A 57,671-nucleotide genomic window follows, 5' to 3' on the forward strand; every position below is an offset into this window, starting at 1 on the left:
GAAAAAATACTCATACCAATGGGAATATATTCCCATTGGTATGAGTATTTTTTCTCATAGGCGTGAGTATAGTTGAGAATTTGTACTTCCTTGATAATGGTTGACTAGTTTAACCGGCCTTCTCTATAAGTTCCATTATCATCCGTGCAAACTCTTCAACAATCTTATGATTCTCTGATTGACTCACAACGTCCTCCTCATGAGTATCCAGCGCAAGATCTTCTTGCAATCGAAACATTTCCTCTTTTCCACACGTTATCAGTTGATCCCTTTTACACATATTCCAGGGAACGAAAGTCTTGCAGATAAAAAGTTCCATGCCGGACACCACCGTAGCCGACCCGAGCGAGATACCATCCGGACTAGTGTACCACACAGGATTCAGCAAATCTTTCATTTCTTCTTCACTCAAGAATAAATGATCGGCATTATAGTGCATAGCAGTGTTCGTTTTAAAATATCTTTTTATCAGATCCTCTCCGGTGAGTTCCAATCCCATCCGTAGAGCATATCTGCTAAAAAAATGAGGTGGATAAAAAGTCACACCGGGGAGAGAACCTTCTTTAGCCGGTAAATCGTATCGATAAACATACTTACCATGATCTGTTTCTCTAACACAAACAAGAAAACTATCAACATACTGTTTCAAACGTCGCTTACTCTTGGCGAAGAATATCAAAATCCATTTGTTCTTCCTGGGTGAAGTGACTGTAGAGAAAAGAAACATCGGAAATTTGCTTTGCCTGCGGAAATATTTTAGAGCATCCGGCATTTTTTTCCGCATGATTATGCTCACGTCCATATAGTCCTTTGCTACTTCATTCGCCAATTCCTCGTAGGACATTTGTGAAGTTATCATATTTTCTTTTTTAATGTTTTAAATTACTCGATAATGAGAACTGGCGAAACTGATACCAAAGCATCGTTCCGGCAATCATACTTGCTATCAGGTCGGAAATCGGCATACTGATCCAAACTCCTAGTTGTCCGTAAAAGTGTGGAAGGATCAGCAGACAAGGTATCAGAATTAGAACCTGACGGGAGACAGACAAGAATATAGCCTTGCTTGCCATACCTATACTCTGAAAAAAGTTGGAAGTCACCATCTGAAAACCGACAATGGGAAAGAACATGACCACAATACGCAGTCCTTTAGCAGAAATACGAACCAGTTCTTCATCCGTGGTGAAAATAGAAACCGCCAAATCAGGTATCAGCATCCCCATCAAGAAACCGATAGTAGTGATAAGGGTGGCTACATAAATCGTAATTTTCAAGACTTTCGTCACACGGGAATATTGCTTGGCACCATAATTATACCCGGCAATGGGCTGCATCCCCTGATTCAATCCCATCACAATCATGACAAAAAGGAACACCAGGCGGTTGACAATTCCAAAAGCTCCAATAGCCAAATCACCTCCATACTGTTTCAATCCCTTATTAATCAAAATCACGATAAAACAAGCTGCCAGATTCATCAGAAAAGGAGCCATACCAATTGCTAAAGAATCAAACACAATCTTCTTTTTTAACCGGAAAATACCTTTATGAAAATGTAACAGTTCCTCTCTATTAGAAAATAACTTGAACTGCCATGCCAATGCGATAACCTGTGCAGTAATGGTAGCGATTGCCGCTCCTTGTATTCCCCAACCAAAGCCATAAATAAAAACAGGGTCGAGTATTGTGTTAATCACTACCGTAGCAATCGTGGCATACATCGCCTTCTGTGGATGTCCCGCCGAACGCAGTACAGCATTCAGACCTAAATAAAGGTGGGTGACGACATTACCCAACAAGATAACGATCATATAATCGCGGGCATAACCTACTGTAGCATCACTACCACCGAAGAAATAAAGAATAGGGTCGAGAAACAACAATGTGACGACTGTAAAGGCAAGCCCGATGATAATATTCAATACCAGTACATTGCCAAGTACCCGCTGTGCGGTATCGTAATCTTTCTGTCCCAATTTCACCGAAACCAATGTAGCCGCACCTACCCCCACCAAAGAGCCGAAAGCCGCGGCAAGATTCATTAGCGGAAAGGTTAATGCCAACCCGGAGATAGCCATCGCCCCTACTCCATGACCAATGAAAATACTATCTACCATATTATAAAGAGAAGACGCCGTCATGGCGATAATTGCCGGAATGGCATACTGCATTAAAAGCTTTCCAATCTTTTCCGTACCCAACGCAGTGGGTGTCTTTTGTCCTGTCATACCTATTAGTTTGAGGGTGCAAAGATACAAAAAAGAGACGGATTACAGGATATATGAGAAAAGTTTCGTATTTTTGCCCACAAAATTGAGTTAATACGTAACGAAATGAATATATTAGAACTAAGTGAACAGGAAATTATTCGACGTAACAGTCTGAATGAGCTTCGTGCAATGGGTATTGATCCATACCCTGCAGCAGAGTATGTAACCAATGCTTTCTCTACAGATATTAAAGCTGAATTTAAAGACGACGAAGAGCCACGCCAGGTTTCCGTAGCCGGTCGTATCATGAGCCGCCGCGTGATGGGTAAAGCATCTTTCATCGAATTGCAGGACTCTAAAGGTCGCATCCAGGTGTACATCACCCGTGATGATATCTGTCCGGGAGAAGACAAGGAACTGTACAACGCTGTATTCAAACGCCTGCTCGACTTAGGTGACTTTATCGGTATCGAAGGTTTCGTGTTCCGCACACAAATGGGTGAAATCAGCATCCATGCAAAGAAACTGACTGTACTTGCAAAGTCTATCAAACCGTTGCCAATCGTTAAATACAAAGACGGAGTAGCTTACGACTCTTTTGAAGATCCCGAACTCCGTTATCGCCAACGCTATGTGGACCTGGTAGTAAATGACGGCATCAAAGAAACATTCCTGAAACGCGCCACTGTAGTGAAAACATTGCGCAACGTTTTGGATGAGGCTGGTTACACGGAAGTGGAAACTCCTATCCTGCAATCTATTGCCGGTGGAGCCAGTGCACGCCCGTTCATCACTCACCATAACTCATTGGATATAGACCTTTACCTACGTATCGCAACAGAGCTTTATCTGAAACGACTGATCGTAGGTGGTTTTGAAGGTGTATATGAAATAGGTAAGAACTTCCGTAACGAGGGCATGGATAAAACTCACAATCCGGAATTTACCTGTATGGAACTTTATGTTCAGTACAAAGATTACAACTGGATGATGAATTTCACCGAAAAACTGCTGGAACGTATCTGTATCGCTGTAAACGGCTGTACGGAAAGCGTTGTTGACGGAAAAACGATCAGTTTCAAAGCTCCTTACCGCCGCCTGCCTATCCTGGATGCTATCAAAGAAAAGACAGGATACGACCTGAACGGCAAGAGCGAAGAAGAAATCCGCCAAGTTTGCAAGGAATTGAAAATGGAGGAAATCGACGAGACAATGGGTAAAGGCAAGCTGATTGATGAAATCTTCGGAGAATTCTGCGAAGGTACGTATATCCAGCCAACTTTCATCACCGATTATCCGGTTGAAATGTCTCCGCTGACCAAGATGCATCGTTCTAAACCGGGACTGACCGAACGTTTCGAGTTAATGGTGAACGGTAAAGAGCTGGCTAATGCTTACTCGGAATTGAATGACCCGTTGGATCAGGAAGAACGTTTCAAAGAGCAGATGCGTTTGGCTGACAAGGGAGACGATGAAGCGATGATTATCGATCAGGACTTCTTGCGCGCTTTACAATATGGTATGCCTCCTACATCGGGTATCGGTATCGGTATCGACCGCCTGGTAATGTTAATGACCGGACAGACCACTATTCAGGAAGTATTATTCTTCCCGCAAATGCGTCCGGAAAAAGTAGTGAAAAAAGACGCTGCTGCTAAATATATGGAATTGGGAATCGCAGAAGACTGGGTTCCGGTGATCCAAAAGGCCGGTTACAACACTGTAGCTGACATGAAAGATGTCAATCCGCAGAAGTTGCACCAGGACATCTGTGGCATTAACAAGAAATATAAATTAGAACTGACCAATCCGTCGGTAAACGACGTAACTGAGTGGATACAGAAAATTTAATAAGTTCTTCATCCAAATCCATACAAATGAAATTACCCGGCAAGATAGCGATAATGGGCGGAGGAAGTTGGGCTACAGCCATCGCAAAGATGTGTCTGGCCCAGGAAGACTCTATCAATTGGTATATGCGGCGAGACGACCGCATTGCCGATTTTAAACGATTAGGGCACAATCCGGCTTATCTGACAGGAGTGAAATTTGATACAAAACGCATCTCATTCAGTTCCAACATCAACGATGTGGTGAAAGAATCGGATACACTGATCTTCGTCACTCCCTCTCCTTATCTGAAGGCGCATCTAAAAAAACTGAAAACCAAGATAAAAGATAAGTTTATCATCACCGCTATCAAAGGAATCGTACCCGATGACAACGTTATTGTATCGGAATACTTCACAAAAGAATATGGTGTACCACCAGAAAATATAGCAGTCCTTGCAGGTCCCTGCCACGCAGAAGAAGTAGCCTTGGAACGCCTCTCCTACCTGACTATCGCCTGCCCTGACAAAGATAAAGCACGTATCTTCGCACGTCGTCTGGGAAGCAGCTTCATCAAAACATCTGTCAGTGATGACGTAGCGGGTATCGAATACAGTTCGGTACTTAAAAACGTATATGCCATCGCTGCCGGTATCTGTAGCGGTCTGAAATATGGCGACAACTTCCAGGCTGTATTGATCTCCAACGCCATTCAGGAGATGAACCGTTTCTTGAATACGGTGCATCCGTTGAACAGAAACGTGGATGAATCTGTTTATCTAGGGGATTTATTGGTGACCGGTTACTCCAACTTTAGCCGCAACCGAACTTTCGGAACGATGATAGGTAAAGGGTATTCCGTTAAGAGTGCGCAAATTGAAATGGAAATGATTGCGGAAGGTTACTATGGTACGAAATGTATCAAAGAAATCAATAAACATCATCATGTCAATATGCCGATACTGGACGCAGTGTACAACATTCTATACGAACGTATCTCACCAATGATCGAGATTAAACTGTTGACTGACTCTTTTAGATAAAAAAATATTAAGTATTAAGTATTAGGCATTTAAGTATTACCCGCAGGTACTCATACTTGACAATCCATACTTGATGACTAATACTTAATACTTAAAACTTAATACTTAAAATATATGATTAGTTTAAACATTGAAAAAACATTTGGATTCATCTCCAAAGAAAAGGTTTTTGCTTACGAAGCTGAAGTAAAAGCCGCACAGGAAATGCTTGAAAAAGGTACAGGCAAAGGTAACGACTTTTTAGGATGGTTGCATTTGCCTTCTTCTATCACTAAAGAACACCTGGCCGACCTGAACGCTACTGCAAAAGTATTAAGAGACAATTGTGAAGTAGTAATCGTAGCCGGTATCGGTGGTAGCTATCTGGGTGCCCGTGCCGTCATCGAAGCTTTGTCTAACAGCTTCACTTGGTTGCAGGAAAAGAAAACAGCTCCTGTCATGATCTATGCAGGACACAATATCAGCGAAGATTATCTGTATGAACTGACTGAATATCTGAAAGACAAGAAATTCGGTGTCATCAATATCTCCAAATCAGGAACTACTACTGAAACAGCGCTTGCTTTCCGTTTGCTGAAAAAGCAATGTGAAGATCAGCGCGGCAAAGAAACTGCAAAGAAAGTAATCGTTGCCGTGACGGATGCCAAGAAAGGTGCCGCCCGTGTTACAGCCGATAAAGAAGGATACAAAACATTCATCATCCCCGATAACGTAGGCGGACGTTTCTCTGTCCTGACTCCGGTTGGTTTGCTGCCTATTGCAGTGGCCGGGTTCGATATCGACAAACTGGTTGCCGGTGCTGCCGACATGGAAAAAGTATGTGGTTCGGACGTTGCATTTGCTGAAAACCCTGCTGCTATCTACGCTGCTACCCGCAATGAGTTGTACAGAAACGGTAAGAAGATCGAAATCCTCGTTAACTTCTGCCCGAAACTGCACTATGTAAGTGAATGGTGGAAACAGCTTTACGGAGAATCTGAAGGAAAAGACAATAAAGGTATCTTCCCTGCATCGGTAGATTTCTCAACAGACCTCCACTCTATGGGTCAATGGATTCAGGAAGGCGAACGTTCTATCTTTGAAACGGTGATTTCAGTAGAGAAGGTTAACCACAAACTGGAAGTTCCTTCTGATGAAGCGAATCTGGACGGTTTGAATTTCTTAGCCGGCAAACGTGTGGACGAAGTGAACAAGATGGCCGAATTGGGAACACAGTTGGCTCACGTAGACGGTGGTGTACCTAATATGCGTATCGTACTTCCGGAATTGAGCGAATACAACATCGGTGGTCTGCTCTATTTCTTCGAAAAGGCTTGCGGTATCAGCGGTTACTTGCTAGGCGTGAATCCATTCAACCAACCGGGTGTGGAAGCATACAAAAAGAATATGTTTGCGTTGCTGGACAAACCGGGGTATGAAGAAGAATCTAAAGCGATTCGTGCAAAACTGTAATCAAGAACGTTTTTATAAACGGTAAACTATAAACAATGAACGGTGAACAACTATGCTATATGCATAGATTTGTTCACCGTTCATTATTCATTGAAATCCAAAATGGAGACATTCCTAAATGTCCCTATTTAGTTACAATTTACCGACTTACTTTGCTAGTTGCTACCACTCGTCAATTTTCACTTATCATCCTCCGCTTTCGTCTTCAAACCGATTTCTTCCTGTGCTCCTTCACATTCGGCTTTGGAAGAAAGATAGAACTCTAATTTTACATCGCCGTTCTTATCTACTTGTTTGATGGTTGCAATCACCATAATTTTAGCTTTTGACACACCATCCTTAAAACGAAGCTGTCCCTTTTCTACATCTGTCAGATTTCCCTCTGTAGATACTTCTGTTTTCTCAAAGATGAGTTTAGTATCCACTTCATCATCATTCTGAAGTCTAAAGGTTTTCAGTTCAGCTCCATTTCCATCCAAAAGCAGAAGAGCTTTCACTTCGTCCCCCACCTTCAAGGCCGGCAATTCGTCCCTCTGATTCGCATAGTCTTTTTCACCGGAACCGGAACTTTCATCCTCCGATTCAACCTTTGCATAAAGCTTTTCTATCTTGATAACAGGACTTTCCCCACTATCAGAGCAGGCGCCTAAAAACAATGGTAGCAACAATAATACTCTCTTTTTCATGCTATCGTCGAGTTTATAACGTTACAAAAATACACATATTCTTCTAAACAACAAATAATTATACAAGTAATACGCCGCAATTCAGTAGTGCCGAACAGTCTACACGACAAGAGTTGGCAGTAGATACCACATGGCAAGTAATCACTAAACTATCTTCCCGTTCTAACTTATCTCTCGTTTTTTATCGTTATCTTTGCCTCATATACAACTGTAGATTAAGCGAATCAAACTAAAAAGAACAAATAAAATGACAGGAAATTTATTAAAGAAATCCAGTGGATTCATATTATTATGTAGCATATCATTGCTAATGCTCGTAATGACCGGTTGCCAGGAAGCCAAACTCAAGACAGTGATCGGAGTAGCCAACAAACAGTGTCCGATAGACATGGGAGCAGTCGGTACGATCACCAGCATCATCTACGACGGGAATAACGTAGTGTACACGCTGAACATGAACGAAGAGATTACCAATATAAAGATATTGAAAGACAATCCGGAAAGCATGAAATCATCTATCACAATGATGTTTCAAAATCCGGCAGCAGATGTAAAAGAGATGCTCAAGTTGATGGCAAAATGCAATTCCGGATTACACATGATATTTGTAGGGAATAAGTCGGGCGAACAAGCGGTTTGCGAACTTACCGCCGAAGAACTGAAAGAAGTGATTAATACAAATGCCGATCCGGCACAAAGCGGACAAACAAAGCTTGAAGCGCAACTGAAAATGGCGAACCTGCAATTCCCGATGCAAGCCAGCGAAGAAGTCATTGTCGAAAAGATCGAGGTCATAGGCGAATCGGTTGTTTATATATGCAGTGTGGACGAAGAATTGTGTCCCATCAGCCAGATTGAAGAAAACGCAGCAGAAGTGAAAGAGGGTATTGTATCAACACTGGCAAGTCAGACCGATCCCGCCACCCAGATATTCATCAAAACCTGTGTAGATAACAATAAAAGCATAGCTTACAGATATATCGGCAAGGAATCCGGTCAGCAATACGATGTGATTATTCCTCTGTCTGATCTGAAGAAAATGCTTATAGAAAAATAAAATATCATCTTAAAAAGATTCTGCAACGTACCAAAGTATGAAAAAGAAACTGAAAGCCGTCCTGTTTGACATGGACGGCGTACTTTTTGACTCTATGCCCTATCATTCGGAAGCCTGGCATACAGTAATGAAATCTCATGGACTCACTCTTAGCCGCGAAGAAGCATATATGCACGAAGGACGGACAGGAGCCTCCACTATCAATATTGTTTTCCAACGTGAACTGGGCAGAGAATCTACCCAGGAAGAAATAGAAAGTATCTATCAGGAGAAAAGTGTTTTGTTCAATTCGTATCCCGAAGCAAAACGTATGCCCGGTGCATGGGAATTGCTACAAAAAGTGAAAAAGGATGGACTGATTCCGATGGTGGTCACTGGTTCCGGCCAACTATCCCTGCTCGAACGGTTGGAACACAACTATCCGGGAATGTTTCGTAAAGAATTGATGGTTACAGCGTTCGATGTAAAATATGGTAAGCCCAATCCCGAACCGTATCTGATGGCATTGAAAAAAGGTGGACTTAAAGCTGATGAAGCCATCGTAGTAGAGAACGCTCCGTTAGGAGTGGAAGCCGGACACAATGCGGGCATCTTTACAATAGCTGTAAATACAGGTCCTTTGGACGGACAAGTATTGCTGGATGCCGGAGCCGATCTGCTACTGCCATCCATGCAAGCACTAAGCGAGCAATGGGATACGCTGTTTGAAAAGAACACCTAAAAGCTGAAAAGATAATTTATTCTTCAAAACAGGAGAAAAACATTGAAAAGAAGGAATATAAATCGTATTTTTACGGGAGTTTAATTCACTTAGATTCCATCTAAGCCAACGCAGATTCTACTATGCAAAAGTTATTATCCTTACCACCCAATTTGATCCATTGCTTCCACGAACTGGAAGAAGTCAACCATACCGATTGGTTTTGTACATCAGACCCCATTGGGAGCAAACTAGGCTCCGGCGGCGGAACGACATGGTTATTGCAGGCCTGCCATCAGGCATTCGCGCCACAAGAATCTTTCAGCAATTGGATAGGAGATGAAAAAAGAATATTGCTCCATGCAGGCGGACAAAGCCGTCGCCTGCCCAGCTACGGACCTTCCGGCAAAATATTGACTCCGATCCCGATCTTCAGTTGGGAAAGAGGACAAAAACTCGGACAGAATCTATTATCATTGCAGCTCCCGCTCTATGAAAGGATTATGAATCAGGCTCCGGCCGGTCTGAATACGCTGATCGCAAGCGGAGATGTATATATCCGTTCGGAAAAGCCACTCCAGGATATTCCGAATGCAGACGTAGTGTGCTACGGCTTATGGGTAAATCCTTCCTTGGCAACCCATCATGGTGTATTTGTTTCCGACCGGAAAAAGCCGGAGGTTCTCGACTTCATGTTACAGAAACCTTCTCTTGAAGAGTTGGAAGGATTATCGAAAACTCATCTTTTCCTGATGGACATCGGTATCTGGATTTTGAGTGACCGCGCCATCGAAGTATTGATGAAACGGTCATTAAAAGAAGGAACCAATGATATTAATTATTATGACTTATACTCGGACTACGGCTTGGCTTTGGGAGAGCATCCCAAAACGGAAGATGAAGAAATCAATCAGTTATCCGTAGCCATATTGCCTTTGCCCGGTGGAGAATTCTATCATTATGGCACAAGCCATGAACTGATTTCTTCTACTTTAGCCATACAAGACAAGGTACGCGATCAAAGAAGGATCATGCACCGGAAAGTAAAACCGAATCCGGCTATCTTTATCCAGAACTCTATCACACAAGTTTCTCTTTCTGCAGACAATGCCAACTTATGGATTGAGAATAGTCATGTGGGAAAAGGCTGGAAACTGGGTTCCCGCCAAATAATAACAGGAGTTCCCGAAAACCAATGGAACATCAACCTGCCGGATGGAGTCTGCATCGACATTATCCCTATCGGCGACAATGACTTTGTTGCACGTCCGTATGGATTAGATGATGTGTTCAAAGGAGCGTTGGACAAATCAACGACTACCTATCTTAATATCCCTTTCACCCGCTGGATGGAAGAAAGAGGAATTACCTGGGAGGATATAAAAGGACGCACCGATGATTTACAATCAGCATCTATCTTCCCCAAAGTAACTTCTGTTGAAGATTTAGGCATATTAGTGCGCTGGATGACATCGGAACCCCAACTGGAAGAAGGGAAAAAACGTTGGCTGAAAGCAGAGAAAGTTTCTGCCGACGAAATCTCGGCAGGCGCCAACCTCAAGCGTCTTTATGAACAGCGCAATGCTTTCCGTAAAGAGAACTGGAAAGGACTGGCGGCTAATTATGAAAAAAGCGTATTCTATCAACTTGACTTACTGGATGCCGCAAACGAATTTGTACGTTTTAATCTGGATACTCCCGATGTCCTGCAAGAAGATGCCGCACCCATGCTACGGATACACAACCGGATGCTTCGCGCACGCATCATGAAACTACGTGAAGACAAAGATTGCGCAAAAGAAGAACAGGCAGCCTTCCAACTGCTCCGCGACGGTTTATTGGGAGTGATGAACGAACGTAAAAGTCATCCCACACTCAACGTTTATTCCGATCAGATTGTATGGAGCCGCAGCCCTGTACGCATTGATGTGGCAGGAGGATGGACGGACACCCCTCCCTACTCTCTTTATTCAGGAGGAAGCGTTGTCAATCTTGCCATCGAACTGAACGGCCAACCGCCGCTGCAAGTATACGTTAAACCTTGCAAAGAATATCATATTACCCTTCGCTCCATTGATATGGGCGCAATGGAAGTGATACGAAATTACGAGGAACTGCAAGATTACAAAAAGGTGGGTTCTCCATTTTCTATCCCCAAAGCTGCCCTAACATTGGCAGGCTTCGCACCGGCATTCTCAACAGAATCCTACCCTTCTTTAGCCAAACAACTGGAAGCTTTCGGTTCAGGAATTGAAATTACCCTGTTGGCTGCTATTCCTGCTGGCTCGGGGTTAGGTACCAGTTCCATTCTGGCCTCCACCGTGCTCGGAGCAATCAATGATTTCTGCGGACTGGCTTGGGATAAGAATGATATATGCAGTTACACATTAGTATTGGAACAACTACTGACCACGGGAGGAGGTTGGCAGGATCAATATGGCGGTGTTTTTTCCGGCATTAAACTACTACAATCCGAAGCAGGTTTCGAACAACATCCATTAGTGCGTTGGTTGCCCGATCAACTCTTTATTCATCCTGACTACCGCGACTGTCATCTGTTATATTATACAGGAATTACCCGTACTGCCAAAAGTATTCTGGCAGAAATCGTCAGTTCCATGTTCCTCAATTCCGGTCCACATCTAAGTTTGCTAGCCGAGATGAAAGCCCATGCAATGGATATGAGTGAAGCTATCCTGCGCAGCAACTTCGATAGTTTCGGTCGATTGGTCGGCAAAACCTGGATACAAAACCAGGCATTAGATTGCGGAACCAATCCGCCGGCAGTAGCAGCCATTATTGAGAAAATCAAGGATTATACCCTAGGATACAAACTCCCCGGAGCAGGTGGTGGCGGTTATTTATATATGGTAGCCAAAGACCCTCAAGCAGCCGGACAAATCCGACGGATATTGACAGAACAAGCTCCCAACCCACGCGCTCGTTTTGTAGAAATGACGCTTTCTGACAAGGGACTTCAGGTTTCAAGAAGCTAAAGAAGAGGCATTGCCAGACTACCGGTCAATCTCATTCAGAACCACAAAAAACAAGCTTGGACAGATTCAAACGAAATGTCCAAGCTTCAATTTTTCAATGCCATAATGATCTGTTTTACATGTTGAGACTTGAAATAACTGTAAAGTAAATCATAATAATGATAAAACCAATAGCTCCGATAATCAGCGCCACACTAGCCCATTTCTTTTTTCTAGCTTCTTCCATTCTAATTTATATTTATGGGATTAATATAATTTATCGTCAGATATCTACTTCCGGAAAGCTATAAATACACTATATCAACATCATTTTTTTTACTTCTTCATCGTTACAAAGTTAGCATTTTCTATGAGATTCCAATCATCTAAAACAACTTTTCATTCTCTTTAGACTAAATTATGCAACTACGGATAATAATATGGAACACAAGATTTTATCTATTACTGCTTTTATATCATGTGAAAGTTGTACATTTGCATAAGCGACAATTCTGGTTGAACAAGGAAAAAAATCAAAATACAAGAGGTCATGACTAAAAAAGGATGCTATAAAAATATTCGAAGATAAAAAGCTCTGTGCTGTAACATCATATACCATACATGGGCTGAAAATACAATAATAAAAAGCCGTACTCTCCGCAAGTACGGCTTTAAAGTACACCCGAAGGGAATCGAACCCTTATCTGAGGTACCGGAAACCTCCATTCTATCCATTGAACTACAGGTGCTTATACAAATTTATCAGGCTAGAAAAAACGCTTCATCCGCTTAAATAAAGAAGCCATTCTTTCTAAATGTGAGGACAAAAGTATAAAAAATCTTCTCATCTTCCTAATGATTCTTCTTTTTTTATAGTTCTTAAGGCACTTCCCCATGTTAAGACATTGTTATTTTGAAATGCTTTAGAGCATTTACTTTATCAAATTGACAATCTTTTAGAGAATATCCATTACATATATCAATTTTATTCCTATCTTTGCCGACAATTAACATTTAACAAACCTATGAGTTACTTGATAAAACCTAAGAACTATAATCCGCTACTCGACCTCAAACAGACCGAGCTGGGAATCAAGCAAATAAAAGAGTTCTTCCAATTAAACTTGTCATCCGAGCTACGCCTTAGACGTGTGACTGCCCCCCTTTTCGTATTGAAAGGAATGGGTATCAATGACGATTTGAACGGAATAGAACGACCCGTTTCTTTCCCTATTAAAGATCTGGGCGATGCACAAGCCGAAGTGGTTCATTCATTGGCTAAATGGAAAAGGTTGACCTTAGCTGACTATCATATCGAACCCGGATATGGTATTTATACGGATATGAACGCAATCCGTTCAGACGAGGAACTGGGCAACCTGCATTCTCTCTACGTAGACCAGTGGGACTGGGAACGTGTCATCACCAATGAAGACCGGAACGTAAACTTCCTGAAAGAGATCGTCAACCGTATTTATGCGGCTATGATCCGTACAGAATATATGGTATACGAAATGTATCCGCAAATCAAGCCGTGCCTGCCACAAAAGCTACATTTCATCCATTCAGAAGAATTGCGCCAACTTTATCCGGATCTGGAACCCAAATGTCGCGAACATGCCATCTGTCAGAAATACGGAGCTGTGTTTATCATAGGCATAGGCTGCAAACTTAGCGACGGCAAGAAACACGACGGACGCGCACCGGACTATGACGACTACACAACCAAAGGATTGAACGACTTACCCGGACTAAACGGCGACCTCCTTCTGTGGGACAATGTACTGCAACGCTCCATCGAATTGTCATCTATGGGAATCCGTGTTGACAAAGAAGCCTTGCAACGTCAGTTGAAAGAAGAAAAAGAAGAAAAAAGACTGGAACTTTATTTCCACAAGCGATTGATGAATGACACCCTTCCACTATCTATCGGAGGAGGTATCGGACAATCCCGCTTGTGTATGTTCTACCTTCGCAAAGCTCACATTGGAGAGATACAAGCCAGCATCTGGCCCGAAGATATGCGCAAAGAATGTGAAGAACTTGATATACACCTTATATAACAAACTATGAACGTACAAATTGAAGAAAGCTGGAAAGCACATTTAAAACCCGAATTCGACAAAGACTACTTTCGCACACTGACCGATTTCGTCAAAAGCGAATATAGCCAGTATCAGATCTTCCCTCCGGGAAAACTGATCTTCAATGCTTTCAACCTTTGTCCTTTCGACAAAGTGAAAGTTGTAATTATAGGACAAGATCCTTACCATGGACCGGGACAAGCGCATGGTCTCTGTTTCTCTGTAAACGACGGAGTGCCTTTTCCCCCTTCATTAGTGAATATATTCAAAGAAATCAAAGCCGACATCGGCACAGATGCCCCTGCTACGGGAAATCTGACTCGCTGGGCAGAACAGGGAGTATTGTTGCTCAACGCTACGCTGACCGTACGTGCTCACCAAGCTGGTTCACACCAGAACCGTGGCTGGGAAACATTTACTGATGCTGCAATCCGTGCCCTGGCAGAAGAAAAAGAAAACCTGGTATTTATCCTGTGGGGATCATACGCTCAAAAGAAAGGAGCGTTTATCGACCGCAACAAACACTTGGTACTCACTTCCGCCCATCCCTCTCCTCTTTCTGCTTACAACGGCTTCTTCGGAAACAAACATTTCAGCCGTACAAACGACTACCTGAAAACCCATGGAAAAACAGAAATCGCATGGTAGTTGGAGAAGTTGAGAATGGAGAGTTGAGAGTTAAGAATAAAGAGTAAAGAGTAAAAAAAATGGCTGCACTATTCGTCGAATGATAGCGCAGCCATTTTTCTTTTCTATATTGTAGCAAAACAATTACACGTCCGAATTTCCACTCTCAACTCTCCACTCTCAACTTATCCTAGTACCACTGAATGTTACTTTGCGTTTGGCTTCTCTGCTCATACTTCAAGTCTTGCAGGATGCTTGCATTCGCACGGATGGTAACATTGTAATATTTCCAGCGTCCGAAAGGAGAAAGACTGGCGGACAGGTTGAAACAGTGCAAGTCACGGGAGATTGTACAAGAAGTCTGCGTAATCTCTTTTGCCTGAAAATCATAGCCCGAGTTGAACGAGAGCGACCAGTTATTAGAAATCTTTATATTTCCGTTTGCATTGATGTTATGCGTATACGTATAAGGATATCGCATGGAATAACGGTTAATAGGCTTAGACCTATCTTCACGGATATTAAACGAATAGCTAAGGCTTAACGACCAAGGCATCTTAAACACCTGATAACCATCCGGGTCTGCCTGTGCTTTCTCTACTTTCTTAGGTGTAGTACCATCTCCTTCCGTTCCGTCAGATTCTTCATCGTCACTATCCTCCGACTTCTTATCTTTTCCTTTTTCATCCTCCTCTTTCGGACCGAACCATTTCTTCCATGTGTCATTATTAAAGGTATAGTTGAAAGAAGAACCATATCCTTGGAAACGCCCAAAACGACCATACGACCATTCTGTACGGTTACTGGTCACTACATTACCGCTTTTATCGAATGTATAAGCATACGTAGCGAATTGGGCATTCATATTGAAAGTATAATTCTTGGTCAGTTTCAGACGGAGGTTCATACTTAAGTCACTCCACGGTCTTTCCTTTGCCGCCATATTATAGGACATATTGGCACTCAAATCATCAATAAGGCTAACTTTCTTGACTGTATCATTCTTTGCGTCATAATACTTCATCTCCAAGTTATTAGCTATCGAGAAACTAACCGTTCCCGACCCCTCACGAGAAGGCACGCCATAAGGCTGATTGGTAAAAGGAGAATAATATTGTGTATTACCATTATAATCGGTATATTCTTCCCAGTACTTGCCAAATCCCGGAGCACCACTCAAACTCACCTGCGGTGTGAATACGTGACGAATCTGTATCTCCTTCTTCTTCGCAAAGATCGGTTTATACATACCATACAATTTCGTACTTAGAGCCAAACTAGCCGAGTAATTGGATACACGATAAAAGCCGTTAAGAGAATCGCCCGGCAATGATTCCAGCCTGTGAGTATCTTCGTTATAATGCTGATTGATTTTACGGGTGTACCATCGTTCTGTATAATTCACAGAAGGATTGACCTGCAAATATTTGAACAGCGTAAAAGTAGCACTGATAGGAATGTTATGGTTCATCGCATTCTCCCATGAGCTTAGTCCGGCTTTGAACAAATGGTCATCTTTAGTACGGATACTGTTTGTCAGACGTCCCGTATAACCAATGGAAATCTTCTCGTACCAACGTTCGGCTCCTGCCGCTTTCTTGCGCTTGAACGGAAACAGACGGCTCAACGTAATATTCAAGTCAGGCAAAGTGACCGCAATAGAAGAGTCACGCATTGTCTGTGCGATATTGGTAGTTCCGGATAAGGTCAGACCGATATCGGGAAAACTACGAGAATAACTAATACTTGATGTTTTGGTATTTTGAGTCAACAACTGCGAATTATAAAGGTTGTTGATATTAGAACGTTCATAACTACTGGTCGAGAAGTTCACACTGGCAGAGAATGTAGTGTTCGGACTGGCTTTAGCATCCTGTCGATGGTTCCATACCACCTTAAAGTCCTTAGCAACTGTATAGTCCGGCATCCCTTTATCTCCAGTCTTGGTGACCTGATAGTCCGCTTGCAGCGTACCGGAATATTTATAGCGTTTATTATAGTTTGTCAATCCAGACAATCTCCATGAACCTTTCGTGAAGATATCTCCCGTTATTTTCAAGTCCATGATATCACTCATGGCAAAGTAATATCCTCCTTCTGCCAAACCGAAACCACGACTGGAGTCATCCATATAAGTCGGCATAATGAAACCGGAAGAGTAACTGCTGGAGAATGGGAAGAAGAAGAACGGCACAGCCAACGGCAGAGGCACATCTTCCACAACCAGATAGGCAGGTCCTGTCACTACATTCTTTTTAGGGCGCACCTTAGCTCTCGTCAGCTGCATATAGAAGTGGGGATGATCGTGATGATCGCAGGTTGTATAACGCCCATGCTCCATGAAAATTTCATCATTGGCCCCTTTCTTCGCCTTGCTTCCGGTCACATATCCTTCTCCCTGCTGGGTGACGATATCAGTAATTCCCGCTTTCTTGGTTTTGAAGTTATATCGGATTGTTTCCGTATCATACGAGGTATCACCTTCTTTAAATACCGGTTTACCTTTTTCCACTCCGGTAGTATCCTTGATACCATAAGCATGCACAGTACTACTATCCAGATTCATCGAAATAACTTCCGCAGCCAGTTCGATGTTCTGATAATTCACTTTTCCGCTACCATAAAGTGTAGCGGCTCCTCCCAAAGTAAAGACAGTGGAGTCGTTGGATTCATAAACAACCGGTGCATCGAGTGGTTGTTTCTTCTTTACCGGTGCGATGGAATCAATACGTACCGTTACCGTATCTGCTTTCAACGAATCATTTCCCTGAAGGGAATCCGTTTGTGCGGTATTGGAGGCAATCATTCCTCTTCTTCGACGCTGAGACGTAGCCTCATCGGGAAGCATCAGTAAGACAATCAGCAGTATGAATGATATAAGTATTTTTGCTTTCAATGGCGCCATTAACTAATAGTTTACGCTTGAAGTGGCAAAAGTACACAATCTTCACCAAATATGAGTTAGAATCTTCGTTATTTAATTATTTTTTAGTGCTATAAAAAGAGAGAACACCATCTATCAAAGCGGCTTAGGCCTTCTTCACCATATTTTGCAATACTTTGCCGCGCTTTTTCCACAGTTTTCTCTTCATCCAGATGGGTTTTAGAAAAGAATTTATCCGCAAAGCAAATCAATTGCTCTTCCAGGGTAATGGGCAGCATCTCACGATGAGGAACGGGGAGCTGCTGGGCAATGATATCTTCCAACGAGAGTCCGGCTCCCGTATGGCGTTCGCACACCAATGCGTGTTGGGGGAAACCTTCCGCCCGCAAGATTTCAGCTCCCAAATATCCGTGGGCGATATAAGGATGAGTGCCAAAGCACTGAATGGTGGGAGCATCGGTCTGAAAAATTCCAATATCATGCAACAGAGCAGCTTCTTTTACAAAACTCCGGTTTAAACGCAATTCGGGATGAGCATCCAGCATTTTCATTGCTTTTCCGGACACGGCCAAACTATGTATTACTAAGATTTGTCTCTGCTGGGTATTCTCCGGATAATACTTATCAATGATTTCGTATGGATTCATGTGCTTTATTTTTTGCTCTCTTGATGAGAAATTAATATTTTTGTGCAATATTACAAAAAAATTACCGATATGCAAACTAGAGTTTCCTTCATTCTTATATTTTTGTTCATTATGTTGTTGCCAATGCGTGTAAACAGTCAAATTGTCACGGGAGCAGAACAGATGGATCAATATCTGCCGTTGCTGAAAGGAAAACGCATCGGAATGGTGGTCAATCACACTTCTGTTGTGGGAAGAAAGCAGGTTCATCTTCTCGATACCTTATTAAAGAGAGAGGTCCGGGTAGTCAAAGTATTTGCTCCCGAGCATGGTTTCCGTGGTAACGCAGATGCGGGTGAAACGGTGAAAGACGGAAAAGATTCCCACACCGGCATTCCTATCGTATCGCTTTATGGTGACAACAAAAAGCCGTCTGCCGCCCAACTAAAAGATGTCGATGTGATTGTATTCGACATTCAGGATGTAGGGGCACGCTTTTATACCTATATAAGCACGATGTATTATGTGATGGAAGCTTGCGCAGAGAACAAGAAAGAAATGGTTGTACTGGATCGCCCCAATCCGTGCGATTATGTGGATGGTCCGATACTCAAACCTGCCTACCGGAGTTTTGTCGGCATGTTACCCCTTCCGGTTCTCCACGGATGTACCATCGGCGAACTGGCACAGATGATAAACGGGGAAGGATGGATTGCCAACAAGAAAAATCCTTGTTCATTAAAGGTAATTCCAATGACCGGATGGAAACACGGAGCACCTTATTCACTTCCCATCAAACCGTCGCCCAACCTCCCGAACGACCAGTCTATCCGATTGTATGCCTCACTTTGTCCTTTTGAAGCCACCCGCGTCAGCGTGGGACGGGGGACAACTTTTCCTTTCCAAGTATTGGGCGCACCTAATAAGAAATACGGAAGTTTCACTTTTACTCCCCGCTCCTTACCCGGTTTTGACAAAAATCCGATGCACAAAGGTATCACCTGTTATGGGGAAGACCTCCGGAATGTAACCAATGTGAACGGATTTACACTCCGCTACTTCTTGGACTTTTATCGCTTATCCGGCGAAAAAGCAGCTTTCTTCTCCCGTGCCCGATGGTTTGATTTGCTGATGGGAACTGACAGCGTACGCAAAGCTATCCTCAAAGGAGAATCGGAAGAGGCTATCCGGAATAGTTGGCAAAAGGAATTACAGGATTACAAGGAGATTAGAAAAAAATATCTTCTCTATGAGTAAAAAAACTAGTATCATACTCTCATTCATTTTCATAAACCACTTATAATTAAAAGAATAAGTATGATAGATAACTATTATTTCCGGTATCTATCATACTTAGACCATCAAAAACGAGGTATCTATCATACTTGATCAATCCACGCTCTCTCCTGAAGTTTCATTTTTTTCCCGTTCATCACCAACTTGCAATGCACTTTTTGCATTAAGTGGAGATATAACAGGGCGTTTTAGCTGACTTTCCAATTGCTTGCGAGCAACTCTTGCCACATTTCCTCCATCTTTTGCCACTTCGGCATTTTCAGCAAAACCGGATGGGTTTCTCTCTTTGGACAAATCCGTAGTAGCCGTTTCAGCAAGCATATTAAGGATCAGTTCAGTGTTCGTCATATTGTCACGGAGATTTTCTTTCTTCAATCCTTTAAACTGCTTATATTCTTTTGCCGACTTTTCAGCCCATGTCTGATAAATTATATCCGTTAATGCAGCAAACTGAACGCCCTCTTGCATCCCATTTCTTTTCCATTCGTCAGTTAGTTCCTTCCGTACTTCAATTGATTTCAATCGTTGATTAATCCAATTGTCCGAGTAACCTAAAGATTTATATTCCATCATCGCCCGATTTATAGTCAGTTCGGGGTCCTGCATTTCATCCAGACGCTCTTTGGCGACTTGAGCCATCCACATCTTAAAGGGTTCCGCTTTGGGCGAGGGAATAGACTGAATTAGACGGAAAAGCTGTTGGGTTGTAGCTACATCTGTCTTATACAGTTTGCCGTCAGAAGAAGGTAATTTCAGTTGGTGACAACTTGTCACCAACTCACTGCCTTCTGCTTTAAGACGCTGTTTCAACTTATTCCAATACTTGCGCCCATCAACACTTTCTGTTAGCACGCTTACCACATCCACAATGGAAAAATACCATTCCTCCTTTTGGTCATCCCAAACAGCACGGATCTTTTTATCTTCAAATACTTTTATAGCATCTTTTTTAGTCATAGCATTATATATATATGATGTAAACAATTAATAAATAACAAATTCTATTCTACCTCCAAAGGTACAACATGATAATACGTACCATACGTTTTCCGTTTAGATTTCACTCCGAGCCGCTGCAAGATACGCCCGAAATAAGACGCCTGCCTGGCGGAAAACGTCATTTTACTTGCTTTCTGAATCCGCCGCAGAATGTCAATAGCCAGTAACCATTCCCCTTCTTCCTCTTCTTCCGCCCTACGATAATAAACCATAAATAATTGTTCGATGGCAGGAGATTGTTCAAACTCCCGGTTGTTTTCCGTCATGATAGCCTCTTCTTCGGAGTCAAACCAATAACGTTCGTTGTGATAAAGCAACTCCAACGCCTGTGCATAAAGCTGTTCATAATCAATAGGACGCGACACATCTATAGCTCCCGTCATGTAAATACCGATGAAACGACGGCTACCGGAAGTATCCGTCAACAAATCCCGATGATTGCTCGTGGCAATGAACGATGCATACCGGCGAAGCTCTTCCACCGCCGAAGCATTCGGACGACGTGTGTTCACCACCGGCTTTTGCAGAATATGTTTCAGAAAAGCCTGCTGGGTAGGACTAATCTGATCGAATTCATCCATATTGATAAGCAGAAAGCGATTCAGATACAACTCCGCGTCCCGTTTCCGACTGAAATCAATGCTATCCGTATAGTACGCCTGTAAAGCAGGAGGAAGAAGCATTCTGCAAAAAGTCGATTTCCGATATGCCTGTGGGCCAATCAGCAAAGGTGACGTACTGTTGGCGTGTTTCTTATCCATTCCCCTCCAATGGGCAACCATATTCAAAAACCACCGACGGAACAACGGCGCCCAATGTGGATTATCACAGGGAACACGGTTGGCCAGTTCCAAAATCCGGTCTTTACCATCCCAGTGAGGCAGATGATACAAAAAATTCTCCACAGGCTGATAAACAGGCACATGATCAGAATCCAAATAGCGGATTACGTCCCTATCCCACATTTTCACCCCTTCATACATGGCATTCATCGTGATACTCGCCAGCACCCGCTTGTCCACCGGACGAAAATAGAAATTAAAACTATTCCGTTCGCGATATTCCACTTCCGTGGTCAGCGTATTGTATCGAAATTCATAACGGCGCTTCATAAATTCGTCCATCTGCATGGCGAAAAGCTGTTCGGCCGTCAGACTGCTCTTCTTGCCGAATCCCTTGGCGGAACGGTAGACACTTTTCACAGTTTCGCGAATCAGTAACTCGTCCGAAGGGAGCCGGTAGTGCGCCTTTGTCCACCGCACAGTATCTTCTTCGGGGATACCTGCCCGAAAGCAATGCTCCGCCAAACACACTAGTAGCGGTTGCAGATCGTCTCCTTCCCGGTATCCGTCCAGTTCTTCGAGCGCCCTGTTGAATGCAGCGGAGAAAAGCACCGACAATGCTTCATAATTTTCATATCCGGGCGCCATTCGCTGCAAAGGAGAATCAGTTTCCCGCGTTCGTTTGATAAAAGTCGTTTCGGACGGAAGACTGACGGGCTGCTTCATATAAATGGGCATTGCTTTCGGATTGAAATAAAGTTCAGGATCATACGTCAGCCTGCAATATTGTTCGAGCGACGGTTCTTTCAGTTCGATATCAAAAGGCAGTTGTGGCTGATAATATTTCACAGCCGTCTGATAAGCATGCGCGTGAAAAAGTTCCGCTTGCTCGCGTAAAGTCGGCAAGCGGTCGTCCGGATAGGTGAACCGCACCCATATCTTTACTGATTTGCCGGAAGATCCGGTAAAAGCAAGGTATGTTTGCGGAAGCTCTTTGACCAGTTCTTTTATTTCGTCGGCTTCCGCCCTCCCCGAAAGGTTATTGACTTCCATCATCACTATGCCGTTATATTCATTCAGGGTCATTACCCCTTCTTTACGGACAAAAGCTGCGGCAGGCATCACTTTGGGAACTTTACGCACCTCTTCAATCGAATTTCCCGGAAGAGTATACCGCAAGACTTCCCTCATCTTTGAGACGGGCTGCGCCTTGACTTCCGTTTTCATCTGCTCCAAAAGGAGCTCCATTTTCAACGTCCGTAAGGTTTTTACCTTGCCATCGTCTCTGACTAATGTTATTTTCATCTTTTTTTATTATTATTTCCAGTAAAAGGAAAGCTGCACTACAGCCATACAAAGATACAACATGCTCTTCGTCCAAACAAATTTCACTGCTTTTATTTGCCACGCCACACGACTTTATTTTATAGAAATAATGCTTACTAAATTTGCGAATAAAGGCAGGATGATGTATCTTTGCAGGCAGTAAGACTTCAGCCCGCATAAGTGTGCCGTACAGCCCACCTATGCGGGCTGTATAGTTTACATCTGTGGGCTCTACAGCCCACGAATGTGTGCCCAAGAAAAGCTACTGATTCCAGTTGATTATCTAGGCTGCAATTGTAGGTTATCTTACTGCAAAACAACCATTAAAATGCCTTTTAAAAGGTATTTTAGCCACATTAACCCATAATAGAAAAGACATGTACGCAAAGTATGATTTTCGCAAAAAACCGTCTTCGAAAGAAGACGAAGACGAACAGCCGTTGTACCCCCGCATCGTATCGAACGGGACCATCGACTTTCAACAAATTGTAAAAGAGATCGCTCAAGCTTCCAGCTTTACGCCGGCAGATATTGAAGGAGTCCAGCTGGCTATTGAAAATAAAATATCCGAATATTTAGTCAGCGGACATCACGTCCAGTTGGGGAACCTAGGATATTTTTCAGCCAAGCTGAAAGCACGTCCGGTGATGGATGCCAAAGAGATACATGCGCAGTCCATTTATTTCGATAATGTAAATTTTCGTCCATCATCTTCTTTCCGAAAGAAGGTTCGCGGATTTGTAGAAAAAGCGAAGTCGGGATTTGCACATTCCGCCGAAGTTCCGGTGGAAGAGCGTCGGCGCAGGTTGGAGAGGTTTCTGGATGAACGACCGATGATACGACGCAAAGAGTATACGCAACTGACGGGACTACTAAAGAACAAAGCGCTGAATGAATTGAACGGTTGGGTAAAGGAAGGAGTACTTGACACCATTGGAAGCGGCAGTCATAAAATTTATGTGCGAGCCAACACAAAGAAGGAGTAAACAGCAAAAAAAACAGTGAAACGGGAATGATAGATACCCATATTTCATAAAGAAAGTATGATAGATACCGGATTTTAAAAGCGTCTATCATACTTATTCATCAGATAATAAACATGTTAGCAAAAAGAATGAGAGTTATGATAGTTATTTTCTACTCTAAGAACAATCAGTTAATATATTTCACCTGAATATTTTCATAGAAAAATGGTTATCCACTCCTTTATTCTAACTATTTTTGCATAGATAACCGAACATAAAAAAGTGAAATGAATATCGAAGAATTTAGAGAATACTGCCTGTCTTTTAAGGGAGTCCATGAGAAGATGCCGTTTCCCAATGTGCCCGACAAATATAGCCGTGACATTCTATGCTTTTATGCAGCGGACAAATGGTTCTGTTTCGTTAACATTGAGATTTCCGATTTTTGTTGTATCAAATGCAACCCTGACGAATCCGGAGAACTGCAAACTGAATATACCGGCATAAGACCGGGATGGCACATGAATAAGAAATATTGGATCAGTGTTTATTTCAATCAAGACGTATCTGATGATAAGATCAAAGAGCTTGTAAGCAACTCCTACGATATTGTAGTTAAAAGTTCGACAAAGAAAGAACGGGAAATGTTATCACTGAAAGTTTAATGCGATATAGCTAACTTATTATCAAGATTACCATTCAGCTCATTTCAGTCTTAATATGAAAAATCTGAATCTCTATAAAGATAGTCATAAATTATAGGGAACTTTTCTTGAGATATCTTTCTAAATCCGGCCTTTTCATAAAACCGATATACTCTGTCTGTATTCCTTGGTGTATCAAGGATTATTTCTCTGAAATTGTGTTTTTGTGCAAAATCTAAGAAAATGGCATATAACTGCCGACCCAAATTATGAGGAAAACTTCTATAAGGTTCATAAACAAAAAACTTTTTTAAAATAACCACTCCATTCCCTGCATTCATTAAACCGATGGTTCCTACAACCTTCCCACTTTCCTTTGCCACCCAAAAATTCCCTCCGCCATCAATATACTTTTCTTTGATGTGAAGTAATTCCGGCTGGTCATCTACCGTTACCAACGGACGAGTGCCATCGTTCTGGCAATGAAGGACAAGTGCTATAATCTCTTCTTCATCGGACTAGACGTATTCTTCTATTTCTACCATGCTTATACGTGTTTGAAGTTACTATTATTTTAATTCAATTTCAGCATCATAAATTTTTCATAAATAATAATACACTGAAAATCAATAATATTATCTATATCAAAAATTGATATAAAACAAATATGCAACAAACAATTAAGGAAACACTGTCTTTATGATAGAACAATAAGAACTCAAAAGAACATTATTTTGTGATAGTGAATAATCTATATAGATGGCGACACATCCCACAGACTACTAAAAACGAACAAGATAAAAGGGACTATGCGCAATGCTTATAGTCGATTTCCACTGTTATGCCCCCGAGTGTAAAAACTTGGTATAACACAACAAATACTTGCCGAGAAAATGAGTTATACTCAACAGTCTATAGTGCCGAAAAGGATGGGTAGGAAGTCAAGCCAATTGTGGAAGGAATACGAAACGTACCGCCACAACACATGGGAGAGACACCGCAGATACGCAGTCCGGTGGTAACAAGTACGGAGTCGATGCTACCTCTTTTCAAAATGTAACATCACACTGCTTATGCTAGAACGCAAGAAAAAAGAAAATCCAAAGGGTTTGCTTCATTAACATTATTGATTAGGAAGGCGAGGTGAATTAGATAACAGTTCTTGCATATCCTTACTACAAAAGATTAGTGTAATTCTGTGTGGTGAAGACTCCCGAAAGTTTTCGCAATACCTCCATTCTTTTGTAAATTTGTAAAAATTATGAATGTGCAAAAATACGACTGTCTATTGACGACACCCAATCATTACAATATAGAGAGGGAACAAATTCATTTAACAAGAAAACAAACTGATAAAGAAACAAACGACTCAAAATCCACTTCTAAATGAATCAACACAAGTAGCTCTCTCAACTAAGTTTTTTTTATATCATTATACATTAAATTCAGGAATAAAGTTTGTCCTATAAATAAATAAACCTATTTTTGCCACTTATGAAATCTAATCATGAAATATAGAGTTGCGCAAAAAGATGATGAATAAACAAGAAAAATTCGAGCAGATATTCTATGAAATATTCCCAAAGGTAAAAGCCTTTGCCTGGAAAATATTGCAATCAGAAGAAGATGCGGAAGACATTGCTCAAGATGTCTTTGCCAAACTATGGAATACTCCCGAAACATGGGAAGACAAAGAAACATGGCATAACTATATATATACCATGACACGAAACCACATATTCAACTTCCTCAAACATAAAGCCGTCGAACAAAAATACCAGCAGCAATCCGAACCCGAAGACTACAATTATTATAGTACCGATGACATCCATGACCAGCTATATGTCAAAGAACTGCAACTACTCATTAAACTTACTATAGACCGCATGCCCGAGCAAAGGCGAAAAGTATTCCTCATGAGCCGACAAGAAGATATGTCCCACACAGAAATTGCCGAACGGTTGGGAATCTCAATACGTACAGTAGAGCGTCACATTTATTTAGCGTTGGGAGAACTGAAAGAAGTCCTCTACTTATTTTTTTTCATATTTACCATTGAGTAGTCAATCTGTTTCAGTTGTGTTTATAAAGTAAACGCATCCCGCTGCTCCTTAACCGACATAAGTTAAGGCACCGATGCAGTAATCACCTTTTAAACCTAAGAAACAATAGTAATGAAAACTCTGAGACTCACTTATCAATTGATCGCAATCCCTGCGGCCTTCTCACTTAGTACCTGCCACACACAATCCAGCCAGCAGCAACCTACTCCACCGAATATCATCTATATATTGGCAGACGACATGGGATATGGCGATATCAATGCATTTAATCCACACTCGCAGATTCCCACTCCAACATTAGATTCGATGGCATCCGCAGGAATTATGTTCACCGATGCCCATAGCAACTCTTCAGTCAGCACTCCCACACGTTACGGCACGCTAACCGGAAGATACGCTTTTCGTTCTTCACTTAAAAAAGGAGTCTTGACCGGCTATTCTTCCCCCCTGATTGAAAAAGGACGCGAAACAATTGCGTCATTCCTCAGCAACCAAGGCTACCAGACCGCCTGCATCGGGAAATGGCATCTCGGGCTCGACTGGGTAAAAAAGGATGCCAAGAAACCCCTCTTTACCGGCAACGAGTGGAATGTAGAGAACACGGACAATGTAGATTACACCGCTTATATAAGCGGAGGTCCCACAGACTGTGGCTTCGGCTATAGCTGCATCCTGCCCGCATCACTGGATATGCCCCCATACATATATATAGAAGACGGAAAAGTGACAGCTCCCGTAAACGGATATACGGAAGACTATCTCGAAAAAAAAGTAAGAGGTGCCCGCTATCGACATGGCGACGTGGCAGACGACTTCAATCATCAAGAATGCCTCTCCTACTTCACCCAAAAGTCAGAAGAATACATAGCCCGTGCCTCCAGGCAAGACACTCCCTATTTCCTCTATCTCGCACTGACAGCCCCCCACGCCCCATGGTTGCCGGGAGAAGAATTCAAAGGACGCTCCACTGCCGGAGCTTACGGCGACTTTGTCTGTATGATAGACGAAACCGTACGCCGCATATACACAGCCGTAGAACGTGGCGGAAAGGCAGCCAACACATTAGTCATATTTACCTCGGACAACGGATCTATGTGGCTGGAAGAAGACATCGCACAAACCGGACATCGGGCAAACGGTGCGTGGAACGGTGCCAAGTCCGACCTATGGGAAGGTGGGCACCGAATACCACTACTCGCGACATGGCCCAATGTAATCATACCCGGAAGCCATTCAGGACATCTGATATGCTCCACCGATTTGTTCGCTACACTTGCCGACATGCTGGGAACAACATTGCCCCCTCACACGGCCGAAGACAGTTTCAGTTTCTGGCACGAACTATCAGGCAAAAAAACAAAAAAAGAAAGCAAGGAACGGCAATCAATGGTGTATCATTCCGTAAACGGTTTCTTCGCCCTGCGTAAAAACGAATGGGTATTTGTTGACTGCAAAGGTTCCGGCGGTTGGACATTACCTGAAGAAACAGCCAAAAAGCTGCCTGACACACAATTATACAACCTGAAAAATGATACCACCCAACTCCAAAATGTATTGATCTCTCACCCGGAAATAGCCTGGGAAATGAAAAGGGAACTGGAAGCCATTAAAACGAAAGGCTGAAAAATCACCTTGATGCATATTACCCAAAATTCAATCATCCTATAATATCATGAAAACAAATTCCCAATTATTGTTATTACTATCTCCTTTTTGTACATTCCACATAAGCATGGCACAAGATGCCTCTAAACCGAACATAATACTTATTATGGCCGACGACCTGGGATGGGGAGATGTAGGCTTCAACGGTAACACCCGTATCCAAACTCCTTGTCTGGACAGGCTATCTTCCGAAGGAGTGATATTCGATCAATTCTATTCCTCTGCCCCCCTTTCATCACCTACCCGTGCCAGTGTCCTGACCGGTAGAAACGCTTACCGAATGGGGGTGTTTGCTCCCAATGTAGGTATCCTGCGTCCGGAAGAGAAAACTTTGCCCAAGTTATTGAAAGAAAAAGGATATACGACAGGACATTTCGGTAAATGGCATTTAGGTACGCTTACCTACAAAGAAGTAGATGCCAACCGGGGACGGCCGGAAAATAAACATCTGTTCAATCCGCCATCCGAGCATGGATACGATGATGCTTTCGTGACGGAATCCAAAGTTCCCACCTTCGATCCGATGTCGGCACCCGTATCCAACAACGGACGTTTTTGGGATTATCTGCCGGAATATGAAGAACGGAAAACGTATGGAACATACTATTGGGACATCAACGGGAACAAAGTTACGGAAGAACTTCGGGGTGATGACAGCAGAATTGTCATAGACCGGACACTTCCTTTTATCGATCGTTCACTGAAACAAGGAAAACCTTTTCTGGCTACAATCTGGTTTCATACTCCACATCTGCCTTGCGTGGCCGGTCCTGAGCATGCTGCGCTCTATAGCGATCTACCTTTGGAAGAAAGAAATTACTACGGCTGCATTACGGCAATGGACGAACAAATAGAACGCCTGGTAAACTTCCTGAAGCGGAAAGGCATCTATGAAAATACTGTTATTTTCTTCTGTAGCGACAATGGTCCCGAGCTGAACACTCCCGGAACAGCCGGTATCTTCAAAGGGAAAAAACGCTCCCTGTATGAAGGTGGCATCAGAGTTCCGGCATTTATGGTTGGAGGAAAAGGGAAATTACCTGGACATATCACACAACCTTGCAGCACATCCGATTATCTGCCCACCATCTTAGAAATGACCGGGCTATCTCAACAAGGTCTATACGAACTGGACGGAGAATCATTCCTGCCTTTCCTTTCCTCAGAAAAAGCCATGCGGAAAAAGCCTCTTGTCTTCTGTTCGGGCACACAAGGAGCAGTTGTTACCTACGATTATAAATTATATTATAATAAAGGGAAGTTTGAACTGTACAAACTGCCGCAGGATCCGTCCGAACAAAATGACATCAGCGCATCTCATCCGGATGAAGTTAAAAAACTCTCTGGCTATTTACATCAGCAAATGTCTGCCTACCGCAATTCATTTGAAGGAGAAGAATATGGCACTTCTTCAGTAGAACGAATGAAACAGAAGTGGGAAGGGATATTTGCAAAGTAAGATTTAGTAAGATAAATAGTAACAACAAACCGTTTTAAATTATTATGGAAAAGTATTTTTTACCCATGTTAACCCTATGTATGAGTAGTGGTTACCTTCATGCCTCCACCCCCAAAAACCGCATGAACATCGTATTAATAATGGCCGATGACTTTGGCTATGAATGCATTGGAGCCAATGGCGGCAATTATCAGACCCCGCATATCGACAAACTCGCCGAAGAAGGCATACGGTTTGAACATTGCCACTCCAACCCGCTCAGCACCCCGAGTCGAGTACAGTTAATGACGGGTAAGTACAATGTTCACAATTATGTAGCTTTCGGCAAACTAGACAGAGGAGAGGAGACTTTTGGCAACATTTTAAAAAATGCAGGATACGCAACGTGCATTGCCGGCAAATGGCAACTGGGCAAAGAGAAAGACTCACCCAAACATTTCGGTTTCGACACTTCCTGTCTGTGGCAACAGACTGTAAGCGCAGTGGATGAGCAAGGACACGACACCCGTTATGCCAACCCCGTCATGGATATAAACGGTGAAACCATCGAATACCCCCAAGGCACATTCGGTCCTGATATATCTTGCGATTTTGTATTGGATTTCATAAAAAGACACAAAGAATCGCCTTTCTTTGTATATTATCCGATGGCACTGACACATTGTCCCTTTGTCTCCACACCTGACTCCGAAGAATGGTCCCCCATGCGCTCCCCCACTTATAAAGGAAATGCCGTACACTTTCCAGACATGGTGGAATATACCGACAAGTTAGTAGGGCGCATCTTAAAGCAGCTGGATGAATTACAACTTCGAGATAACACACTGATCATATTCACCGGTGACAACGGGACGGACAGCCCAGTGATCTCCATGCTAAACGGAAAGCCATACCCCGGTGGCAAAGGAAAAACCATAGACTCCGGTACACACGTACCACTGATAGTATCTTGCCCGCAAGGTGAAAAAGGGAAAGTCAACAAAGAACTGATAGACTTCACTGACTTTCTGCCGACTTTGTGTGATGTCGCCGGGATTAATCGTCCAACAACCCCGGAAACCGATGGTAAAAGCTTCTATCCGCAACTGTACGGAAAGAAAACAGAAGCAAGAAAATGGATATACTGCTGGTATGCTCCCCGGCAGGTATATGATGAAAAAGCAACAGTCTTTGCACGCGACCGGAAATATAAACTATACCGGACCGGAGAATTCTATGACATAGAAAACGATTTCTATGAAAAATCACCTATCACAAAACCCAATATGACCGGAAAACAAAAGAAAATATTCAAGGCATTGCAGACAGTGATCAACAAATATGAAGACGCTGCGAAGAAAAAAAAATAAAATTTCAAAAAAAGCCATTTACCATTGAGTAGTTACTCCTGCCTAGTTGTCTTTTCTATATAAAAACAATAACAATGAAAGATTATATCAGACAAATCATTCGGATATTCACAAATTCTTCTTTGGATAAAACAACCAGAGAAGAAGTGCACCAATGGTTGGTAAGTCCCGAACATGCCGATGAAAAAGAGGCGGCATTGCATGAGCTATGGATAGAAACCGAAGGTCGTCCGAGCAAGAATATGCACGAATCATTGAAAGCCGTTTATCGCAAAGCGGGTGTAACCGCTTCTCAAAAAAGACAACGCTACTACCTGAAGTTCACGCGCTATGCAGCAGCCGTAACACTCTTGGTTCTGTCCGTATCTGCCACCTACTTTCTGACCAAAGCCGAATACTCAGAGATAGCTATGGTAGAAAATTACACCCGTGCCGGTGAGATGTTGTATATCGACTTGCCGGACGGAAGTAAAGTACAGACCAATTCAGGTACATTATTACTCTATCCTGAAAAATTCACAGGAAATACCCGCACGGTCTTTCTACTCGGAGAAGCTAATTTTAAGGTAAAGCCTAATCCGGAAAAGCCATTTATAGTCCGTTCCAACACACTATCAGTCACAGCTTTAGGAACAGAATTTAACGTAGCTGCCTATTCCGATAAAAATGAAATAGTAGCTACCCTGCTTGAAGGAAAAGTAAGGGTCGTATGTGGCATAGAAGGAGAAAAGTACATCCTGCATCCGGGTCAGCAAGTCTCTTATCTGAAAAATACAGGCGCAAGCTATCTGACGGATGCCAACGTGGAGGATGTCACTGCATGGCAGAGAGGTATGCTGGTTTTCCGAAGCGTCACGGTGAAAGACATGATGATCACATTGCAGAGAAAATACAATATTACAATCCAATATAACGAAGCCCGCTTCAACAACGACAAATACAATTTCCGCTTCTCCGAAAAAGCAACTATTCAGGAAGTGTTTGCCGTTATGAAAGAGGTTATCGGTGGATTTGAATATACTGTAGAAAACGATGTATATACCATTCAATAACAGAGAAACATTGTTTAACCTTTAAATAAACAGAAAGTATGAAAAAAAATATCCGGGAAAAGGTTGCCGCCTCATCCCGGATGTGAAATCTTAACTTTTAGTATTTACATAATACTACAACTAGGGAAAAAATTCTAATATCATGAGTTTAACACTAAAAACTTTACAAAGATATGAACATATATCGATTAAAAGCTAAAATTATAACTTTTTTTTGCTGTTTGCTGCTCTCACAGACAGTAGTTTTCGCCCAAAATGCGAAAAAAATATCCATTAAAAAAGAAAAAGTCTCTTTGAAAGAGGCATTGACCGAAATTGAAAAACAGACTAAAATGTCAGTTGCCTATAATGAATCACAATTAGGCGCCGATAAAACCATTTCACTGAATGTCGTTGACGCGACAATAGAAAAAGCCCTTGACCAAATATTGAAAGGTACAGGATTTGCTTATAAAATCCAGGGAGACCATATCATGATCGTACAAGAGCCTAAACAAGAGAAAAGAAAATCCAAGAAGATAACCGGACAGGTATTAGATGATCAAAATATGCCCCTGATTGGCGTGAACATCGTTGTAAAGGGGAAACCCGGTGTAGGTGCCATTACAAACATAGACGGAAATTTTACTCTGGAAGTGAATCAGGGAGATGCGATTGAGGTCTCATACATCGGCTATGCCCCACAAACGCTAAAAGTTACGGATAATAATATCTATAATATCCAATTGTCAGCAGACGCTGAACTATTGGAAGAAGTTGTTGTAACAGCGTTAGGTATCAAGCGTAAGTCAAAAGCATTGGGATATAACCTCACTGAAGTGAAATCTGATGAAATCACTACGGTAAAAGACGCGAACTTTGTAAACTCGCTGACCGGAAAAGTAGCCGGGCTACAAATTAATAGTAGTTCTTCGGGTATCGGAGGTTCTACCAAAGTAGTGATGCGCGGTGTGAAATCTATCAGTAAAAGCAACAACGTGTTGTACGTAGTTGACGGTGTTCCTTTGAATAATACAAATGGAGGCGATGTCGAAAAGAACCAAGGTTTTTATACTGCAGCTCCCAAAGGTGAAGGCATTGCCGACTTTAACCCGGAAGACATCGAGAGTATGTCAGTATTGACAGGTCCTGCGGCAGCGGCGCTTTACGGTAGTAATGCAGCCAATGGTGCAATCCTGATTACCACGAAGAAAGGAGCTGCCGGCAAACCTAAAATAACATTATCGCATAACACGGATTTTTCCAACCCATTCGTAACTCCGCGTTTCCAGAACACATACGGCAACAAACCGGGCGAATTTTCGAGCTGGGGAGACAAATTGGCAACCCCTTCTTCCTATGATCCTCTGAATTTCTTCCGTACAGGTTATAATACCACTACTGCCCTGTCCATTTCACTGGGTAATGAAAAGAACCAGACTTTCGCATCGGCATCTTCCACAACAGCCGAAGGTATCATTCCGAACAATAAATACCAGCGTTATAACTTTACAGTTCGTAATACCTCCAATTTCTTTAATGACAGAATGACATTGGACTTAGGTTTCAGCTACGTGATTCAGAAAGACCAGAACATGCTCTCGCAAGGACAATACTTTAACCCGATTGTTCCTCTCTACCTTTTTCCTCGCGGTGAAGACTTCACCCCCTATCGCATGTACGAACGTTATGACGAAGGCCGTCAGCTGATGACCCAACACTGGCCTTATGGTGAAATGGGCATGGCAATGCAGAATCCATACTGGATCATCAACCGCAATATGTTCAATAACGATCGGGATCGTTATATGGCAAATGCCGGATTGAAATATAAAGTGTTCGACTGGATGGATATCAGCGGACGTGTACGCATTGACAATGCCAACACCCGACATACAAAAAAACTTTATGCCAGCACAGATGCCAAATTTGCTCAAAGCAAAGGATATTATGGCGACCGTAAGGACGTAGACAAACAATTGTATGCTGACTTCCTGGTCAATATCAACAAACGTTTCAATGATTTCGACCTCACTGCCAATGTGGGTGCCAGCATCCAGGACGTAAGTATGGATTATGTAGGTGCGGAAGGTCAGTTAAGCATGATTCCCAACTTCTTCACTTTGCATAATGTAGATTTGGGGGCAAATAATTCGCGCATCAAACAGGATGGTTGGAAAGAACAAACCCAATCGGTATTTGCCAGTGCGGAACTGGGATGGAAAAGCATGATTTACCTGAGTGCTACAGCACGCAACGACTGGTCATCGGCTTTGGTCAACACACCCAACAGTTCTTTCTTCTACCCATCTGTAGGTCTTTCAGGAGTAATCACTGAAATGGTGAAGTTGCCGAAGTGGTTGACATTCTGGAAAATGAGAGCTTCTTATAGTTCCGTAGGTAATGCACCTTCACGTTATCTCACAATCCCGACTTTCGGCTACAGTTCGAGTGGAGAATTTGAGACCAACACCCACATGCCGGTACCAGAACTGCATCCAGAGCGGACCAAATCATTTGAAATAGGTACAAATGCCAAATTGTTTGACGGGCATGTTGGCCTCGACTTCACCTATTACAAATCAAATACATACAATCAGACATTTGAAGCCAAAGCTTCCGCTTCCTCCGGATACTCAACATTCTATATTCAAGCAGGTGATATAGCAAACTGGGGTATTGAAGCTATGGTATCTTACGAAAATAAATTCGGGGACCTGAACTGGAACTCACAGCTTACTTTCAGTATGAACCGTAATGAAATAAAAGAATTGGTACGTGATTACCCGGATCCACTTACGGGTGAATTACTCAACATTCCCAGTCTGGAAGTTTCCAAATTTGGAACATATCGGATGATACTGGAAGAAGGCGGCTCAATGGGCGATATATATGTAACCAGCCGTTTGCGCCAAGATGGTTCCGGATTTATTTATGTAGATCCCGATACCAACCAGCTCCAGACAGTAGAAGATTTACAGAAGGTAGGTAATGCCAATCCGGATTTTAACTTAGGTTTCCGCAACAACCTTTCCTGGAAAGGCTTTAACCTGGGCTTCTTGCTGACTGCCCGCATTGGTGGAGAAGTGATGTCAGCCACTCAGGCTATACTCGACAAATACGGAGTATCGGAAGCGTCAGCAATCGCACGTGACAATGGTGGCGTAACAGTCAACTTCGGTAAACTCGACCCACAGTATTTTTATGAATATATTGGCGGAGGTGATACCGGCATGTTATCTAACTATGTGTACAGTGCTACCAATGTACGCTTGCAAGAACTAACTTTAGGCTATAACTTACCGAAGAAATGGTTTAATGACAAATTGAATATGACAGTTTCCCTCATAGGACGCAATCTTTGGATGATTTACAACAAAGCCCCGTTCGATCCGGAAAGTATCGCATTTACAGGTACCTACTTCCAGGGATTGGATTACTTTATGCAACCCAGCTTGAGAAATGTCGGATTCAGTGTAAGAATGCAATTCTAAAAATAATACTATCATGAAGAACTATATATTAAATATTGGAAAAGGAATGATTTTTGCCGGAGCCATCTCCCTGGCATCCTGCACCGGATGGTTTGATAATGTCCCCCCTTACGAAGCCACCGAAGACATACTGGAAGGAGATAACGTGAAAGTCGGAGCTTTCTTCCCTCAATTGCAACGCAATGTGGTCTCTACGCATAACAATCAGTTTCAATTGTCGCAAAACTTGGTAGGAGATATCTATTCGGGGTACATGGCCATTCCCACCAATTTCAACAGCAATAAGAACAATGCCACCTACTTCTTCCAGGATAATTGGCTGAATAATCCGTTCGAAAAAGTATATACCCAGGCTATCGGCGCCTATATCGAAATTAAGAAAAGCGTAGATGGCGATGAAAACTCCCACATCTACCAATGGGCACAGATTCTTAAAATTGCTTCCATGCATCGCTTTACCGACATGTGGGGGCCTCTGCCTTACACCCAGGTAGGAAGCGGTTCGATGACCACTCCATACGACAGCCAAGAGACTGTTTATATGAAGTTCTTCGAAGAACTGGACAAAGCGGCTGAAGTCCTGACCAAGTTTACCGTGAACAATCCCGGTTCAAAACCTATGGCAGAGTACGATTTGGTCTATGGAGGCGATTACAGCAAATGGGTGAAATTTGCCAATTCACTACGTCTGCGTCTAGCAATGCGTCTAGCTTTCGTAAAGCCGGAAGTTGCAAAAGAACAAGCTGAAAAGGCTATATCTCATTCATTAGGGGTAATAACTTCAAATGATGATAACGCCGGGGTGAAAACGGTGGGAGCCAATGACGTAGTTAATCAACTATACACAATGTGGGCCAATTATAAAGACATTCGTATGGGAGCTTCCATTTGGTCTATACTGACAGGTTATGAAGACCCACGTTTGAGTAAAATGTTCACGCAAGGTACCCTGAATGAGACATCCGGTTACTTCGCTCTTCGAACAGGCCTCAACTTGGACAGCAATAAAGACTCGCGGCTAGGATACTCTTCCCCGAACATACAAAGTAACACTCCAATAATCTGGATAAATGCAGCCGAAGTTGCTTTTCTTAAAGCCGAAGGTGCTTTAAGAGGATGGAACATGGGAGGTGCTACTCCTCAAAGTGCTTATGAAGAAGGTATTCGCCTTTCTTTCAACGAATGGGGAGCAAGTGGTGCCAATGAGTATATGACGGATGAAGTGAAGAAAGCCGCTAACTATGTAGATCCTCTAAAGTCGTCCAATAACATAGGTGCTGTCAGTAACATAACCATTGGCTGGAAAGAGAATGATTCCAAGGACAAGAAGCTTGAACGTATTATCACCCAGAAATGGATTGCCACGTTCCCAAATGGTCAGGAAGCCTGGACGGAATTCCGCCGTACCGGTTATCCTAAATTATTCCCTGTAGCAGTCAATAATAGCAGTGGAACAGTTGATACGGATATTCAAATACGCAGACTGCCATTTGCCAAATCAGAATACACTTTAAATCCCCAAAACATACAAGAAGCCATTCAATTATTAGGTGGTCAGGACAACGGTGGCACCCGTTTATGGTGGGATATAGAAAATAAATCAATAAACTAAAAGTAAGTAAATCATATGAAAAATATATTGAAAACTATCGGATTAGTATTTGGCTTGGGATTGTTTATGCAAGCATGCGATGACTGGACCATGCCCGAAGCAAATATAATACAAAATCTGGATGGAACTCCCAAATCAGAAGAATACTACAGGAAATTAAGAGCTTATAAAAAGACGGACCACCAAATAGCTTTTGGGTGGTTCGGCTTTTGGAACGGAGGCACATCAACTTCTGCAAGAGGTTCATTGCGCAGTGCACCCGACAGTATGGATATCATATCTATATGGGGAGACAAATATAACTTAACTCAAAATCACATAGATGATATGAGATACGTACAGGAGGTATATGGAACAAGAATCACATTCACGCTTTTCTCTCACAATATGTCCAACTTATTCAAAGGAGGAGTATGTCCGTTTGAAAACAAGGCAGAAGATATTCCCGCAGCAGCAAAGGCATTATCCGATTCTATCTTCAAATATGGTTATGATGGGATAGATTTTGACCACGAATGTTCAGCCGGTGACCTCTTCTACAACAAGGATAACATGACTACGCTATTACGTGAAATGCGCAAAAATTTAGGTCCGGACAAACTAATTATGGTAGATGGACATATCAGTTACATTACGGAAGAAGGATGGCAATATGCTGATTATGCCGTATCTCAAGCATATAATACTTCTGCTCCTTCCAGACTCCAAAGCCGTTACAACGGAGTCAGTAAATATATAGGTCCGGAGCGCCTCATTGTAACCGAGAATTTTGAGTCCTATTGGAAAAATGGCGGTGTAACCTATACAGATGAAGAAGGTAATAAAATGCCCTCCTTATTGGGCATGGCCGGTTGGCATCCCGAAGAAGGACGTAAAGGAGGATGCGGAGCATACCATATGGAATATGAATATGCACACGATCCGGAATATAAGTTCATGCGACAGGCCATTCAAATAATGAATCCGGCCAATCCCAACAATTAAAAACTGAACAAATCATGAAAAATATAGCAAAAATAGGAATAATATTCATGGTTGCTCTTTTGGCAGCCTGCCAATCAGAATATGATGTGATAGAGAATGGGGTATTCCTGACCGATGCGCAGAAATCCCAATCAAAAAAAGTAACTATTGACGATACGGGAGCCAAAACTGTTATCTCTTCCCGTTTAGGTACCATGATGACAACGGACGTAACCGTTGAATACGGAACAGATGCAACGGCACTGCAAGCATATAATCAGAAAAACGGTACAGATTATCAGTTGTTGCCGGAAAAATTTTACAGTTTTTCGGAAAGTACGACAACAATCAAAGCTGGTGAAATCGGTTCATCACCGACAAACTTGATAATAAAACCTTTTGATGAAACTATCGACGCAACCAAAAAATATGCTATCCCCGTAGCTATAGTTAATGCAAACGGAGCCGAGAAACTATTGTCTTCATCTTCTTTAATAGTACTTTTGGATCAGATAATAGTAACTACAGTACCATATTTAGCCAATGGTAATGCTATTTCTATTGTTCCAGAATCTATGATAGAAGGGCTTTCATCATGGACATTAGAGTGGAATTTATGCATGGATGCATTTAACAGAAACAATGTGACTCAATGGACTATAAAGGGAGCCGACGGGAAAAACAATATTTATACTCGCTTCGGAGATGTTACCTGTGAACAAAACCAATTCCAGGCTAAAATAGGTTCTGGGAAACCACAAAGTATTACACGCTTTACGGCTAATAAATGGTATCATCTGGCATTAACTTACGATGGAACAAACATACGTTTCTATGTAGATGGGGTACTGGATTTTACAACTCCGCATGCTCTTCCGGGAGAAGTTTTCGAGATGAAAGAAATAGGCTTTGCAAATAGCGTAAATACTGCCTATACATTGAAGGGAAGTATTAGCGAACTTCGCGTATGGTCTGTAGCTCGCAGCCAAGCTGAAATCTCGAATAATATGTATGTTGTCTCACCTCAGACTCCGGGATTGGAAGTTTATTGGAAGTGTAATGAAGGAAGCGGAACCATAATCAAAGATTATTCCAGTCATCAAAGAGATGGCAAACTTGTGAAAGAAGCAACCTGGAAGACTGGTGTACGTTTTCCAGATGACGGAGAATGATTCTGATTCCAAATATCATCGATTATAATCAGCTTTTATAAGATAACGAGAGCGTTTCCTGAAATGAAACGCTCTCGTTACTAAAACCTAACTATTTTCCCGGAAACAACCCTATTTATATATGAAGAACATTTTAACAGACCATATAACGATAAAGTTGGGGTATTCTATTATCGGATTCAATTCTCTATTTTTTTTATCTGCCTGCAACCATACTTCCCGAAGAGAAGGAAAAGATGCGGAACGTTACAACATCGTCTACATCATGACTGATGACCATACCGCCCAAATGATGAGTTGTTATGACAAGCGCCACATCCACACCCCTAACCTCGACCGTATTGCGGCTGACGGTGTTCGTTTCACCTCCAGCTTTGTGGCTAATTCGCTAAGCGGTCCCAGCCGTGCGTGTATGCTCACCGGAAAACACAGCCATGCCAATGGTTTTACCGACAACACCACCTGCGTCTTCGACTCTTCACAACAAACTATGCCCAAACTCCTGAAAGCGGCAGGTTACGAAACCGCCATGATAGGCAAATGGCATCTCGAAAGTTTACCGACAGGATTTACCTTCTGGGAGATTCTACCAGGACAAGGAGACTATTACAATCCGGACTTCATCACCATGGACAACGATACCATACAAAAGAAAGGTTATCTGACAAATATCATCACAGATATGAGTATCGACTGGCTGGAGACGCAGAGAGACAAGAACAAGCCTTTCTGCCTGTTCATTCACCACAAAGCAGCCCACCGCAACTGGTTGCCGGAACTGAAATACCTGTCCGAATACGAAGACCAGACTTTTGAACTTCCCGAAAACTTTTACGACGATTACCATAACCGCACAGCCGCCGCCTCAGCCGAAATGAGCATCCTGAAACACATGGATATCATGTACGACACAAAAATGCTGAGCGAAAAAGACGATTCACGGCTGAAAGCAACTTATCTAAAGTTCATAAGCCGTATGACCGACGAAGAACGGGCACAATACGATGCCTTTTATTCTCCACTTATCCAAGAATTCTATAAAACCAAGCCGCAAGGAAAAGAACTGGCGGAATGGAAATATCAACGCTACATGCGCGACTATGCCAAGGTGATAAAATCCTTGGACGACAACGTAGGACGCGTACTGGACTATCTGGACGAAAAAGGCCTGTCGGACAACACCCTGGTGGTCTACACCAGCGACCAAGGATTCTATATGGGCGAGCACGGATGGTTTGACAAACGATTCATGTACGAAGAATCCATGCATACGCCATTAATAATGAGACTTCCCCGCGGACTAAACAAGCGGGGCGACATCCCCCAGTTGGTCCAGAACATTGATTATGCCCCCACTTTCCTGGAACTGGCCGGAGTGTCCGTCCCCGAAGACATGCAAGGCGTATCGTTAGTACCCCTGCTGAAAGGCGAGTCGCCTGACGACTGGCGACACTCCTTATACTATCACTTCTATGAATACCCGGCGGAACATGCCGTAAAACGGCATTACGGCGTACGGACGGAACGGTACAAACTGATACATTTCTACAATGATATCGATGTCTGGGAATTGTACGACCTAAAAGAAGACCCTTCGGAAATGAACAACCTGTACGGTCGGGAAAGCACCGAAGAAATAACCCGCCAATTGAAGGATGAGTTGAAAACTCTTCAACAACAATACGGTGCTCCCATATCCTTATAAATAACAAAAGATCATGAAACACACTTATTGGTTATCGGGACTGGCCGTCCCCTTCTGCCTGCCACAACAGGCAATGGCAGAGAAACAGCCGCATATCATCTTCATAATGACCGACCAACAACGTGGAGACGCGATAGGGTGTGCGGGAAACGACCGAATCATAACCCCGAACATAGACGCCCTGGCAGAAGACGGCTTTTTATTCAACAACGCTTATTCCGCCACCCCCAGCAGCACCCCGGCACGCGCAGGATTGCTGACCGGACTTTCGCCCTGGCATCACGGCATGCTTGGTTATGGCAATGTGGCGGAACATTATAAATTCGAGATGCCGCAAATGCTACGTGATCACGGCTACCTCACGCTGGGCATCGGCAAGATGCACTGGCGCCCTCAAAACGCCTTGCACGGTTTTCATGCCACCATCCTCGACGAAAGCGGACGGATAGAATCGCCCTATTTCCGCAGCGACTACAGAAAATGGTTCATGACCGTCGCGCCGGGTAAGAATCCCGATGCTACAGGAATTGGTTGGAACGATCACGCCGCCTCTACCTATAAACTATCCGAGAACCTACATCCCACAGTTTGGACAGGCGACGTGGCCGTAAGTACCATCAAGCATTATGAAGGTGAACAGCCGCTATTCTTGAAGATATCATTCGCCCGTCCTCACAGCCCTTACGATCCTCCGCAACGGATTCTGGAGATGTACGAAAACATAGAAATCCCCGCCCCCGCCGAAGGAGAGTGGAGCAAGCATATAGGCAAAGACATCACCGATCCCAAAGCTGATTCTTCCGCCGCATTTGCCCAATTCAGCACCGAATATGTAAAGAATACCCGCAAGCATTATTATGCAGCCGTCACTTTTATCGACGAACAAGTGGGAAGAATCGTAAAAGCGCTCAAAGAGAAAGGCATGTATGACAACACAATTATCTGCTTCACTTCAGACCACGGGGATATGATGGGAGATCATCATTCATGGCGGAAAACCTATGCCTACGAGGGTTCTGCAGCCATCCCGATGATTATAAAAACTCCGAAAGACGTGGAAGGCGTACACTGCAGAGGAAAAGTCATCGAGAATCCGGTAGAGTTGAGAGACATTCTGCCCACATTTTTAGATGCGGCGGGGGGAGAAACGCCCGAAGCAATGGACGGCCGTTCAATGCTAAAACTTATAAAAGAAGAAAATCCACAGTGGCGGCGCTGGATAGATATGGAGCATGCCACCTGTTACTCGGAAGAAAACTATTGGTGTGCGCTTACAGATGGAAAGATAAAATATATATGGTTCCTGCGCACAGGTGAAGAACAACTGTTTGATTTAGTGAAAGATCCTCACGAAACAGTGAATCAGATAACCAACAGGAAATACCGGAAGCAAACAGATGAACTGCGCCGCGCAATGGCAGAGCACCTGAGCGAACGTGGCGACAAATGGGTGAAAGACGGACAGTTGCAGAAAAGGGAGAAAACCCTGCTTTACAGTCCTAATTATCCTTCAGGACTGTCAACTAAAAAGTAACGAATAAACAAGAAAACATACATGACCATGAGAAACAGAATGAAAACAGAATATATTGCCATTGCATTCGGCTTGTTGGGCTGTACCGGTCACCAGCCGACATACGAATACATCTTTGAAGCAGAACCCGTAGACTTACAGGTGAAACAAATAGAAGGCGGGTATGAAGTGGAAGGAACATCCGCCTTGCAAGTACCGGGGCACTTCACCTGGGGCGGCTCGGTGAGCAAAGCCGAAGATGGAAAGTATTACATGATCTACTCCGCACCCGAAACAGGAGTACATCCCTTCAACAACGCCTGGGTATTCGGCTCTAAACTCGGCCTGGCGGTTTCTGAACGTCCCGATGGTGGTTTCCGCCAGTTGGGCTTCTTCTACAACCAGGACGGGTTTGCCGCTGACACTTCCTCGTGGGATGCCCAAAGCACTTCAAATCCGCATGTGCGCAAGTTTGGCAACAAATACTACCTGTACTATGCGGCAACAGTAGATCCGGGCAATGACAATGTGCTTTCAGAAACAGACACTCTACCCAAAAGAGACAGGGTACAGCAGAACCAGAAAATCGGCGTAATCGTGTTCGAGTCGTTTCCCGACCTGCTGAAAGGAAAGTTCACACACTCGGACAAGCCGTTGCTTGAGCCGCGCACGCGGGTGAAGCCCGACAACGTGCTGGCTCCCTCACCCCAGGGTACAGAGCCGAAGCCGGATAACCTGATTGTGGTGAACCCTGCCGTAGTCTATCGTCCCACCGACGGCAAATACTTGCTATTCTTTAAAGGGAATATCTACGACCCGCATTGGCGCGGCATTCACGGAGTTGCCATCAGCGACCACCCGGACGGTCCGTTTACAGCTTTGGATGAACCCGTCTTCCATCTGGAAGGTGTGGAAGGAAAACTATCAGCAGAAGATCCTTACGTATGGTATCACAAGCGTGACAAGTGCTTTTATGCCGTATTCAAGGACTTCAACGGAAAGTTCACCAAAGGAGACGCATGCCTGGCCATCATGCGTTCGAACGACGGCATCAAGTGGCAGCTCCCCCAACATTCCTTGTTCATGAAAAAGGAGTTGATACTGGCAAACGGAGATACCGTGAAAGTTAAACGCCTGGAACGCCCGCAACTGCTGTTGAATGAAGAAGGAGACCCCGAAGTGCTTTATGCTGCATGTTCCATCGACAATGTAAATCCTAAGATAAACGGTGGCTCGTTTAATGTGCAGATAAGGATAAAAATAAAGAAGAATTAAACTTAAAACACTATTAAACCCAATGAAATATAAAACAGTTCAAAAGTTGAAAGACAACATGTTGCTGAGTTGCAAAGTATTGTCCAGCAGCAGAATATTATTGAGAAGCGGAGCATTCTTAGGCAGCTGCGCCTTATTAAGCAGCTGTGCGCATTCCGACAAAGAATTACCATTGAATATCGTCCTGATCAATTTGGACGATGCCGGAAACGGCGACTTCTCTTTCAAGGGAGCTGTGGGATATCAAACTCCCCATATCGACAAACTGGCGGCCGAAGGAGTGTCCATGACCAATTTCTATGCGGTACAACCCATCAGTGGTGCATCCCGCGCCGGCCTTATGACAGGATGCTATCCCAACCGTATAGGTTTTGCCTACGCCCCCAACCCAAACTCCCCTACTGGTATAAGCGACAAGGAAGAAACTATTGCCGAACTCTTGAAAACGAAAGGATATGCCACAGCCATTTTCGGCAAATGGCATCTGGGAGATGCCAGGAAATTCCTGCCACTCCAGCATGGTTTCGATGAATATTACGGATTACCCTACTCCAATGATATGTGGCCTAATCACCCCCAATATAAATTTCCCGATCTGCCTTTGATTGAAGGCAATGAAGTAATAGGCTACAATACAGAACAGTCGGAATTAACCACCAACTATACAAACCGCGCGGTAGACTTTATCCGGAGAAGTACCGGCAGCGGCAAACCATTCTTCTTGTATCTGGCTCATTCCATGCCTCACGTTCCGTTGGCTGTATCGGATAAATTCAAGGGAAAAAGCGAGCAGGGACTTTATGGAGACGTAATGATGGAACTGGACTGGAGCGTAGGAAAAGTCATGCAGGCCTTGCGTGAGGCTAAAGTAGAAGAAAATACATTGGTCATCCTTACTTCGGATAATGGACCTTGGGCCAATTACGGCAATCATGCAGGTTCGTCAGGCGGACTTCGAGAGGCAAAAGCTACCACCTTCAACGGCGGTATGCGCGTACCTTGCCTGTTCTATTGGAAAGGGACAATCGCCCCCGGAAGCATCTGCAACGACCTGATGTCGAATATCGATATCCTGCCCACCTTGGTGGAACTGACCGGTGCACCACACCCCCAGTTACCGATAGACGGACTGAGCATGGCAGCCATATTGAAAGGAACGAACAAAGCCCCCATACGCCAATCACTGTGTATGTATTATCACAGGAACTCATTGCAAGCCATCACCGACGGATATTACAAACTGGTATTCCCCCATAAATATGTATCCTACGAAACACAAATGCCAGGCAATGACGGACAACCGGGTGAACTGGGTAAAAAAGAAATAACCGAATGTGAACTCTATGACCTGAGACGTGATCCGGGTGAACGGGTCAATGTCATCAGCCAGCATCCCGCGATTGCAGAAAAACTACAACGGATAGCCGACCAGTGCCGGGAGGACTTGGGAGATGACCTGACAGGACAACCGGGAAAAAATCGGAGAGAACCGGGAAGAATAGATTGAGGTAAACAAATAACGATTACAAATGAATACCATAAACTTAAAAAACATACATGGAGTTATCCTACTGGGAATCGGATTACTAGTACAGGCTTGTTCTCAACAGCCGGCCTCGACCTATCTGCAAATTCCCCAGCCTGCCGATATAACAATTCATGCTGGAAAACCATTCACAATTGATGAACGTACCACAATTATCTATCCGACAGGAAAAAACGAATTGCCGGAAAGTGTCTCAACATGTATCTCCGAAATGGAGAGACACACCGGCATAACCTTTAAAAAAAGTACAGGAGAAAAGAACCTGAAGAATTGTATCCTCCTGAAACATAATGCGGCATTGCCCACCGAAGGGTTTAGGCTGAAAGTAAATGCGGACAGCATTGTGATTGAAGCCAAAGATGCTTCCGCAGCATTTTATGCTTTACAATGGTTAAAGCAATCTCTACTGTTACAAAAGAAAGCACCTTTCACGCTATCTGCCATCGAAATTGAAGACTATCCCGAAATGAATTACCGGGGAGCGATGCTAGACGTAAGCCGCCACTTCTTCACGGTGGAGCAAGTAAAGCGCTTCATCGATCTATTGGCAATGCACCGTTTGAATTATTTCCACTGGCACCTCACAGACGACCAGGGTTGGAGAATAGAGATAAAGAAATATCCGGAACTGACACGCGTAGGCGCTTGGAAAGGCACCGGCAGCGAACGTTACGGTGGTTTCTACACACAAGAGGAAATAAAGGAAGTAATTGCCTATGCAAAAGGGCGTGCTATCACCATCATCCCCGAAATAGACTTACCCGGACACACCACAGCCGCTCTTGCCGCCTATCCACAGTTAGGCTGCACCGGTGGCCCTTACGAGGTATCTATGGATCGCGGAGGAGTACACAAAGACGTACTCTGCATGGGCAAAGAATTTTCACGGCAATTTGTGGAAGATGTATTAGCGGAAGTGGCCGCACTCTTCCCTTCGCCTTATCTGCACATCGGGGGCGATGAAGTGCCGAGAGACCGCTGGAAAGCCTGTCCGGACTGCCAAAGAATCATCCGCCGATACAGCCTGAAAGATACGGAACAAGAGTCTGCGGAAGATTTGTTACAGAGCGAGTTCAACAAGCAAGTGGCTCTTTATCTGAAATCGTTAGGGAAAAAAATGATTGGCTGGGACGAAGTCCTCTCCGACAATATAGACCCCGAAACCGTAATCATGTCGTGGCGAGGACTGGGACGTGGCGTAAAAGCCGTCAAACAAAATCATCCGGTAATTTTCTCATCCAACGGGCATTTCTACCTGAACAACTATCAGTCAAGCAATATGGAAAACGAGCCCGCGGCAACCGGAGGACTTGTATTGATGCAGAAACTTTATAGTACGGAGATCGTCACACCCGAAATGACAGACAAAGACGTAGAAAAAATACTGGGAGCAGAAGCCTGCCTATGGGCTTCTTACGTACCTGACAACAAAACGCTGGATTATAAAATGCTGCCCCGACTGGCCGCCTTCGCCGAAGTTACATGGAGCGGAAGCAGACGGAAAAATTATCTCGACTTTCTAGAACGGCTACCGGTAATGCTCGACCTGTACCGTGAAAACGGTTTCAGATATGCCCCTCACTTCTTTGAAATAGAAGCAGGATACCGGCCGGATATGAAAAACCAACGACTGGAAGTGACGTTGAAGACCCTCGAAGGCACAAACGTTTATTACACACTGGATGGCAGCACTCCCACTCCCAAGTCCCTCAAATACACAGTTCCGTTTTACGTTTCGACAGATGCCTGCCTGAAAGCCATTGCCTACACTCCGTCCGGCCTGCACAGCGATGTGCTGGAGAAAGATGTCAGAATCAATAAAGCCACTTTTGCCGACATAAAGTTGTTGACAAAACCGTCAGATAGGTATAATGGAAACAATGGCACGATACTGGTAGACGGCGTGCGGAGCACAGCTTTCCACACCACCGGGTTGTGGGTGGGCTATAATCCTCATCCGTTGCAGGCGGTAATAGACTTGGGAAGCGTGCAGACAGTGAAGCAAGTTTGCCTCTCGTCACTGACAGACATGAGTTCCTATATCATGGGGATAGAGAGCGTGCGGATTGCACTGTCAATTGACGGAAAGGAGTTCAGCGAAGTGGCCTCGCGCACCTGGCCGGCTCCCGAAGCCCGGATGGAAGGAAAGCGCCGGGAGACACTGGAGCTCAACTTCGATGAAGCGCAGGCACGCTACGTAAAAGTAACCGCAAACGGTTTTGAAGCCTTGCCGCCCGGACACTCTGGCGCCGGAATGCCGCCTTTCCTATTTGTGGATGAGATAGAAGTATACTAATGGCTTAATTAAGAAGTTAAAAACGAACGACCATGAAAACAATGAAAACCCTGTTATCCGCCTCACTCGCCCTGACGGCCTTGAGCGGATGCCAACCGGAAACGGAAAAACCCAACATCCTGTTCCTGCTGGTAGATGATATGCAAAGTGATGCCATCGCAGCCTTAGGGAATAAAAATGTGTACACTCCAAATATCGACGGCCTAATAGCCGAAGGTGTCACTTTTACCCGCACTTACACCAACGGTGCCCTTTGCGGTGCATTGTCAATGCCCAGCCGTGCCATGCTGATGACCGGAAGGGGAGTATTTGAAGTGCAAAGCGACGGCATGAAGATACCCGAATGCATGGTGACACTTCCCGAACAATTACGAGCCAACGGTTATCAGACATTTGCTACCGGCAAATGGCATTCAGACCATGCCTCCTTCAACCGTTCGTTTGCCGCAGGAGAGAACATCTTCTTCGGTGGGATGCATCCTTACGAAAAGAACGGACACTGCTCTCCCCGTCTGCATCATTACGATAGAACAGGCCAATATAAAGAGACGTCTTTCATCGGAGAAGAGTTTTCTTCAAAAATGTTTGCCGATGCGGCAATCGAGTTCCTCAGCACCGCGGCAAAAGCCCAAAACCCTTTCATGGCATTCGTGTCATTCACTTCCCCGCACGACCCACGAAATCAATTGCCGGACTACGGAAAGAAATATAAAGCCAAAGACATCATCCTACCCACTAACTTTCTGCCGCAACACCCGTTCGACAATGGCGAACTGGCTATCCGCGACGAACAAATTCTTCCCCCACCCCGCACAGGCGAACAACTTCAGGAGGAACTCGCCCTCTATTACGGAATGGTCAGCGAAGTAGACGAACAGATAGGACGGGTGCTCAACGCATTGAACGCCACGGGCGAAAGAGAGCATACGGTCATTGTATTTGCATCGGACAACGGCCTGGCAATGGGACAAAACGGTTTGTTGGGCAAACAAAGCCTCTATGAGCACAGTGTGGGTGTACCCATGCTAATCATCGACCCACGCAGTAAAAAACATGGATTCAAAACCGATGCCTTATGCTATTTATATGATCTTTACCCCACCCTATGCGACATAGTAGGAATCGAAATACCGGCTTCAGTAACAGGCGTTTCTCTAAAACCTTTGTTGGAAGGAACCACAGACAAACTTCGTGACGACATCTTCCTGGCATACTCCAACCAACAACGGGCACTGGTAAAGGATGATTATAAGTATATCATCTACAATGTGGAAGGTAAAATCACGGAGCAGTTATTCAACCTGAAGAAGGATCCGAAAGAAATGGCAAACCTTGCTGACGCGATGCCCCAAAAAGCCGCCGCATATAAAGAAATGTTGATTCAACGCCTGAAAGAGCAACAAGACTTTTGTAATATCGACACCCCGTTATGGTGGAAAGACGGACATAAAATCACCTGGGATGAACTGATAAATTTATATATCTTCGAATAAAAACGAAGTAAGCGAAATAATATTAAACCAAAGCGAAAAACATCAATGAATACAAAATATTTATATCTCGGCCTGCTGCCTCTGATGGCAACTTCCGGAATGGCTGCCACCGACAGCCCGGAAGCGGAGACAAGAAAAAACGAACGTCCCAACATCCTGTTCATATTAAGTGATGACCACACATCGCAAGCATGGGGTATCTATGGAGGAATCCTGGCAGAGTATGCTCAAAATCGAAATATCCGCCGCCTGGCGGAGGAAGGCGTGACACTTGATAACTGTTTCTGCACCAACTCCATCTCCACGCCAAGCCGTGCAGCCATCTTGACCGGCAGATACAGCCACCGCAACGGAGTATATACGCTGGAAGATACCCTTGACACTGCACTACCCACCATAGCCACTACACTGCAAGCTTCCGGCTACCACACAGGGCTGGTGGGCAAGTGGCACCTGAAGTCGCAACCGCAAGGGTTCGACTACTACTCCGTATTCCACGACCAGGGCGAATATCGCGACCCCACCTTCAAGAACAGCGATGTCCCCTGGCCGGGTAACCGGAACTTCGGCGAACGTGTACACGGCTTCTCAACTGACATCGTCACCGAAAAAGCCATTGCATGGATGAAAGAACAGGACAAGACGCAGCCTTTCCTGATGTGCTGCCACTTCAAAGCCACCCACGAGCCGTATGACTTTCCGGAACGGATGAGGCATTTGTATGACGGAGTCGTATTTCCCGAACCGGAGAACCTGCTGGACTGGGGTCCCGAAACGAACGGCAGGACCTTCGAGGGACAGAAACTGGAAACCATAGCCCGTAACTGGCAAGTAGCCTCGGAAGATCCCGACAAGTGGTGGTGCCGCTACCCCGAGCTACCTTTCAGTACCAAAGGAATGCATCCCACTGCCGCCCGCAAATCCGCCTATCAAAAACTGATACGCGACTACCTGAGATGTGGAGCCACCATAGACGACAACATCGGCAAACTACTGGTCGCACTTGATGAAATGGGCATTGCCGACAACACAATTGTGATTTACGTGGCGGACCAAGGTTATTTCCTGGGCGAACATGGATTTTATGACAAACGCATGTTCTACGAAGAAGCCGCCCGTATGCCTTTCGTAATTCGGTATCCACGCGAACTGCCGGCCGGGAAACGGTTGGATGATTTAATTCTGAATGTGGATTTCGCAGCTACACTGGCCGACTTTGCCGATGTGGATGCCCCTCAAGGCACTCAAGGCAGGAGCTTCCGCGACAACTTAAAGGGGAAAACACCCAAAGACTGGCGAAAAAGCATTTATTATCGCTACTGGACCCAACATAAGATTCGTCCGGCACACATCGGCGTGCGAACCGACCGGTACAAACTCATGTATCTATATGGTGATCCGCTGAATATGACCGGTTCTTCCGACTACGTCTCCGAACCTTCCTGGGAATTCTACGATTTACTGAAAGATCCGAAAGAAGACCATAACGCCTACAATGACAAGGAGTATGCAGAGGTCATCAAAAAGATGAAGCAGGAAATGCAACGCCTGCAACAGGAAGTCGGAGAAGAACAGAAGAAAAACTGAAACCCGGTTGACCAAGGGACGAGTTGGTCACTTATTCAAAATCCTATAATGGTTTTGAACTTTTTCATGCGCAAATTTACTGAGAATTTTCCGAATTTTCTTTTCCAACTAAGACTAAAGGAAGTTTAACTAAGACTTTATAAGGAGAATTAGACGTATTTTTGCAATCAGATAAAAACATCTCAATTAAGAGCCTGTTTAAAAATGGTTGAAATAAAATTTTAAGAAGGTTTCCGTACCTGCCCAATAATATCTTTATTTGAAGTGAGCAAACTTATAATAAAGATGTATCTGACAGATTTAACGGAAACCGAGTGGCAATATATAACAAAAGTGCTGAACCTGCAAACAAGAAAGCGAAAATATGATTTGCGTATGATTTGGAATACCATATTTTATTTAGTAAAAACGGGTTGCCAGTGGCGTATGCTTCCCAAAGAGTTCCCCAAATGGGAATCAGTTTATTACTATTACCGGAAATGGGCTTCTCTCGACGTTTTCGATTTGCTTCTTGACAGATTACGTGGTCATGTCCGGGTAGAGCGGAGTCAAAACATGGAACCCAGTGTAGGCATATATAGATAGCCAAAGCGTTAAATGGGGCAATAACCAGTCTCTGAACGGAGTTGACGGCAATAAAAAAGTGAAAGGCGTCAAACGCCATATTGGTGTAGACAAGAATGGCTCCCTTATTGCAGTGATGGTTACAGTAGCCAATATTCATGACAGTAAGGCTGCTTATCTGCTAATGAGGGTATTGAAAGAACTTTGTTCAGGAATAAAAGTCATATTAGCAGACGGAGGATATAGGGGAGAGCTTATTCAGAACGTCAAAAATAAATTCGGTTATGTAATTCAGGTGGTTATTAGCGCATACAAAGAACAGGGATTCAAACCTATTCACAAAAGATGGATTGTGGAAAGAACATTTTCATGGATGGAAAATGACAGGAGGCTCTGCCGAAACTATGAACTAACATTCGATTCGGCAGAGGAAATGGTCAAAATATCAGCGATAAAATTATTATTGAAGAAAATTTAAACAGGCTCTGAAAGTACTTTTGTTTTTTGATATAAAATATAAAAGCACTTTCATAATTTAGATATATCGCTATCTTTTTTTGAATAAATAACATTTATTCCCAATATACTTGCCAAATCACCCTTTGAGACTGATTACATTTCTTCTGCCACCGTTTTATACAGTCAGTTACGTCATTTAAGACTACCATAAATCCTCCTGTTCACCCAGTTCTTCCACGTTGATGAAATCAAGCAAGTATTCGTCTTTGAATGATCAAATAGCTTTTAGCGCTTGCTTAGTATCGGGCAATGTTTGTGCGAAATTATTAGGCAAAGTTCCCCGATGGCTGTATAGGTCTGCTTGTAAGTAATCCCTTAAAGTGTATTTACTCCAATAGCGAGTAACATACTCATGTATATAAAACAGCCTTACTTCCAGAGTCTTAGCCTTGAATATTATTTCGGCATGATGACTAAAACCGATTGAAAGGAAATCAGCCCAATTGAATTCATCAGCCAGTGGCTGATGAATTTCTACAAGAAGCAACTTTTCATTCAACACCAAATCATCAACCAACGGCAAATGATTTATACGATTTTTGTCTAATGTCTTACGCTTGATTTTTCAATTCATTCTTTCTCTTTTTCCACAACTGCCACGAATTGATAATATTCTGCCATAACACATACGAACCGGGAGCCACAGAAGACAATGGATTCAAATAAGTATGTGCCATCCAAATAGCCAGAATCGTATTCTTTTGTCCCAACGCCTGCCCGCCACTGATACGGTCATTATAAATTGAGCCGATTGTCTTCCCCAAAAAGAACTGCAAACAGCAGGCAATCAGTGCTCCGACAGCAATCATGATTTCCGTAAAACCATCCGCTGGGTCATTGAGCAAGGAATACAATGTCTGCGCTGTTACGATAGCTAAAGACACAGCCCACAAATAAAAAGCAAGTTCATGATAGCCCAATAACTTCTGATGCACTTTTGGCAAACACTTACTCAACAACCAGGCAGCCAAAAAAGGACAAATCAACAACGGAAATACCTTACCTAAAATAACAAGAAACGCCTCCCAAAAAGTGACATCAGGATGCACCTCCACCAAAGGAAAAAGAATAGGCACAGCAATAGCCGCACCGATATTTGCTATCAATGTATAAGTAGTCAGACTGGCTGCACTCCCACCCAACTTGGAAGTAATCACCGCAGCAGCCGTAGCCGTAGGACAAATAATACAAACCATCACTCCCTCTGCTACTATTTTATCAAAGCGATAAAGCAACAAATAAGCAGCCAACGCTCCGCCAATCTGAATCAATAACAACCACAAATGGAGAGGTTTAGGCTTCAAATCACGAGGAGATACCTTACAGAAGGTCAATAGCAACATCGTAAAAATAAGATAGGGAGTCAGAAAAGAAAGGCTGATAAACAGCGGATAACCTATAGCACCTACCAGCATAGCAATAGGTAACGTCCAATTCTTCAAAAACTTAAGCATCGTCGTACATTTTAACTTCGAAGCACAAAGTAACGGAGATTTCAGGAAAAAAGCTACCATTAAACCGAAAAAAACACAAAACTTAATGGCAAATAATGAGTTTTCTACAAATTTCTACTACATTTGCACCGTATTATAGATATGAAACTGAATAGACCGTACATATTATACATATTCATTTGCCTCTGGCTACTTTTTCTACCCTCATGTACTAACCACTTATGGGGGAAGGATTTTGTAGTAGTTATCGACGCAGGACATGGCGGACATGATCCGGGCGCCATCGGCAAAATCTCGAAAGAGAAAAATATCAATCTGAACGTTGCCCTGAAAGTGGGAAATCTGATTAAAAGGAATTGCGACGACGTCAAAGTGATTTACACTCGTAGCAAAGATGTATTCATCCCTTTAGACCGACGCGCAGAAATTGCGAACAACGCGAAGGCTGATCTCTTCATTTCCATTCACACCAACGCACTGGCTAACAACCGTACCGCAAAAGGTGCTTCAACCTGGACACTGGGTTTGGCCAAATCAGACGCTAATCTGGAAGTTGCCAAGCGAGAGAACTCCGTAATCCTCTACGAAAGTGACTACAAAACAAGATATGCCGGTTTCAACCCGAACTCTGCCGAGTCATATATTATATTTGAATTCATGCAAGATAAATACATGGAGCAGAGTGTACACCTGGCTTCGCTGATGCAGAAACAATTTCGCCAAACTTGTAGAAGGGCAGACCGTGGAGTGCATCAAGCCGGATTCCTTGTCTTAAAAGCGAGTGCCATGCCGAGCATTCTGATAGAACTAGGATTTATCTCTACGCCCGAAGAGGAGCGCTATCTGAATTCCGAAGAAGGGGCCGACACCATGGCAAAAGGCATCTACCGTGCTTTCTTAAATTATAAGAGAGAACATGAACTGCGCCTAACGGGAGTCAGCAAAACGATCGTCCCAACCGAACAGGAAGAAGACAATGCCCCGGCAATTGCCCAAAAGGATACCGAAAGTGTGAACACAGCTCCCCAACAGGAAAAGCTATTGGCCGAAGCAAAAACAAGACCTGCCGCGACAGCAAAAACAGCACCGAAACGCCCAATTGTAGTAGAGAGTGCAACCAATGACAGTGAAATTACGTTTAAGATACAGATACTTACTTCTTCCAAACCTCTCGCCAAAAACGACAAACGGCTGAAAGGACTGAAAGAGGTAGATTATTATAAGGAAGGGGGAATATACAAATACACGTATGGAGCCTCCTCCGATTATAACAAGGTGTTGCGTACGAAGCGCACCATTACGGCACAATTCAAAGACGCCTTTATCATCGCTTTCCGGAACGGCGAGAAAATGAACGTCAATGAAGCGATTGCCGAATTCAAAAAAAGAAGAAATAAATAAAAAGATAAAATGAAGTACATTACAAAAGAAGTCAGAATAGGTATTGCAGGTATCGTTGCACTATGTGTGCTTATATACGGAATTAACTGGCTGAAAGGTATACACATGTTTCAACCTTCCAGCTATTTCTATGCCAAATTTGAAAACGTAAACGGACTCACCAAATCAAGCCCGGTATTTGCCGACGGTGTTCGTGTAGGTATCGTGCGTGACATCTATTATGATTATGCCAAACCCGGAAATGTAATTGTCGAAGTGGAACTGGACACGGAACTGCGGATTCCCAAAGGAAGTAGCGCCGAGCTTGTATCCGAACTTATGGGAGGCGTACGCATGAATATTCTTCTGGCAAACAACCCGCGCGAAAAATATGCCGTAGGAGATACGATCCCCGGCACACTGAACAACGGAATGATGGAAAGCGCGGCAAAACTGATCCCCAAGGTAGAAGAAATGCTTCCGAAACTGGATTCTATCCTCATCTCTCTGAACAATATATTAGGAGACAAGAGCATCCCTGCCACCCTGCACTCGATAGAGAAGACAACCGCCAACCTGGCAGTAGTCAGTTCGCAGGTAAAAGGGCTGATGAGTAATGACATACCTCAACTCACCAGTAAACTGAACACCATCGGAGACAACTTCGTTGTCATCAGCGGAAATTTGAAAGAAGTAGACTATGCAGCCACTTTCAAAAAAATAGACGAAACGCTGGCTAACGTAAAAATACTTACAGAAAAATTAAACAGCAAAGATAACACTATCGGACTGCTCTTCAACGACCCGACTTTATACAATAATCTGAATGCAACAACTGAAAATGCAGCCAGCTTATTAGAAGACCTGAAAGAGCATCCAAAACGGTACGTTCACTTCTCATTATTCGGCAAGAAAGACAAGTAGCAAATTATCGTTATATAGATTTTATCTAAATAACGAAGAGCTTTCAAAAGAAAGTAGATTGCTCTTCAAATGTCTATCTACAAACCGAAATAATATTCCCGTACAAACGTACAAAAGTGAGAAAAAAGGCTAAAATTATATATATAAGACATTAACATACAGATACTTATAAAACTGCAAGAGAGGGTAAACAGAGTGTGTCCGACAACAAACGCATAAGTCATTGAAAGTAAACACATTATTGTTAGCATGAAAAAAACAAGAAAAAATAGATTTGTTTTTTCCGAATAAGATTCCCAATTTTGCAAACGTAGAAGTTTTGCTTAATTAATAAATGTATTAAAAGTTACTATGATTGAATCAAATCATGTCGTACTTTGGAACCGCTGTCTCGACGTTATTAAAGACAATGTTCCCGAGACGACATATAATACTTGGTTTGCCCCTATTGTTCCGTTGAAATATGAGGACAAAACGTTGATCTTACAGATCCCGAGCCAGTTTTTCTATGAAATACTGGAAGAGAGATTCGTAGATCTTATACGTAAGACATTATATAAGGTCATTGGCGAAGGAACCAAGTTGATGTACAATGTCATGGTGGACAAGACTTCGATTCCGAATCAAACCGTGAATCTCGAAGCAAGCAATCGTTCTACGGCTGTTACTCCCAAAAGCATAATCGGAGGAAACAAAGCTCCCAGCTTCCTACAGGCTCCTGCCGTTCAGGATTTGGACCCGCATTTGAATCCCAATTATAATTTTGAGAACTTCATTGAAGGATACAGCAATAAACTTTCAAGAAGTGTGGCGGAAGCCGTAGCGCAAAAACCGGGAGGGACTGCTTTCAACCCGTTATTCCTTTATGGAGCATCCGGAGTAGGAAAGACGCACCTGGCAAACGCAATAGGCACGAAAATCAAAGAAATTTATCCAGAGAAAAGAGTATTGTACGTTTCGGCACATTTGTTCCAGGTACAATATACGGATTCTGTACGCAATAACACGACCAACGACTTTATTAACTTTTACCAGACGATCGATGTATTAATCATTGATGATATTCAGGAGTTTGCCGGTGTCACCAAGACGCAGAACAACTTCTTCCATATCTTCAATCATTTACACCAGAACGGCAAACAGCTTATATTAACTTCAGACCGTGCTCCTGTATTGTTGCAAGGTATTGAAGAACGCCTCCTGACCCGTTTCAAATGGGGTATGGTAGCCGAGCTTGAAAAGCCGACGGTAGAACTTCGCAAAAACATTCTACGCAACAAGATACACCGCGACGGGTTACAATTCCCGCCGGAAGTGATCGATTATATTGCCGAAAATGTGAATGAAAGTGTACGCGATCTGGAAGGTATCGTCATTGCTATCATGGCTCGTTCCACTATTTTCAACAAAGAAATAGATTTGGATTTGGCACAACACATTGTACATGGCGTGGTTCATAACGAAACAAAAGCGGTTACCATCGATGATATCCTCAAAGTGGTATGCAAACATTTTGATCTGGAACCGTCTGCCATACATACAAAATCCAGAAAAAGGGAAGTCGTTCAAGCACGACAGATCGCCATGTATCTAGCTAAAAACCACACAGACTTTTCAACTTCTAAGATAGGTAAGTTTATCGGTAACAAAGACCATGCAACGGTACTTCACGCCTGCAAAACCGTAAAAGGACAATTGGAGGTGGACAAAAGCTTTAGTGCAGAAGTACAGGAAATAGAATCGTTACTGAAAAAGAGAAACTGAAATCAAGTATTAAGTATAAAGTGTTAAGTATTATCCATACGGACAGGCTTTATTATGCGGTTTCGCACCAGGGTAATACTTAATACTTTATACTTAATACTTGAAAAATACTTAATACTTATTTCAAGAATCCTTGCTGGCGAAGTACTTTCAATAGATTTTCGGACATAAATTCGTTATCTTTCTTTGTGTAACGCACGTCCGTAAAGACTTGAGCCAATGTTTCTTTTTTATTTTCTTCGATAAACTGCTTGTTTTCCGGCAATGATTCTTTGTAGGCATAGAGTTTATCTATTTCTTCCGGTGTATAGTCGTGATATTTTTCATCGTGCACGGCAGCTTCCAAAGGCAAGCGGTCTACTTGTGCGGGAATACCATCCGGATAGCCTACCGTTATTGTGGTGAGAGGGAATACCAGTTCGGGGAGTTGGAGGGTATCAATAATCATTTGAGGATTATAAGTGGTAGTTCCCAAATAACAAATGCCGAGTCCTGCTTCTTCCGCCAGCGTACAAAAAGTCTGCGCAACAAGCAAAGTATCCATAGACGCATTCATAAAAGACATTAAATTATCGTAGCCCGGCACTGCTTTCCGCTGTTCACACCATTTGCTGAAACGACGGAAATCAGCACAAAAAGTCAATACGACCGGAG

Annotated in this window: 41 protein-coding genes, 1 tRNA gene and 2 pseudogenes (1 of these 44 running past the window's edge); 32 read left to right on the top strand and 12 right to left on the bottom strand. The window is 43.4% G+C overall.

Features of this window, described 5'->3' with window-relative positions; all coding sequences use genetic code 11:
- Positions 1 to 109: 109 nt before the first annotated feature.
- Together KTR06_RS09865 and KTR06_RS09870 are read right to left on the bottom strand one after the other, a co-directional pair.
- The gene (locus tag KTR06_RS09865; protein WP_009038801.1) at positions 110 to 859 is read right to left on the bottom strand and encodes a hypothetical protein; all 750 of its coding nucleotides are present in this window, start codon (positions 857 to 859) and stop codon (positions 110 to 112) included.
- A 10-nt stretch (positions 860 to 869) separates the two neighbouring features.
- Complete coding sequence (locus KTR06_RS09870; protein WP_217290301.1) at positions 870 to 2,261, bottom strand: MATE family efflux transporter; 1,392 nt, start codon at positions 2,259 to 2,261, stop codon at positions 870 to 872.
- Between the two features lie 75 nt (positions 2,262 to 2,336).
- Here KTR06_RS09870 and lysS point away from each other — a divergent pair, with 75 nt between their 5' ends.
- The 3 genes from lysS to KTR06_RS09885 all read left to right on the top strand — a co-directional run bounded on the left by lysS (position 2,337) and on the right by KTR06_RS09885 (position 6,538).
- A complete protein-coding gene (gene lysS, locus KTR06_RS09875; protein WP_004299379.1) occupies positions 2,337 to 4,064 on the top strand; it encodes a lysine--tRNA ligase in 1,728 nt (575 codons plus the stop codon).
- Positions 4,065 to 4,090: 26 nt separating this feature from the next.
- Positions 4,091 to 5,086, top strand: a complete 996-nt coding sequence (locus KTR06_RS09880; protein WP_008024959.1) for an NAD(P)H-dependent glycerol-3-phosphate dehydrogenase — start codon at positions 4,091 to 4,093, stop codon at positions 5,084 to 5,086.
- Positions 5,087 to 5,200: 114 nt separating this feature from the next.
- Positions 5,201 to 6,538, top strand: a complete 1,338-nt coding sequence (locus KTR06_RS09885; RefSeq protein WP_004299377.1) for a glucose-6-phosphate isomerase — start codon at positions 5,201 to 5,203, stop codon at positions 6,536 to 6,538.
- A gap of 179 nt (positions 6,539 to 6,717) precedes the next feature.
- Here KTR06_RS09885 and KTR06_RS09890 read toward each other — a convergent pair whose 3' ends face one another.
- On the bottom strand, positions 6,718 to 7,224 hold the full coding sequence (locus tag KTR06_RS09890) for a DUF5035 domain-containing protein (RefSeq protein ID WP_004313491.1): 507 nt from the start codon (positions 7,222 to 7,224) through the stop codon (positions 6,718 to 6,720).
- A 247-nt stretch (positions 7,225 to 7,471) separates the two neighbouring features.
- Here KTR06_RS09890 and KTR06_RS09895 point away from each other — a divergent pair, with 247 nt between their 5' ends.
- From KTR06_RS09895 to KTR06_RS09905, 3 genes and pseudogenes are all read left to right on the top strand, one after another.
- Positions 7,472 to 8,281, top strand: a complete 810-nt coding sequence (locus tag KTR06_RS09895) for a hypothetical protein (protein ID WP_008024965.1) — start codon at positions 7,472 to 7,474, stop codon at positions 8,279 to 8,281.
- A 37-nt stretch (positions 8,282 to 8,318) separates the two neighbouring features.
- Entirely contained in the window at positions 8,319 to 9,002 is a 684-nt protein-coding gene (locus tag KTR06_RS09900) for an HAD family hydrolase (RefSeq protein ID WP_217290302.1), read from the top strand.
- A gap of 119 nt (positions 9,003 to 9,121) precedes the next feature.
- Positions 9,122 to 11,977: pseudogene (locus tag KTR06_RS09905) on the top strand (bifunctional fucokinase/fucose-1-phosphate guanylyltransferase); the annotation flags it as partial.
- A 656-nt stretch (positions 11,978 to 12,633) separates the two neighbouring features.
- Here the strand turns inward: KTR06_RS09905 and KTR06_RS09910 are convergent.
- Positions 12,634 to 12,705, bottom strand: a tRNA-Arg gene (locus KTR06_RS09910).
- Positions 12,706 to 12,981: 276 nt separating this feature from the next.
- Here KTR06_RS09910 and asnA point away from each other — a divergent pair.
- A complete protein-coding gene (gene asnA, locus KTR06_RS09915; RefSeq protein WP_004299370.1) occupies positions 12,982 to 14,019 on the top strand; it encodes an aspartate--ammonia ligase in 1,038 nt (345 codons plus the stop codon).
- Between the two features lie 6 nt (positions 14,020 to 14,025).
- On the top strand, positions 14,026 to 14,688 hold the full coding sequence (ung, locus tag KTR06_RS09920) for a uracil-DNA glycosylase (protein WP_074706438.1): 663 nt from the start codon (positions 14,026 to 14,028) through the stop codon (positions 14,686 to 14,688).
- Positions 14,689 to 14,857: 169 nt separating this feature from the next.
- Here ung and KTR06_RS09925 read toward each other — a convergent pair whose 3' ends face one another.
- Both KTR06_RS09925 and KTR06_RS09930 read right to left on the bottom strand, forming a co-directional pair.
- Positions 14,858 to 17,572 carry a putative LPS assembly protein LptD gene (locus KTR06_RS09925; RefSeq protein WP_015531394.1) on the bottom strand — a complete coding sequence of 905 codons (2,715 nt, stop codon included), beginning with the start codon at positions 17,570 to 17,572 and terminating at the stop codon, positions 14,858 to 14,860.
- An 89-nt stretch (positions 17,573 to 17,661) separates the two neighbouring features.
- Positions 17,662 to 18,198, bottom strand: a complete 537-nt coding sequence (locus KTR06_RS09930; RefSeq protein WP_004312347.1) for an HDIG domain-containing metalloprotein — start codon at positions 18,196 to 18,198, stop codon at positions 17,662 to 17,664.
- A 69-nt stretch (positions 18,199 to 18,267) separates the two neighbouring features.
- On the opposite strand from KTR06_RS09930, the gene KTR06_RS09935 reads away from it, so the two are divergent.
- Complete coding sequence (locus KTR06_RS09935) at positions 18,268 to 19,434, top strand: exo-beta-N-acetylmuramidase NamZ domain-containing protein (protein ID WP_217290304.1); 1,167 nt, start codon at positions 18,268 to 18,270, stop codon at positions 19,432 to 19,434.
- Positions 19,435 to 19,566: 132 nt separating this feature from the next.
- On the opposite strand, the gene KTR06_RS09940 is transcribed toward KTR06_RS09935, so the two are convergent.
- Positions 19,567 to 20,430: a Bro-N domain-containing protein gene (locus KTR06_RS09940; RefSeq protein WP_008024972.1), complete on the bottom strand. Its 864-nt coding sequence runs from the start codon at positions 20,428 to 20,430 to the stop codon at positions 19,567 to 19,569.
- Between the two features lie 44 nt (positions 20,431 to 20,474).
- On the bottom strand, positions 20,475 to 22,559 hold the full coding sequence (locus KTR06_RS09945; RefSeq protein ID WP_087317192.1) for a BT4734/BF3469 family protein: 2,085 nt from the start codon (positions 22,557 to 22,559) through the stop codon (positions 20,475 to 20,477).
- Positions 22,560 to 22,957: 398 nt separating this feature from the next.
- On the opposite strand from KTR06_RS09945, the gene KTR06_RS09950 reads away from it, so the two are divergent.
- Both KTR06_RS09950 and KTR06_RS09955 read left to right on the top strand, forming a co-directional pair.
- Positions 22,958 to 23,566, top strand: a complete 609-nt coding sequence (locus tag KTR06_RS09950) for an HU family DNA-binding protein (protein ID WP_087317194.1) — start codon at positions 22,958 to 22,960, stop codon at positions 23,564 to 23,566.
- Between the two features lie 266 nt (positions 23,567 to 23,832).
- Positions 23,833 to 24,210, top strand: coding sequence for an MmcQ/YjbR family DNA-binding protein (locus KTR06_RS09955; RefSeq protein WP_087317195.1), 378 nt, complete (start codon positions 23,833 to 23,835; stop codon positions 24,208 to 24,210).
- A 50-nt stretch (positions 24,211 to 24,260) separates the two neighbouring features.
- Here the strand turns inward: KTR06_RS09955 and KTR06_RS09960 are convergent, their stop codons facing one another.
- Complete coding sequence (locus KTR06_RS09960; RefSeq protein ID WP_225450776.1) at positions 24,261 to 24,647, bottom strand: GNAT family N-acetyltransferase; 387 nt, start codon at positions 24,645 to 24,647, stop codon at positions 24,261 to 24,263.
- 1,074 nt (positions 24,648 to 25,721) lie between these two features.
- On the opposite strand from KTR06_RS09960, the gene KTR06_RS09965 reads away from it, so the two are divergent.
- The 18 genes from KTR06_RS09965 to KTR06_RS24485 all read left to right on the top strand — a co-directional run bounded on the left by KTR06_RS09965 (position 25,722) and on the right by KTR06_RS24485 (position 51,454).
- The gene (locus KTR06_RS09965; protein ID WP_087317284.1) at positions 25,722 to 26,252 is read left to right on the top strand and encodes an RNA polymerase sigma-70 factor; all 531 of its coding nucleotides are present in this window, start codon (positions 25,722 to 25,724) and stop codon (positions 26,250 to 26,252) included.
- 111 nt (positions 26,253 to 26,363) lie between these two features.
- Complete coding sequence (locus KTR06_RS09970; protein WP_118195556.1) at positions 26,364 to 27,875, top strand: arylsulfatase; 1,512 nt, start codon at positions 26,364 to 26,366, stop codon at positions 27,873 to 27,875.
- A gap of 49 nt (positions 27,876 to 27,924) precedes the next feature.
- Positions 27,925 to 29,376 (top strand): sulfatase, encoded by a 1,452-nt coding sequence (locus KTR06_RS09975; protein WP_087317199.1) that lies wholly within the window; start codon positions 27,925 to 27,927, stop codon positions 29,374 to 29,376.
- A 44-nt stretch (positions 29,377 to 29,420) separates the two neighbouring features.
- Positions 29,421 to 30,725 (top strand): sulfatase-like hydrolase/transferase, encoded by a 1,305-nt coding sequence (locus KTR06_RS09980; protein WP_206424623.1) that lies wholly within the window; start codon positions 29,421 to 29,423, stop codon positions 30,723 to 30,725.
- Between the two features lie 74 nt (positions 30,726 to 30,799).
- Positions 30,800 to 31,777, top strand: coding sequence for a FecR family protein (locus KTR06_RS09985; RefSeq protein ID WP_087317200.1), 978 nt, complete (start codon positions 30,800 to 30,802; stop codon positions 31,775 to 31,777).
- 173 nt (positions 31,778 to 31,950) lie between these two features.
- Complete coding sequence (locus tag KTR06_RS09990; protein WP_087317202.1) at positions 31,951 to 35,250, top strand: TonB-dependent receptor; 3,300 nt, start codon at positions 31,951 to 31,953, stop codon at positions 35,248 to 35,250.
- A 13-nt stretch (positions 35,251 to 35,263) separates the two neighbouring features.
- On the top strand, positions 35,264 to 36,862 hold the full coding sequence (locus tag KTR06_RS09995; RefSeq protein WP_217290305.1) for a RagB/SusD family nutrient uptake outer membrane protein: 1,599 nt from the start codon (positions 35,264 to 35,266) through the stop codon (positions 36,860 to 36,862).
- Positions 36,863 to 36,877: 15 nt separating this feature from the next.
- On the top strand, positions 36,878 to 37,846 hold the full coding sequence (locus tag KTR06_RS10000) for a glycoside hydrolase family 18 (protein WP_225450775.1): 969 nt from the start codon (positions 36,878 to 36,880) through the stop codon (positions 37,844 to 37,846).
- A 14-nt stretch (positions 37,847 to 37,860) separates the two neighbouring features.
- Positions 37,861 to 38,997 (top strand): DUF1735 and LamG domain-containing protein, encoded by a 1,137-nt coding sequence (locus tag KTR06_RS10005; protein ID WP_087320593.1) that lies wholly within the window; start codon positions 37,861 to 37,863, stop codon positions 38,995 to 38,997.
- Between the two features lie 121 nt (positions 38,998 to 39,118).
- The gene (locus KTR06_RS10010; protein ID WP_087320596.1) at positions 39,119 to 40,702 is read left to right on the top strand and encodes a sulfatase; all 1,584 of its coding nucleotides are present in this window, start codon (positions 39,119 to 39,121) and stop codon (positions 40,700 to 40,702) included.
- A 73-nt stretch (positions 40,703 to 40,775) separates the two neighbouring features.
- Positions 40,776 to 42,236 carry an arylsulfatase gene (locus KTR06_RS10015; RefSeq protein WP_225450782.1) on the top strand — a complete coding sequence of 487 codons (1,461 nt, stop codon included), beginning with the start codon at positions 40,776 to 40,778 and terminating at the stop codon, positions 42,234 to 42,236.
- A gap of 27 nt (positions 42,237 to 42,263) precedes the next feature.
- Complete coding sequence (locus KTR06_RS10020; RefSeq protein WP_143241477.1) at positions 42,264 to 43,490, top strand: glycoside hydrolase family protein; 1,227 nt, start codon at positions 42,264 to 42,266, stop codon at positions 43,488 to 43,490.
- A gap of 22 nt (positions 43,491 to 43,512) precedes the next feature.
- A complete protein-coding gene (locus KTR06_RS10025) occupies positions 43,513 to 44,997 on the top strand; it encodes a sulfatase (RefSeq protein WP_225450774.1) in 1,485 nt (494 codons plus the stop codon).
- Between the two features lie 22 nt (positions 44,998 to 45,019).
- Positions 45,020 to 47,332 carry a family 20 glycosylhydrolase gene (locus KTR06_RS10030; RefSeq protein WP_087320599.1) on the top strand — a complete coding sequence of 771 codons (2,313 nt, stop codon included), beginning with the start codon at positions 45,020 to 45,022 and terminating at the stop codon, positions 47,330 to 47,332.
- Positions 47,333 to 47,364: 32 nt separating this feature from the next.
- A complete protein-coding gene (locus KTR06_RS10035) occupies positions 47,365 to 48,825 on the top strand; it encodes a sulfatase-like hydrolase/transferase (protein ID WP_225450773.1) in 1,461 nt (486 codons plus the stop codon).
- A gap of 84 nt (positions 48,826 to 48,909) precedes the next feature.
- A complete protein-coding gene (locus KTR06_RS10040) occupies positions 48,910 to 50,412 on the top strand; it encodes a sulfatase (RefSeq protein ID WP_254306414.1) in 1,503 nt (500 codons plus the stop codon).
- 264 nt (positions 50,413 to 50,676) lie between these two features.
- Positions 50,677 to 50,997, top strand: coding sequence for a transposase (locus tag KTR06_RS24480; protein WP_225451407.1), 321 nt, complete (start codon positions 50,677 to 50,679; stop codon positions 50,995 to 50,997).
- Positions 50,998 to 51,028: 31 nt separating this feature from the next.
- A complete protein-coding gene (locus tag KTR06_RS24485) occupies positions 51,029 to 51,454 on the top strand; it encodes a transposase (RefSeq protein WP_233562103.1) in 426 nt (141 codons plus the stop codon).
- A 192-nt stretch (positions 51,455 to 51,646) separates the two neighbouring features.
- Here KTR06_RS24485 and KTR06_RS10050 read toward each other — a convergent pair.
- Positions 51,647 to 52,009 (bottom strand): annotated as a pseudogene (locus KTR06_RS10050) (hypothetical protein); the annotation flags it as partial.
- 37 nt (positions 52,010 to 52,046) lie between these two features.
- Complete coding sequence (locus KTR06_RS10055) at positions 52,047 to 53,009, bottom strand: bile acid:sodium symporter family protein (RefSeq protein WP_004299351.1); 963 nt, start codon at positions 53,007 to 53,009, stop codon at positions 52,047 to 52,049.
- An 81-nt stretch (positions 53,010 to 53,090) separates the two neighbouring features.
- Between KTR06_RS10055 and KTR06_RS10060 the strand changes: the two genes are divergently transcribed.
- The 3 genes from KTR06_RS10060 to dnaA all read left to right on the top strand — a co-directional run bounded on the left by KTR06_RS10060 (position 53,091) and on the right by dnaA (position 57,017).
- On the top strand, positions 53,091 to 54,350 hold the full coding sequence (locus KTR06_RS10060) for an N-acetylmuramoyl-L-alanine amidase (protein ID WP_217290307.1): 1,260 nt from the start codon (positions 53,091 to 53,093) through the stop codon (positions 54,348 to 54,350).
- Between the two features lie 9 nt (positions 54,351 to 54,359).
- On the top strand, positions 54,360 to 55,253 hold the full coding sequence (locus tag KTR06_RS10065) for an MlaD family protein (protein ID WP_004299349.1): 894 nt from the start codon (positions 54,360 to 54,362) through the stop codon (positions 55,251 to 55,253).
- Between the two features lie 351 nt (positions 55,254 to 55,604).
- On the top strand, positions 55,605 to 57,017 hold the full coding sequence (gene dnaA, locus KTR06_RS10070) for a chromosomal replication initiator protein DnaA (RefSeq protein ID WP_004299347.1): 1,413 nt from the start codon (positions 55,605 to 55,607) through the stop codon (positions 57,015 to 57,017).
- Positions 57,018 to 57,135: 118 nt separating this feature from the next.
- Here the strand turns inward: dnaA and KTR06_RS10075 are convergent, their stop codons facing one another.
- Positions 57,136 to 57,671: the 3' portion of an NADPH-dependent oxidoreductase gene (locus tag KTR06_RS10075; RefSeq protein ID WP_008024992.1), read on the bottom strand. Its footprint extends 208 nt past the window's final position; only the last 536 of its 744 coding nucleotides appear in the window; its start codon lies off the right edge, out of view; the stop codon is at positions 57,136 to 57,138.

Source organism: Bacteroides sp. MSK.20.12 (genome assembly GCF_019052435.1).
GTDB classification, from domain to species: Bacteria; Bacteroidota; Bacteroidia; order Bacteroidales; family Bacteroidaceae; genus Bacteroides; species Bacteroides xylanisolvens.

Bases quoted from the DNA above. Each gene is read 5' to 3' on its own strand.
- KTR06_RS10055 (WP_004299351.1), bottom strand. From the start codon at position 53,009: ATGGTAGCTTTTTTCCTGAAATCTCCGTTACTTTGTGCTTCGAAGTTA.
- KTR06_RS09965 (WP_087317284.1), top strand. From the start codon at position 25,722: ATGATGAATAAACAAGAAAAATTCGAGCAGATATTCTATGAAATATTC.
- KTR06_RS09880 (WP_008024959.1), top strand. From the start codon at position 4,091: ATGAAATTACCCGGCAAGATAGCGATAATGGGCGGAGGAAGTTGGGCT.
- KTR06_RS10025 (WP_225450774.1), top strand. From the start codon at position 43,513: ATGAAATATAAAACAGTTCAAAAGTTGAAAGACAACATGTTGCTGAGT.
- KTR06_RS10000 (WP_225450775.1), top strand. From the start codon at position 36,878: ATGAAAAATATATTGAAAACTATCGGATTAGTATTTGGCTTGGGATTG.
- KTR06_RS09985 (WP_087317200.1), top strand. From the start codon at position 30,800: ATGAAAGATTATATCAGACAAATCATTCGGATATTCACAAATTCTTCT.
- KTR06_RS09975 (WP_087317199.1), top strand. From the start codon at position 27,925: ATGAAAACAAATTCCCAATTATTGTTATTACTATCTCCTTTTTGTACA.
- KTR06_RS09885 (WP_004299377.1), top strand. From the start codon at position 5,201: ATGATTAGTTTAAACATTGAAAAAACATTTGGATTCATCTCCAAAGAA.
- KTR06_RS09865 (WP_009038801.1), bottom strand. From the start codon at position 859: ATGATAACTTCACAAATGTCCTACGAGGAATTGGCGAATGAAGTAGCA.
- KTR06_RS10040 (WP_254306414.1), top strand. From the start codon at position 48,910: ATGGCAACTTCCGGAATGGCTGCCACCGACAGCCCGGAAGCGGAGACA.
- KTR06_RS09890 (WP_004313491.1), bottom strand. From the start codon at position 7,224: ATGAAAAAGAGAGTATTATTGTTGCTACCATTGTTTTTAGGCGCCTGC.
- KTR06_RS09945 (WP_087317192.1), bottom strand. From the start codon at position 22,559: ATGAAAATAACATTAGTCAGAGACGATGGCAAGGTAAAAACCTTACGG.
- KTR06_RS10035 (WP_225450773.1), top strand. From the start codon at position 47,365: ATGAAAACAATGAAAACCCTGTTATCCGCCTCACTCGCCCTGACGGCC.
- KTR06_RS09995 (WP_217290305.1), top strand. From the start codon at position 35,264: ATGAAGAACTATATATTAAATATTGGAAAAGGAATGATTTTTGCCGGA.
- KTR06_RS09940 (WP_008024972.1), bottom strand. From the start codon at position 20,430: ATGACTAAAAAAGATGCTATAAAAGTATTTGAAGATAAAAAGATCCGT.
- KTR06_RS10010 (WP_087320596.1), top strand. From the start codon at position 39,119: ATGAAGAACATTTTAACAGACCATATAACGATAAAGTTGGGGTATTCT.
- KTR06_RS09895 (WP_008024965.1), top strand. From the start codon at position 7,472: ATGACAGGAAATTTATTAAAGAAATCCAGTGGATTCATATTATTATGT.
- dnaA (WP_004299347.1), top strand. From the start codon at position 55,605: ATGATTGAATCAAATCATGTCGTACTTTGGAACCGCTGTCTCGACGTT.
- KTR06_RS09970 (WP_118195556.1), top strand. From the start codon at position 26,364: ATGAAAACTCTGAGACTCACTTATCAATTGATCGCAATCCCTGCGGCC.
- KTR06_RS09935 (WP_217290304.1), top strand. From the start codon at position 18,268: ATGCAAACTAGAGTTTCCTTCATTCTTATATTTTTGTTCATTATGTTG.
- KTR06_RS10020 (WP_143241477.1), top strand. From the start codon at position 42,264: ATGAGAAACAGAATGAAAACAGAATATATTGCCATTGCATTCGGCTTG.
- KTR06_RS09980 (WP_206424623.1), top strand. From the start codon at position 29,421: ATGGAAAAGTATTTTTTACCCATGTTAACCCTATGTATGAGTAGTGGT.
- KTR06_RS09955 (WP_087317195.1), top strand. From the start codon at position 23,833: ATGAATATCGAAGAATTTAGAGAATACTGCCTGTCTTTTAAGGGAGTC.
- KTR06_RS09925 (WP_015531394.1), bottom strand. From the start codon at position 17,572: ATGGCGCCATTGAAAGCAAAAATACTTATATCATTCATACTGCTGATT.
- KTR06_RS10030 (WP_087320599.1), top strand. From the start codon at position 45,020: ATGAATACCATAAACTTAAAAAACATACATGGAGTTATCCTACTGGGA.
- KTR06_RS10060 (WP_217290307.1), top strand. From the start codon at position 53,091: ATGAAACTGAATAGACCGTACATATTATACATATTCATTTGCCTCTGG.
- asnA (WP_004299370.1), top strand. From the start codon at position 12,982: ATGAGTTACTTGATAAAACCTAAGAACTATAATCCGCTACTCGACCTC.
- KTR06_RS09900 (WP_217290302.1), top strand. From the start codon at position 8,319: ATGAAAAAGAAACTGAAAGCCGTCCTGTTTGACATGGACGGCGTACTT.
- KTR06_RS10005 (WP_087320593.1), top strand. From the start codon at position 37,861: ATGAAAAATATAGCAAAAATAGGAATAATATTCATGGTTGCTCTTTTG.
- lysS (WP_004299379.1), top strand. From the start codon at position 2,337: ATGAATATATTAGAACTAAGTGAACAGGAAATTATTCGACGTAACAGT.
- KTR06_RS09990 (WP_087317202.1), top strand. From the start codon at position 31,951: ATGAACATATATCGATTAAAAGCTAAAATTATAACTTTTTTTTGCTGT.
- KTR06_RS10065 (WP_004299349.1), top strand. From the start codon at position 54,360: ATGAAGTACATTACAAAAGAAGTCAGAATAGGTATTGCAGGTATCGTT.
- KTR06_RS09930 (WP_004312347.1), bottom strand. From the start codon at position 18,198: ATGAATCCATACGAAATCATTGATAAGTATTATCCGGAGAATACCCAG.
- KTR06_RS09950 (WP_087317194.1), top strand. From the start codon at position 22,958: ATGTACGCAAAGTATGATTTTCGCAAAAAACCGTCTTCGAAAGAAGAC.
- ung (WP_074706438.1), top strand. From the start codon at position 14,026: ATGAACGTACAAATTGAAGAAAGCTGGAAAGCACATTTAAAACCCGAA.
- KTR06_RS10015 (WP_225450782.1), top strand. From the start codon at position 40,776: ATGGCAGAGAAACAGCCGCATATCATCTTCATAATGACCGACCAACAA.